Annotated in this window: 43 protein-coding genes and 1 riboswitch; of the genes, 24 read left to right on the plus strand and 19 right to left on the minus strand. The window is 70.4% G+C overall.

Translation table 11 applies throughout. From position 1 onward, the window contains the following. Positions 1-239: 239 nt before the first annotated feature. The 4 genes from ACI2L1_RS28635 to ACI2L1_RS28650 all read right to left on the minus strand — a co-directional run bounded on the left by ACI2L1_RS28635 (position 240) and on the right by ACI2L1_RS28650 (position 2,470). A complete protein-coding gene (locus ACI2L1_RS28635; protein WP_404742263.1) occupies positions 240-713 on the minus strand; it encodes a C40 family peptidase in 474 nt (157 codons plus the stop codon). A gap of 3 nt (positions 714-716) precedes the next feature. Beyond that, positions 717-896: riboswitch (cyclic di-AMP (ydaO/yuaA leader) on the minus strand. 332 nt (positions 897-1,228) lie between these two features. Then, a complete protein-coding gene (locus tag ACI2L1_RS28640; RefSeq protein WP_404742264.1) occupies positions 1,229-1,534 on the minus strand; it encodes a hypothetical protein in 306 nt (101 codons plus the stop codon). A gap of 7 nt (positions 1,535-1,541) precedes the next feature. Then, on the minus strand, positions 1,542-2,174 hold the full coding sequence (locus ACI2L1_RS28645; protein ID WP_404742265.1) for an ATP-dependent Clp protease proteolytic subunit: 633 nt from the start codon (positions 2,172-2,174) through the stop codon (positions 1,542-1,544). Positions 2,175-2,263: 89 nt separating this feature from the next. Continuing rightward, a complete protein-coding gene (locus ACI2L1_RS28650; protein ID WP_404742266.1) occupies positions 2,264-2,470 on the minus strand; it encodes a hypothetical protein in 207 nt (68 codons plus the stop codon). Between the two features lie 444 nt (positions 2,471-2,914). Between ACI2L1_RS28650 and ACI2L1_RS28655 the strand changes: the two genes are divergently transcribed. The 11 genes from ACI2L1_RS28655 to ACI2L1_RS28705 all read left to right on the plus strand — a co-directional run bounded on the left by ACI2L1_RS28655 (position 2,915) and on the right by ACI2L1_RS28705 (position 15,014). Beyond that, a complete protein-coding gene (locus ACI2L1_RS28655; RefSeq protein WP_404742267.1) occupies positions 2,915-3,169 on the plus strand; it encodes a hypothetical protein in 255 nt (84 codons plus the stop codon). Positions 3,170-3,288: 119 nt separating this feature from the next. Then, positions 3,289-4,998 (plus strand): thiamine pyrophosphate-binding protein, encoded by a 1,710-nt coding sequence (locus tag ACI2L1_RS28660; RefSeq protein WP_404742268.1) that lies wholly within the window; start codon positions 3,289-3,291, stop codon positions 4,996-4,998. Between the two features lie 2 nt (positions 4,999-5,000). Further along, positions 5,001-6,215: a CaiB/BaiF CoA transferase family protein gene (locus ACI2L1_RS28665; protein WP_404742269.1), complete on the plus strand. Its 1,215-nt coding sequence runs from the start codon at positions 5,001-5,003 to the stop codon at positions 6,213-6,215. Continuing rightward, complete coding sequence (locus tag ACI2L1_RS28670; protein WP_404742270.1) at positions 6,216-7,094, plus strand: cyclase family protein; 879 nt, start codon at positions 6,216-6,218, stop codon at positions 7,092-7,094. Positions 7,095-7,128: 34 nt separating this feature from the next. Next, positions 7,129-8,322, plus strand: coding sequence for a sugar ABC transporter substrate-binding protein (locus ACI2L1_RS28675; protein WP_404742271.1), 1,194 nt, complete (start codon positions 7,129-7,131; stop codon positions 8,320-8,322). Positions 8,323-8,328: 6 nt separating this feature from the next. Next, positions 8,329-9,897, plus strand: a complete 1,569-nt coding sequence (locus tag ACI2L1_RS28680) for an ATP-binding cassette domain-containing protein (protein ID WP_404742272.1) — start codon at positions 8,329-8,331, stop codon at positions 9,895-9,897. Beyond that, on the plus strand, positions 9,897-10,913 hold the full coding sequence (locus tag ACI2L1_RS28685) for an ABC transporter permease (RefSeq protein ID WP_404742273.1): 1,017 nt from the start codon (positions 9,897-9,899) through the stop codon (positions 10,911-10,913). Before ACI2L1_RS28680 ends, ACI2L1_RS28685 begins: the two co-directional genes overlap by 1 nt. 92 nt (positions 10,914-11,005) lie before the next feature. Beyond that, positions 11,006-11,764 carry a cyclase family protein gene (locus ACI2L1_RS28690; protein ID WP_404742274.1) on the plus strand — a complete coding sequence of 253 codons (759 nt, stop codon included), beginning with the start codon at positions 11,006-11,008 and terminating at the stop codon, positions 11,762-11,764. Beyond that, entirely contained in the window at positions 11,761-12,810 is a 1,050-nt protein-coding gene (locus ACI2L1_RS28695; RefSeq protein WP_404742275.1) for a hypothetical protein, read from the plus strand. Before ACI2L1_RS28690 ends, ACI2L1_RS28695 begins: the two co-directional genes overlap by 4 nt. Positions 12,811-12,842: 32 nt before the next feature. Further along, positions 12,843-13,556, plus strand: a complete 714-nt coding sequence (locus tag ACI2L1_RS28700) for a GntR family transcriptional regulator (RefSeq protein WP_404742276.1) — start codon at positions 12,843-12,845, stop codon at positions 13,554-13,556. A 6-nt stretch (positions 13,557-13,562) separates the two neighbouring features. Continuing rightward, positions 13,563-15,014 (plus strand): FGGY-family carbohydrate kinase, encoded by a 1,452-nt coding sequence (locus tag ACI2L1_RS28705; RefSeq protein WP_404742277.1) that lies wholly within the window; start codon positions 13,563-13,565, stop codon positions 15,012-15,014. 274 nt (positions 15,015-15,288) lie between these two features. On the opposite strand, the gene ACI2L1_RS28710 is transcribed toward ACI2L1_RS28705, so the two are convergent. Next, complete coding sequence (locus ACI2L1_RS28710) at positions 15,289-15,456, minus strand: hypothetical protein (protein WP_404742278.1); 168 nt, start codon at positions 15,454-15,456, stop codon at positions 15,289-15,291. Between the two features lie 23 nt (positions 15,457-15,479). After that, positions 15,480-15,677 carry a hypothetical protein gene (locus ACI2L1_RS28715; protein WP_404742279.1) on the minus strand — a complete coding sequence of 66 codons (198 nt, stop codon included), beginning with the start codon at positions 15,675-15,677 and terminating at the stop codon, positions 15,480-15,482. A gap of 220 nt (positions 15,678-15,897) precedes the next feature. On the opposite strand from ACI2L1_RS28715, the gene ACI2L1_RS28720 reads away from it, so the two are divergent. After that, a complete protein-coding gene (locus ACI2L1_RS28720; RefSeq protein WP_404742280.1) occupies positions 15,898-16,176 on the plus strand; it encodes a type II toxin-antitoxin system Phd/YefM family antitoxin in 279 nt (92 codons plus the stop codon). A gap of 51 nt (positions 16,177-16,227) precedes the next feature. On the opposite strand, the gene ACI2L1_RS28725 is transcribed toward ACI2L1_RS28720, so the two are convergent. Next, a complete protein-coding gene (locus ACI2L1_RS28725; protein ID WP_404742281.1) occupies positions 16,228-17,214 on the minus strand; it encodes an ABC transporter permease in 987 nt (328 codons plus the stop codon). 101 nt (positions 17,215-17,315) lie between these two features. Between ACI2L1_RS28725 and ACI2L1_RS28730 the strand changes: the two genes are divergently transcribed. From ACI2L1_RS28730 to ACI2L1_RS28765, 8 genes are all read left to right on the plus strand, one after another. Continuing rightward, the gene (locus tag ACI2L1_RS28730; protein WP_404742282.1) at positions 17,316-17,945 is read left to right on the plus strand and encodes a TetR/AcrR family transcriptional regulator; all 630 of its coding nucleotides are present in this window, start codon (positions 17,316-17,318) and stop codon (positions 17,943-17,945) included. A 131-nt stretch (positions 17,946-18,076) separates the two neighbouring features. After that, on the plus strand, positions 18,077-18,379 hold the full coding sequence (locus tag ACI2L1_RS28735) for an urease subunit gamma (RefSeq protein ID WP_404742283.1): 303 nt from the start codon (positions 18,077-18,079) through the stop codon (positions 18,377-18,379). 9 nt (positions 18,380-18,388) lie between these two features. After that, the gene (locus tag ACI2L1_RS28740) at positions 18,389-18,700 is read left to right on the plus strand and encodes an urease subunit beta (protein WP_404742284.1); all 312 of its coding nucleotides are present in this window, start codon (positions 18,389-18,391) and stop codon (positions 18,698-18,700) included. Beyond that, positions 18,693-20,414: an urease subunit alpha gene (locus tag ACI2L1_RS28745; protein ID WP_404742285.1), complete on the plus strand. Its 1,722-nt coding sequence runs from the start codon at positions 18,693-18,695 to the stop codon at positions 20,412-20,414. The genes ACI2L1_RS28740 and ACI2L1_RS28745 overlap by 8 nt, the downstream gene beginning before the upstream one ends. 12 nt (positions 20,415-20,426) lie before the next feature. Further along, entirely contained in the window at positions 20,427-21,101 is a 675-nt protein-coding gene (locus tag ACI2L1_RS28750) for an urease accessory protein UreF (protein WP_404742286.1), read from the plus strand. 93 nt (positions 21,102-21,194) lie between these two features. After that, positions 21,195-21,872, plus strand: coding sequence for an urease accessory protein UreG (gene ureG, locus ACI2L1_RS28755; protein WP_404742287.1), 678 nt, complete (start codon positions 21,195-21,197; stop codon positions 21,870-21,872). Next, entirely contained in the window at positions 21,860-22,636 is a 777-nt protein-coding gene (locus ACI2L1_RS28760; protein ID WP_404742288.1) for an urease accessory protein UreD, read from the plus strand. The genes ureG and ACI2L1_RS28760 overlap by 13 nt, the downstream gene beginning before the upstream one ends. Before the next feature lie 128 nt (positions 22,637-22,764). Further along, positions 22,765-24,378, plus strand: a complete 1,614-nt coding sequence (locus ACI2L1_RS28765; protein ID WP_404742289.1) for an alpha/beta hydrolase — start codon at positions 22,765-22,767, stop codon at positions 24,376-24,378. 63 nt (positions 24,379-24,441) lie between these two features. Here ACI2L1_RS28765 and ACI2L1_RS28770 read toward each other — a convergent pair whose 3' ends face one another. The 7 genes from ACI2L1_RS28770 to ACI2L1_RS28800 all read right to left on the minus strand — a co-directional run bounded on the left by ACI2L1_RS28770 (position 24,442) and on the right by ACI2L1_RS28800 (position 32,952). Next, on the minus strand, positions 24,442-25,455 hold the full coding sequence (locus ACI2L1_RS28770) for an NAD-dependent epimerase/dehydratase family protein (protein ID WP_404742370.1): 1,014 nt from the start codon (positions 25,453-25,455) through the stop codon (positions 24,442-24,444). Between the two features lie 74 nt (positions 25,456-25,529). After that, a complete protein-coding gene (locus ACI2L1_RS28775; protein WP_404742290.1) occupies positions 25,530-26,261 on the minus strand; it encodes a lysophospholipid acyltransferase family protein in 732 nt (243 codons plus the stop codon). 140 nt (positions 26,262-26,401) lie between these two features. Then, on the minus strand, positions 26,402-27,631 hold the full coding sequence (locus tag ACI2L1_RS28780; RefSeq protein ID WP_404742291.1) for a PP2C family protein-serine/threonine phosphatase: 1,230 nt from the start codon (positions 27,629-27,631) through the stop codon (positions 26,402-26,404). A gap of 51 nt (positions 27,632-27,682) precedes the next feature. After that, the gene (locus ACI2L1_RS28785) at positions 27,683-30,115 is read right to left on the minus strand and encodes a SpoIIE family protein phosphatase (protein WP_404742292.1); all 2,433 of its coding nucleotides are present in this window, start codon (positions 30,113-30,115) and stop codon (positions 27,683-27,685) included. 155 nt (positions 30,116-30,270) lie between these two features. Then, positions 30,271-31,491: an ornithine--oxo-acid transaminase gene (gene rocD / locus ACI2L1_RS28790; RefSeq protein WP_404742293.1), complete on the minus strand. Its 1,221-nt coding sequence runs from the start codon at positions 31,489-31,491 to the stop codon at positions 30,271-30,273. After that, complete coding sequence (gene ddaH / locus ACI2L1_RS28795; protein WP_404742294.1) at positions 31,488-32,312, minus strand: dimethylargininase; 825 nt, start codon at positions 32,310-32,312, stop codon at positions 31,488-31,490. Before ddaH ends, rocD begins: the two co-directional genes overlap by 4 nt. A 151-nt stretch (positions 32,313-32,463) precedes the next feature. Further along, the gene (locus ACI2L1_RS28800) at positions 32,464-32,952 is read right to left on the minus strand and encodes an Lrp/AsnC family transcriptional regulator (protein WP_404742295.1); all 489 of its coding nucleotides are present in this window, start codon (positions 32,950-32,952) and stop codon (positions 32,464-32,466) included. A gap of 78 nt (positions 32,953-33,030) precedes the next feature. Here ACI2L1_RS28800 and ACI2L1_RS28805 point away from each other — a divergent pair, with 78 nt between their 5' ends. The 4 genes from ACI2L1_RS28805 to ACI2L1_RS28820 are packed head-to-tail and all read left to right on the plus strand — an operon-like array spanning position 33,031 to position 37,070. Next, complete coding sequence (locus ACI2L1_RS28805) at positions 33,031-33,780, plus strand: LytR/AlgR family response regulator transcription factor (RefSeq protein WP_404742296.1); 750 nt, start codon at positions 33,031-33,033, stop codon at positions 33,778-33,780. A gap of 2 nt (positions 33,781-33,782) precedes the next feature. Further along, positions 33,783-34,142, plus strand: a complete 360-nt coding sequence (locus tag ACI2L1_RS28810; protein WP_404742297.1) for a hypothetical protein — start codon at positions 33,783-33,785, stop codon at positions 34,140-34,142. Further along, a complete protein-coding gene (locus ACI2L1_RS28815; protein WP_404742298.1) occupies positions 34,139-35,851 on the plus strand; it encodes a cation acetate symporter in 1,713 nt (570 codons plus the stop codon). Before ACI2L1_RS28810 ends, ACI2L1_RS28815 begins: the two co-directional genes overlap by 4 nt. Before the next feature lie 13 nt (positions 35,852-35,864). Then, a complete protein-coding gene (locus ACI2L1_RS28820) occupies positions 35,865-37,070 on the plus strand; it encodes a sensor histidine kinase (protein WP_404742299.1) in 1,206 nt (401 codons plus the stop codon). A gap of 3 nt (positions 37,071-37,073) precedes the next feature. Here the strand turns inward: ACI2L1_RS28820 and ACI2L1_RS28825 are convergent, their stop codons facing one another. The 5 genes from ACI2L1_RS28825 to ACI2L1_RS28845 all read right to left on the minus strand — a co-directional run. Continuing rightward, positions 37,074-37,250, minus strand: a complete 177-nt coding sequence (locus ACI2L1_RS28825) for a hypothetical protein (protein ID WP_404742300.1) — start codon at positions 37,248-37,250, stop codon at positions 37,074-37,076. Between the two features lie 13 nt (positions 37,251-37,263). Continuing rightward, positions 37,264-39,141, minus strand: a complete 1,878-nt coding sequence (locus ACI2L1_RS28830; RefSeq protein ID WP_404742301.1) for a protein kinase — start codon at positions 39,139-39,141, stop codon at positions 37,264-37,266. Positions 39,142-39,177: 36 nt separating this feature from the next. Beyond that, entirely contained in the window at positions 39,178-40,578 is a 1,401-nt protein-coding gene (locus tag ACI2L1_RS28835; protein ID WP_404742302.1) for a DUF6777 domain-containing protein, read from the minus strand. 68 nt (positions 40,579-40,646) lie between these two features. Continuing rightward, positions 40,647-41,597, minus strand: a complete 951-nt coding sequence (locus tag ACI2L1_RS28840) for a cytochrome c oxidase assembly protein (RefSeq protein ID WP_404742303.1) — start codon at positions 41,595-41,597, stop codon at positions 40,647-40,649. A gap of 109 nt (positions 41,598-41,706) precedes the next feature. After that, positions 41,707-41,955: 6-phosphofructokinase (locus ACI2L1_RS28845; RefSeq protein WP_404742304.1), on the minus strand; the 249-nt coding region annotated here is incomplete at its 5' end.

Genomic DNA, 41,955 nt, shown 5'->3' on the forward strand with positions numbered 1-41,955 from the left:
GCCGCCTTCCTCGGCGCGGCCCGCCCGCCGCACCTGACGGGGGAGCAGCCACCACAGGCCCGGACACACCAGGAGGATCGCCGACCCCGTGGCAACTCCGCCGGCCCGGCCCGTCGTCACGTCCACCACGAGCCGCGTTCACCGGGTCGGTGCTGGTAACCACCTGGGCCCGTGTCACGCGTCCCGGGAGGCCCGAGGGGGCGGCGGGAAGTCAGGTCGCCGCCGTCCCCTCGGGGGCGTCACTTGACCCGGCCGTACCAGACGCTCCTCGTCCAGATCTTCTGCAGTCGCACCACGTCCCCGGTCTTCGGGGCGTGCCAGATCTTTCCCTTCCCGGCGTAGATACCGACGTGGTAGACGTACGAACCCGAGTGGAAGAACACCAGGTCACCGGCCTTGCGGCTGCCCGCGGAGATATGGCGGGTCTTGTTGTACTGCTGGGCCGCCGTGCGCGGGAGCTTCTTGCCCGCCTTCTTGAACGAGTACAGCGTGAGGCCTGAGCAGTCGAAGCGGTGCGGCCCCGTGGCGCCGTACCGGTACGGCGAGCCCTTCTTGGAGGCCGCGACCTTGAGTGCCTTCGTCGCCGGCGTCGCGGCCGCGGCGTCGGAGGCGACACCCGGGATCACGACGGAGCCGCCCACTGCGGCCAGGGTGAGTGCCGAGGCCGTACCGGCCCGGACCATCAGCGACGGGACACGATTGAGCGCAGACATGCGCAACCCTTCGTCAGCCGCCTGTGAAGGATGACCTGTCGGATTCGGGCTGGCGAAGTTGCCCGGCCGCTGACGCGGCTTCACCCCAAGGGCTGCTCGGCCCGGTCATGGCGTGACCGTCCCGGCGACCCGTCGTGCTTGGGTCCTCCACTCCTGCCGATCCACATCTGTCGACCGGTCATCCGGGCGGCGGCAGGACTCAGCGTCCGCCCGGACCGCCCCGCCGCTGCGGCGGGGGCTTGTCGTCAGACACGGATCTTGACGCAAAGAAGTCCAAAAAACCCAATGGAACCGGGGATTTGTGGTGTTACTCACCACTCACCCGTTCGGGTGGACACCTGACTGTTCGAAGGGCCGTCCGGGGTCCAAGGAGCCCCGGACCAGCACAGGAACCACTCATTCCGCTCCGGTCCCACTCGCGTTGCGCAACCCCAACGGTCGTGAAACAGGAGCCGCCTCTCCCCCAATAGGGGGTACGCCGTTTGGTCCGTTTCGACTCCGTTCCGGACGTCACGTCAACTGTCGGGGCTCCGCGGCACGGTGACCCTGGCCGTGCGCCGCTCGCCGTCCAGGACCCTCAGGGCCCGTGCCAGCGTGTCGCCGTGCACTTCGTGCTCGCCCCGACGATGCATCAGCACCAGCGCGTCCCGTAGCTCGGCCGCCCTGCTCACCAGCGCCTGCGCCGCGCGCAGTCCGCCGTAGGTGTCGCCGTATCGGGCGGGGTTGATCCGGCCCAGCAGGTCGACCACGTCGAGATAACGGTCGATCAGCTCGCCCTCGGCCCGCGTGAGCGCGGGCAGTGGTGGAAGGTCCGGGACCATCTACGGCTCACCTCGCGCCCGTGGTGCGGGACGACTTGCGGCTCGGGACGATCGCGTCCGCGAGGCCGTAGTCCAGCGCGCCCTGTGCGTCAAGGATCTTGTCCCGCTCGATGTCCTCGCCCACCTGCTCGGGGCTGCGCCCGGTGTGCCGGACGAGCAACTCCTCCAACCGGGACCGGACCCGGATCAGTTCGTCGGCCTGGATCGCCAGATCGCTGGCCTGTCCCTGGACCGGCTCGCTCAGCGCGGGCTGGTGGATCACCACCCGGGCGCCCGGCAGTACCGAGCGCTTGCCCGGGGCGCCCGCCGCCAGCAGCACCGCCGCGGAGGAGCCGGCCTGCCCGAGGCACGTCGTCTCCACATCGCAACTGACGTACTGCATCGTGTCGTAGATCGCCGACATCGCGCTGAACGAGCCGCCGGGGGAGTTGATGTACAGCGAGATGTCCCGGTCCGGGTCCTGGTACTCCAGGTACATGAACTGCGCCATCAGATCGTTCGCCGAGGTGTCGTCGATCTGCGTGCCCAGGAAGACGATCCGCTCCTCCAGCAGCTTCGAGTACGGATCCATCGTCTTCTGCCCGAAGCTCGTGCGCTCATGGAACTCGGGCAGGACGTAACGGGCGGTCGGTCGGGTCATGGCATACCCCTCACTCGCGGCGCGGCTGTCTGTAAAAAATGTACAGGACGTACGTGACGTTATGGTGGGGAGCAGGTTCTGGTGATGCACTAAAAGTCCCAGGTCAGAGGCCGTTTTAGCTGTTCGCTGAGGGCTGACATCTCACAAATTTCTCTACGAACCTTCGTTTGGATCACCGGGCGGCAGACGAAGATGCCTGCGATGTGACGTCCGGCCGGGTAGATGGTTGCTGCCTTCTCGTAGCGGGTGGCGATGCATCGCCCCTGCTCGATGACCGGGTCCACGAGGGTCTGCATGGCCGAAGTTGGACGCTCATGCGCTCGTGGCTATTGGCTATGTCGTGTGTGGCCTCAGGGCATAGATGACATGCGCTGCTCGGCCTTGTCGCAGCGCCGGGGCAGATCGTCTGGATGCGCCTCGCCCGGGGAAAGGTGGCCTGGGTGCAGGTTGGCCCTCCTCGTCGGCGTGGCCGCGGCACTGGGTACCGTCTTCGCGCTCAACTTCACGATCGGTCACCTGCGGGCCGCGCGCGAGCAGGTCAAGCGGCTGGCCGTGCACCAGAAACGGGAACGGGTGAACTGTCCGCGACCGGCACCGACGGCTCCGGCGCGTCGGCCACAACCGGCTCGCCAATCATCGGCCTGGCCGGAGCCCGGTTGCCCATCGACCGAGCGACCGGCCAACCGCTACCAGTGAAAGTCCGGGCGGGGGCGGTGTGGCAACTCAACGACAACGGGCGCATGGACGTCCTGGACACGTTGGCTCAACTGGCTGAACTGCGCGCCCGCGTCGACCACATCCTCGACCGGATCGCAGCAAACAGCCGCCTCGCTGCGGCTGCCCTCGGCACCCTCGACCCGACCGCCCTGTCGTCCGGCTGTACACGCGCCTGGCTCATCCTCACCACGCAGCCGCACCCCGGTGGCGAGCCGAATCTGCGTCCCGCTCGGCACCGGCAGGAGTGCCACCGCTGGTGTCCATCTTGGGCGATTTAATAGTCATCGGATATCTTGCCCTACTTCCTCTTGACAACCGCGCGCCGCATCACCTCAATGGAAATATCTAGACAACTAGATAGATTCCTGTCATATGGGGCGAAGCGAAGGTAATGGTCATGTCTGGGTCGATCACCGGTGGCGAGCTGGTCGTGAGGATGCTGGAGTCCTTGGGCATCCGGAAGGTCTTCGGAGTGCCCGGGGGTCAGACACTCGCCATCACGGACGCAATCCTGGCCTCGTCGGCGATTGATTTCATCACCGCACGCCATGAGAACGCCGCAGCTGTCATGGCGGACGCCTACGGCCGGCTGACCGGGACTCCCGGGGTCTGCCTGGCGACCACTGGCCCCGGTGCGACCAACCTGCTCACCGGGATCGGTGGCGCGGTCCGTGACTCAAGCCCGGTACTTGTCCTGACCTGCAACAACGCCGGTGAGAACATCCACCGGGACGACGCGCAGAACGCTGACCACGTCGAGCTCTTCCGCCCTCTGACCAAGTACAGCCGCCTGGTGGCACACGCCGGGGCACTGCGTCAGGCCGTGGAGGAGGCCTATCTGAATGCCATGTCCGGCAACCCCGGACCGGCCCACCTCGACTTCGCCCGGGACACGATCGAGGGGCCCGTGGCCGACGCTGACGCAGCCGTGCCCGAAGACGAGCACCCGATGTGCCGGTGGGTCGTCCAGCGCCCACGTGCCGACGTCCACGCGCTGACCGATGTCGCCACACGGCTCGCGCAGGCCGAGCGCCCGGTGCTGTGGCTCGGCAACGGCTGCAACCGTTCCGGTGCGGGCGAGGCCGCCCTCGCACTGGCCGAGTCACTGCGGATACCGGTACTCACGACGTTCAACGGCATCGGCAGCGTACCCACCACACACCCCCTCGTCTTCGGCGCGCTGAGCCGGATGGGCACACGGCTGTCCAGCCGTGTCATGGCCGACGCCGACCTGGTTCTCGCGGTGGGCAACAGCCTCAACGCCGTCTCGACCTCCCGGTGGCACATGGAGCTGCCGAATGTGATCCAGATCGACGTCGACCCCGCCATGCTGGGCCGCAACTACGGCCTCCGGACGACCGGGGTCGTCGCGGACGCCCGGGCCACGCTGGAGGAACTTGTCAGTCTGCTGGCCGACCGCGCCGGCGCGCTGTCCGCGACCCGGTCCCCCTGGATAGCCGAGCTGCAGCGGGCCGAGGAACTGTGGTGGCAGGAACCGGCCGCCGTCGAGGCGACCGCGGGAGGGGACGGCCTGTCGCCCGCGGAGGTCGTGCGGCGGCTGCGCACGGCCGCGCCCGACGAGACACTGCTCATCCCGGACGCCGGGAATCCCGGGGTGTGGTCGTACCTGTGGCAGATCCGGCAGCCGGGCAGCTACATCAAGCCGGTGGGCTTCGGGAACATGGGCTTCGCCGTTCCCGCCGCCGTCGCGGCCGTCGTGGCCGATCCCGGACGCCCCGTACTGGCCCTGGTCGGGGACGGTTCGCTCGGCATGAGTCTGGCCGAGTTGGAGACGCTGGTGCGGGTCGGCGGCCGGGTCGCGGTTGTCGTGCTCAACGACGCCGGTTACGGCAACATCCGCCAGGAACAGATCGTCCACTACGGCAACCGGACCATCGGCGTGGACTTCGGGCCGTCGGACTACGCCTGGGTCGCCCGCGGTCTGGGCCTGCCGGCCGAGCGGACCACCGGCCTGGAAGAGCTCGCCAAGCGGGTCGGGGAAACCCTGGAAGGTCGGTCTCCCGCCCTCTTCGACGTCCCCATCGACCAGAGCGTCAACGCCTGGACGTATCCCGCCTTCCGACCCTACGAGCCGGAGGAGGGCTGATCATGACCGACAGCACCACCCGCGACACCGTCGTCCCCGGGGCGCTGAACGGAATCAGGGTGCTGGACCTGTCGCGGTTCATCGCCGGGCCTCTGTGCTGCCAACTCCTCGGCGACATGGGCGCCGAGGTCATCAAGATCGAGCGGCCCAGCGGGGAGGACGCCCGAAAGCACGCGCCGTTCCACCGGCAGCACAGCATCTACACGATGGTCTACAACCGCAACAAGTTCGGGGCCACGCTGGACACCCGGCGACCCGAAGCGATGGCGCTGCTGGAGGACCTCGTACGGCGCAGCGACATCGTGGTGGAGAACTACCGTCCCGGGACCCTGGAGGCGATGGGCCTGCCCTACCGGCGGCAGGAGGAGCTGCGCCCCGGGGTCATCCTGGTGTCCATCTCCGGCTTCGGGCAGACCGGACCGCTCGCGCGCCGCGCCCTCTTCGATGCCATCGCGCAGGCCACGTCCGGGTTGATGAGCCTGACCGGTCCGCCGGACGGTGAGCCCACCCTGACGGGCACGTACATCGCCGACTACATCGCAGGATTCCACGGCGCGATGGGCGCGATGCTCGCCCTGCTGCACCGGGACCGCACCGGGCAGGGACAGCACGTCGACGTGGCGTCCCTGGACGCGCTGTTCGCCTCCCTGGGAACCCGGCCCAGCGCCTACGCCATGCTGGGTGAGCGCCCCCGGCGCAACGGATCCCGCGACCTGCTCACCGGACCTGCCAACGTCTTCCCGGCCGCCGACGGCTACGTCTACATCCACGCCGGGACCGACCCCCTCTTCCCGAGGCTGTGCCGGGCGATCGGACGTCAGGACCTGGCCGAGAACGAGCGGTTCTCCTCGGTTCCGGGCCGCATGGCGAACATCGAGGAACTCGAGGAAGCCGTCGCCGCCTGGACCAAGAGCCGCCCCTGCGACGAGATCGCGCAGGTCCTCGGGGAGGCCGGCATCCCGTTCGGGAAGGTCAGCGAGATCCCCGAAGTCGTCGAATCGGAGCAGATCAAGGCGCGGGAGATGATGCTCGACGTCGACCACCCCGCACTGGGCACTCTCCGTCTGCCCGGCATCCCGATCAAGATGAACGTCTCTCCCGGGTCGGTGCGCAAGGCACCGCCCCTGGTGGGCGAGGACAACGACCGCGTCTACGGGCAGCTGCTGGGACGGTCCGAAGAGGAGATCGCCCGCCTGAAGTCCCTGGGGGTGATCTGAGTGACCACGCCGACGCACCGCCCCACCGGCCTGCGCGTCAGCCCCTCCGCTCTGCCCCTCGCAGGGGAGGGCCGCGTGTTCGACCTCTCCTCCGGGTGGTGGCCGGGGATGCCGCTGGCGCCCGGTCACCCGCCCTTCCAGGTCCTCACCTTCAGAACACCCGCAGGGGAACGCGCCCAGGGTGCCCAGGGGGACCTGGAGTGGCTTGGGGACAACGCCTCCCGGTTCGGCTTCATCTCCGAGATCCTCTCGTTCTGCGCGCACTCGGGCACCCACATCGATGCCCTGGCGCACATCACGTCGGGGGAGAACGACGAATGGTACGGCGGCTACTCCGCGCGCGAGTACCTCGGCGACCACGGTCCCCTCACCTACGACGCATCGACGCTGCCACCGCTGTTGTGCAGGGCGGTCCTCGTGGACGCCCCCGGCGCGCTGGGGCAGGAAACCCTGCAGCCCCACCAGCACGTGGACGAGGATCTGATCTCCCTGGCGCTGACACGGCAGGACGTGCGGCTCAGGGAGGGCGACGTGGTGCTGCTGCGAACCGGAACCATGAAGCACTGGCCGGACACCCAGGCCATGACCGCGGTCGAGGGGGCCGGGCTCGACCTGGACGGTGCCCGGATGCTCGCCCAGCACCAGCCGGCCGCTGTCGGCAGTGACACCGCGGCCGTCGAGGTCGCCCCCTCCGGTGTCGAGGGCGAACCCCAGCCAGTGCACCGACTCCTGATCCGCGACCTCGGTGTCCCGCTCATGGAATGGGTCTATCTCGAGGAGCTCGCCGCCGCGGCGGTCCACGAGTTCCTGCTGCTGTGCCTGCCTCTCCCCATCACCGGCGCGACCGGCTCGCCCGTGCGGCCCGTCGCGATCGCCTGATCCACCATCCGTTCGTCGCAGGAGACGCACCATCATGAACACCACATACGGACGACGCATTCGCCACTCCGTCCTCGCTGTTCCGGTCGCAGCGGTCCTCGCCGCGGGCAGCGCCTGCGCAGGGATCGGCTCCTCCGCACAGAACACCTCCGGTGCCGGTGCCGACGCCCAGAACGCCGCCGCGATAGCCGGTCCGCGCTCCGATCAGTGGGACGACCTTCACCGTGCGGCGACCACCGAATCGCCCGCCCAATACCAGGGCCCGACCCAGCCGGTCACCGCGCCCAAGGACCTGAAGGTCGCCGTCATCACCTGCTTGAGCATCCTCAGCGGCTGCGTATCACCGGCCACGGGTGCCGAGCAGGCGGCGAAGAAGCTCGGCTGGCAGGTCAGGGTCTTCGACGGCGGCGGTACGCCCGACAAGCAGAACGCCCAGATGCTCAATGCTCTTTCGTGGGGCGCCAAAATCATCCTCAACATCGCCATCGACCCGAACGCGGTCCAGGACGGGCTGAGGGCGGCGAAGCGGGCCGGCGTGCCGGTGGGCGCCGGATCCAACGGTCTTGATTCCCCCAACCCTCGCATCACGCCAACGGGGAGCAATCTCGGTTACGCCTTCGACGTCGGCCCCGACTACGCCGCTCTCGGGAAGAAGGCCGCGCAGTGGGTGCAAGCCGACTCCGAGGGCAAGGCCAACATCGTCGTCTACTCCGACAAGGAGTTTCCGTCCGTGCTGGCCCTGCAGAAGGGGCTGCTGGACGAGCTGAAGAAGTGCAAGGACTGTACGGTGCAGCCGCTGCGCTACTTCACGGGCAACCAGGTGGCCCAGGTGCTGCCGCAGTCGGTCGTCAGCTACCTGCGGTCCAACCCTGACGTCGACTACGTGTTCATCCCCTACGACCCGGCGGCAGCAGCGGTCGTGCCGGCGATCGCCCAGGCCGGTCTGGGCGACCGGGTCCGCCTGATCAGTGTGCTCGGCAGCCAGGAGAACCTGAACTTCGTGCGCGAGTCGCGGGTCCAGGTCGCTGACGCCGCCTACGACAACCGGTACATGGGTTACGCGATGCTCGACCAGACGTCGCGGCTGCTCACCAAGAAGCCATTGGCCGAGCCACACGGCGAGAACCTGCCCTTCGTCGTGCTGGACAAGGACAACGTGCCCGAGTCCGGCTCCGACTGGCACGCCTCCTTCGACTACCCGAGCACGTTCGACGGACTGTGGAAGTGAGGCCCGATGACTGCCGCGCTGCATGGCGTCACCAAGCGGTTCGGGACGTTCGCGGCTCTGAGCGAAGTCTCCCTGACCGTTGAGGACGGTGAGATCCACGCGCTGCTGGGCGCCAACGGCAGCGGCAAGTCCACCCTGGTCCGCGTGATGTCGGGAGTGTACGTACCCGACGCCGGGCGGATCCTTGTCGACGATCGGGACGTCACCGGCGGATGGAGCCCGGCCGCCGCCGCAGTGGCCGGGGTGCGGGTCGTACACCAGGAAGCCCCGCTGGTGGACCGGCTGTCGATCGCCGAGAACGTGGCCTTGTTCGCCGGCTACCCGCGTGGCATGTTCGGCCGGATCGCATGGCGCCGACTCCGCTCGGACACCCAGCGGCTGCTCGACGATCTGTCGATCGAGCGGCGCGGCAGGGAACTGGCCGGACGCCTCACCGGTGCCGAGCGGGCCATGCTCACCGTGGAGCTCGCCGTGCGCACCGCCGGCGAGAACCTGCGGCTGCTGGTCCTCGACGAGGCCACCGCGGCCCTGCCCGAGGCCGAGGCCGAGCCCTTCCTCCACCACGTGCGGGGCATCGCCGACCGCGGCCTGCCGGTCCTGGCCGTCACCCACCGGCTGGCCGAACTCGCCTACGCGGACCGGGTCAGTGTCCTCGACGCCGGCCGAGTGATGATCGAGGGCCCCGCCGCCAAGGTGGAGCGCTCCGAGATCATACGGGTCATGCGGGGCACCGCCCCCGCAGCACGCTCGGCCCGCGAAACGCGCGCCGGGACGGGGGCCCACGCCGCCCAGGACGGGGCGGGGATCACCGCCCTGTGGAGGCGCGAGGCCGGCGGCCGTGACGGCGTCCCCCTGCCGCAGCCGAAGACCGGCCCGGTGATGCACGTGCGGGACCTGCACGGGCACGATGTCGACGGACTCGACCTCAGCATCGCTCCGGGCGAGATCGTAGGCGTCATCGGAGTGCGCGGCAGCGGCCTGGAGGAGCTGCCGCGACTGCTCACCGGTGCCGAACAGCGCCGCGGCGGCACCATCCAGGTTGCCGGACACCGGTTGCCCGACACCCTGCCGCCCAGGGTGGCGATCCGCCACGGCCTGGTGTTCCTGCCCGCGGACCGGCTCCGCGAAGGCGGCATCCATACTCTGCCGGTCAGCGACAACGTGATCCTCCCCGAGGCACGCAAATTCTGGCACCGGCGGGCGGAGATGCGCACGGCGATCCGGCACGTCGTCTCCTACCTCGACGTGCGGCCCACCGATCCGGCAACCGTCTACGGCCGACTGTCCGGTGGCAACCAGCAGAAGGTCATCCTGGGCCGGCTGCTGCGCATGCGGCCACGCGTCCTGATCCTGGCCGACCCCACCTACGGCGTCGACCCCGCCGCTCGCGAGGTGATGTTCGACGCCATCCGCGACGCAGGAGCGAGCGGTATCGCCGTCCTGATGACCTCTACCGAACCTGAGCAGATGGCGGGCCTGTGCGACCGGGTCCTGGTGCTGCACGACGGGCGCGTCGCCGAGGAGATCTCCGGACCCACCATGACCGCCGAGAACCTCATGACGAAGGCCATGTGATGACCGACAAGACCATCCGGCACATCGACGCCCCGGCATCAGACCGCAGCACGCGCGACCGCCTCACTCCCGGCCGACTGCTCTCCTGGGTGAGCGGCTACGAGACGCTCGTCCTCCTCGCCCTGCTCATGGTGGCCTTCACCCTTTCCTCCGACCGGTTCCTGACGGCCGACAATCTGCAGAACGTGGCCCTGGTGCAGGCCGTCACGGCGACCATGACCCTCGCCGTGCTGATGCCGCTGATCATCGGCGAGTTCGACCTGTCCGTCGGGTATCTCATCGGGTTCCTGGTGATGCTCGAAGCCGTCGTGGCCCAGCACACCAGCAATCCGGTGCTCATCATCGCCGCGGGTCCGGTCGTCGGCCTGCTCGTCGGCCTCGTCAACGGCGTACTGACGGTCTACTTCAAGATCAGCTCGTTCATCGCCACCCTCGGCGTCGGCATCCTGCTCAGCGGTGGGACCCAGGGCATCAGCAACGGCAAGGTCATCTTCGAGAACATCCCGTCCTCCGTGACGACCCTGGCGTCCGAGGACTTCCTGGGCCTGTCGCTGGCGGTGTGGCTGACTCTGCTGCTCGCCGTGATCCTCTTCTACGTACTGGAGCACACCCCGCACGGCCGCTTCTGGTACGCCATCGGCGGCTCCGAGCGCGTGGCCTACCTAGCCGGTGTCCGGACCAACCGGATGCGGATGACCGCCTTCGCCGCCGCGGGGCTGATCGTGGGAGTCGCCGCCAACTTCGCCCTCGCCCAAGCCGGTTCGGCCAACCCCGGCTACGGTCCGGAGCTGCTGCTGCCCGCCTATGCCGCGGCGTTCCTCGGGGTGGCAACCTACCGGCCCGGCTACTACAACGTCCTGGGCGCCCTGGTCGCGATCATCCTGCTGGCCATCGGTTTCAACGGACTGAGCCTGCTGGGAGTGCCGTTCTGGGTGCAACCCATCTTCAACGGAAGCGTACTGATCATCGCCGTCCTCGTCGCGCGGCAGGAGACCCGCCAGGTGCGGACCGGATGACCCGCACCCGACCGCCCGGGGACCGGACCACTCCCCCCGGCCCCCGGCACGAACACCACTCGACATCCTGCGATTTCGCCAAGGAGGACGGGATGCGGACACAGACGGCAGAGCACGATCCCACGACCCCCCAGGCACTGGGCGAGGCGCTCGCCGGTGCCCGCCTGGTGGACCTCAGCCGGACCCTGGAAGAGGGCATGCCCACCTACCCCACCCACGCCAAGTACTTCCAGAACCGGTGGCTGTCGATGGGCGACGTCGCCCGCATGAACCAGCTCGTGCTCGGCGAGCACACCGGCACCCATGTCGACAGCCCCTGCCACTTCCCGATCCAGGGCCCGCACGCCGACGTAAGCGTGGAGAAGCTTTCGCTGACCGCGCTCACCGGCCGCTGCGCGACCGTCACCCTGGACCCGCCGCCAGGGCCCGACGCGATGGTCGGCCCACAGCCCCTGCGTGACTGGGAGGAACGCCACGGGCCGCTGCGGGCCGGGGACATCGTGCTGCTGGACTTCCAGTGGGCCCGCACCCGCTGGGCCCTGCACGAGAGGGGCTTCGCCCACCTGGAGAACTGGCCGGGCATCGCGCGGGAGACGGCCGAGCTGCTGCGCGGGCGGTCCGTGCGGGCCGTGGGGACCGACTGCGTCAGCCTCGACAGCGGCGACGGCGGACGCGGCGAACTGCCGGCGCACTACGTGCTGCTGTCCGCCGGTGTGCTCATCATCGAGAACCTGGCCAACCTCGACCGGCTGCCCCCGCTGTCCTTCTTCCTGGCGTTCCCGCTCCGTATCGCGCACGGCACCGGCTCCCCGCTGCGCGCGGTGGCCGTCGTGGACGGAGCAGAGCGATGACCACGCACCGCACGGCGGTCCGCGGCCGCAACCTCACCGACCCGTCCCGCGCCATCCATGACAAGGACCTCGAGGCGGGTCTGAAACCGCCGGTGTTCGACGAGATCGTCATCCCCGAGGAGTTCGGCCCGATCGACCTGGTGGTGGACGACTTGAAGGTCAAGCGCTTCGCGTTCACGCAGGACGACCACGGCGACTGGTACCTGCGCACAGGCCCGGACGGCCCGCGCATCGGTCACGCCGGGCTGCTCGCCAACGACCTGCTCCAGTTGTTCACCCTGCACTACGCGGCCAGCCAGGTCGTGGGGCTGCACACGGAGGAGGAACTCTGGTTCGACCAGCCCGTCCTGGTGGGGCAGCGGGTGCGACTCGCCGGCCGCTACCTGGACAAGCACGAGCGCCGGGGGCAGGGCTACGTCGTCATGGAAGCCGACGCCCGGGACGAGGACGGACGTACGCTGGTCCGCCACCGCGGAGTGGAGATCATGCGGACCACCCCCGGAGAGGTGGCGGGCCGCGGCTCGGCAGGTCGCGCAAGTGGCCGCAGGGTCAGCGACACATACGACACCTCCCTGCCCCTCGCGGAGCGTCTGGGCGGCGGGGCGACGACCGGCATGGGGTTGCAGCCGCTGCACAAGGAGATCACGTTCGAGCAGATGGCCGTGTTCTCCCGGATCGGTGAGTTCGTCACCAACATCCACGACAACCTCGTCACTGCACGTGCCGCCGGCCTTGCCATACCGATCGTCCAGGGACAACAACTCGTCTGCTATCTGGCCGAGCTGCTCACCCGGGCGTTCGGCGCGGAGTGGTTCACGACCGGCTGGCTGCATGTGAAGTTCCTGCGACCCGTGAGCGCCTTCGACCGTATCGAGGCCGCCGGAGCGGTACGCGAGGTGGAGCGGGACGGTTCCCGGACCCGTATCGGCCTGGACGTGTGGGTGCGCCGCGGCGACGCAAGCCTGGCCGCGGTCGGCTGGGCGCGCGGCGAAGTCCCCACCGCCCGGCCGGTGCATGGGATCCTGCCGTCCGCAGGCAACACGTAACCGGTGCAACACGCGACAAAGGGAGGCACCGCATGGCACGACTGCCGATGTACGAGGTGATCTACCGTGACCTCGCAAGGCAGCTGTCCTGCGGCACCCTCAAGCCTGGCGACCGACTGCCGTCCGAGGGTGAGATGGCGCAACACTACGGCGTCAGCAGAATGACGGTGCGGCAGGCGGTGGGTCGCCTCACCGACGAACGCCTGCTGGTCCGCCGCCGTGGCGCGGGCACGTTCGTGGCCGAGCATCACGCCACCTACCGCAAGGTGCACACTCTCGGACCGTTCAGCGAGGACATCGGCCGCGGGGACGCCACCATCGACACCCTGGTCCACGTCCGGCAGGTCACCGACGCCCCGGCGGAGGTCAGCGACAGACTCGGCCTCAAACCCAGGCAGAAGGTCATACGGTTGCTGCGGGTGCGCGTCGTCGACGGCCAGCCGGCCGCCATTCAGGATTCCTGGATCCCCTACGGACTGGCGCCCGCCCTCGCCGATGAGGAGTTGCTCGGCGGGTCCCTGTACCGGACCCTGGCCGACCGCTGCGGAATCCGGCTGACCTGGGCCGAGCAGGAAGTGTCGGCAGCCGCGGCCAGCGACGAGTGGGCGGCACTCCTCCAGGTGCCGGCGGGCACCCCGCTCATCGCCATCACGCGGCTCACCCACAGTGAGGGGGTCGGGCCGGTGGAGTTCGCGCACAGCTGGAGTCGGCCCGAGTTCCCACTGCTCATCAGGCTCGAGAGGTGACCTGCGATGGGAATCGACGACGTCGTGTGTGCCGTCGACGTCGGCACATCGGCCGTCCGAGCCGCCCTGGTGACACACGACGGACAGCGGCTACTGGAGGCCCGCAGCGAGCGAGTCCCCGACGAGGGCACCGAAACCTTCGATGCCGAGCGCCTGTGGGACGGGCTCTGCCACGTCCTTCGCCGGATCACATCAGGTGCCGCCGCACCCTCGCACCTACGGTCTCTTGCCATAGCCGGACACGTCGGCCAGGTCCTGGTGGACGAACAGCACCGTCCGCTCGGCAGGGCCGGTGGGTGGGCCGACGCCCGCGGCGTCCGCGAGGTCGCGGCCGGGTGGCCCGACCCGGGCACCGCCCTCCGCCTGACCGGCCGCCCCGCCATGACGGGCGGAGCGGTCCCCTTGCTCCACTGGTTGAAGAACAAGGACCCCTCGCTGCACCAGCGAATGAGATGGGCTCTCGCCCCCAAGGACTTCCTGGTACTGCGCCTCACCGGCGAGGCCGCCACCGACATGACCAGCGCGGCGTACACGCTCGGCAGCGACGTGACCCGCCAGGTCTGGGACCCCCGACTGCTCGCCATCGGGGGCACGGGCCCTGAACACTTTCCCCCGCAACACGCAGCGACAGACATCGTCGGTGCCGTCACTCCGGCCGCCGCCGACACGACGGGCCTGCCTCCGGGACTGCCCGTGGCCGCCGGAGGTCCCGACGGCACGGTCGGCGCCGCCGCCGTGGCAGGCGCCACCCCCGGCCCGGTCGTGGATGTGGCAGGCACCACCGACGTTCTGACCCGGGTGATCACATCCCCCGACGAACGTCCCATGGCGGCGGTACTCAACCCCTACCTCACTCCTGGCCTCTGGACCTGCGGCGGGGCGACCGGAATGACCGGCGGAGCGCTGGCCTACTGGGTCCGCCTGCTCGGACTCGGCGACCCGGCCACCGCCCTGCGCCGGCTGGGCCCCGCGGTGCGCGCCATGCCTCCCGGTAGCGACGGGCTGTCCATGTCTCCGCTCCTGACGGGCAGCCGATTCCCCGGCTGGAATCAGAACGAGCGAGGCATGCTCTGGGGTCTCGGCGAACACCACTCCGCAGCCCACGTCCTGCGCGCCGCGCAGGAGGCCGCCGCCTATGTCGTACGCCAGGCCGTGGACACCCTGCTGGTCGACGATGCTCCCGACATTCCCGTTGTCCTGACCGGCGGGCCGTCACGCTCGCCTGAATTGGCACAGTTGCGGGCAGACGTGCTGGGCCGGCCCGTGCACGTCAGCTCGGAGGCAGACGCCAGCCTGCACGGTGCCGCGCTGCTCGCGCTGGTCGCCGCGGGACTGGAGCCCGACCTGCCAACGGCGCAGGCTCGCAGGGAACCCCGTCTGCGCCGGTTCATCCCGCAGACACCGATCGCGGCGCGCTACGACCAGCTCTACCGGCAGTGGCTCCAGGCCAAGGACTGATGTCCCAGGAGTGAGTCGTGTCCTGACCAGCAGCTCGCCGTGGATGCGCCGGTAGCCCCAGCCGGGATTCTCCCGCGCCGGACGCAGCACGAGAACGCGGATCGAGCGCACGGAACGCGGCCGACCCGCACGCCCCGGCTGGGAACGGGCCGCGTGGCGGCGCGAGACCAGGTCACGGGGCCAGTGCAGCACTGTGTCCGGGCGCACCAGCAGCCGTGCCCGGCGCAGCACACCGCGCGGGTCCCGGTGCAGTAGCCCGGCCAGGAACACCCGGTCACTGGGGGGCGAACCGCACCCGATCCCGGCCGAGCCGGCGTTCCAGCACGGTGATCTGATGACGCAGAGCGAGGATCTCCGCGTCCTTGTCCTGGTTGCTCACCGGCAGCAGCCGCAGCAGGGCGAACACGTTCGTCACACCCAGATAGGCAAGTCGAAGCAGCACGACAGATCATCCTGCCGGGGCATTCACCAGGTGCCCAGAGCACCCGCCCGAGCCCCCGCGCTCGACACCACCCGTACACCAGCCCCCACCAGGACGGATGAGTTTTTCGGCAGGCTCAGGGTGGCCATGGTGCGCAGTGTGATGGCGAGGGTGGTGTGGTCGTCGGCGGCGAGGCGGGCGGCGATCTGGTCCAGCCCCCGGGTGCGTCGACGGGCAGGCACCCGCGTGGCCGGAGCTGCGCGCGGGGCCGGTCGGAGCGGGGCGTTCCGCCGCGCCGGAGACCTGCCAGGATTCAGGGTGACCAGGAAACTCTTCGTCTCGCCGTGTCTCACACATCTCTCACAAATAGAGCGCACGGGAGCACGCGGGAACCTCTGACCCTGATATCCGCTGTCGCCACGGACCACGGTGGACCAGGAGGACATTGCATAAACTAGGGGTATGGCCTACGAGATTCCGGTGACGCAAGCCAGGGCTGAACTCGCCGACCTGATCAACCGGGTGGTGTACGGCGGCGAGCGCGTCGTCGTCACACGGCACGGCAAGCCGCTGGTCGCCCTGGTCTCCGCCGCCGACCTCGAACGGCTGGAGGAACTCCAGGAGCCCGTCGAGGACCAGGTGATCAGCGCGGTCTCGACGGTGCGCGAGGTCGCGTCCGCTCCCCGCGAACAGCAGCGGTTCGGCATCGCGGCGCATCACCGGGGGACCGGCGCCTCGTAGAACCGTGTGAACCCCGGCCGTCGGGGCCGGGGTTCGGTGGGATCGATGGCATCAGCCGGCGGGGGTGAGTTCCCGCTCGGCGGTGTCGGGCGTGGTGTTCTTCGCCCGCGCCTTCAGCGCGTTGCCGACAATTACGGCGCCCAGGCCCAGCGCGGCCCACCAGGTGAGCGTCAGGGCGGGGCCGGTCGCCGCCGCGCCGTCGAAGAACGACACCGAGCGCAGCAGGGTCGCGCTCGCGCCCGGTGGCAGCCACTGGCCGATCGCGCCCACCGGGTCGGGCAGCAACTGCGGGGCCGTGGCGGCTCCGGAGAACGGGTTGCCGAGGAACATCACCACGAACGCGACGGCGCCGATCCCCGCCGGGCCGACCAGCGCGGCCAGTCCCGCCACGGCGGCGCTCACCGCCAGCGTCGACAGCGCGAGCGTCCCGGCCTCCGTCCACCAGTCACCGGTGAGGGCGCCGAGCCAGCTGTGGGCCAGCGCGGTCGCGATCATGCCCACCAGCGCCGCGCTGACGACCAGCGCGGTCACGGCACGGAATCCGCGCAGTCCGAGCAGGGTCACGGCCGCGCCGGCGATGATGCCGGCCAGTGCCAGTGGCAGTACGGACGAGCTGAGGGCCGCGCCCCTCGGGTCGGACGCGGAGGTGGGGACGACGTCCACGGTCTTCACGTCGGCACCGCTCGGGGCGGCCTGCTGGGTCACGGCCTGCTGGAGGAGCTGGGCCACGACCGGGCTCGCGGCCGACGCGGTGAGCAGCTCGGGGCCCTGAGCGGTGACGACGACCGCGCCGTATACGGTCCGGTCCTCGATAGCGGCGCGAACCGCGGCCTCGTCGGTGTAGCGGTGGATCTCGAAGGCGCCCTCGTGCCGCTGGAGCTGCTTCTCCACCTGTGCGGTCGCGGCGGCCGGGCCGGCCAGGCCGAGCGGCAGGTCGCGGGGTGCGGTGCGGGCGGCGGGCCAGGCGAAGGCCCACAGCGCCAGGGCGGCGAGCAGCGGTACGAGGATGACGACCGCGAGAGTGCGGCGGGTGGACATGAGGCTCTCCAAAAAGAAGGATCGTTCGTTTTGGGTGTGTCGCCACCGTCCCGCCGATGGTGTGACTTGTCAAGAAGGAATGTTCGTTTTACTTTGTGGCCATGGCCCGCGTATCCCAGGAACACCTCGACGCCCGCCGCCGGCAGATCCTCGACGGTGCCGCGGTCTGCTTCGCCCGCAACGGCTTCCACGCCACGTCCATGCAGGACGTGCTGAAGGAGGTCGAACTGTCCGCCGGGGCGGTCTACCGGTACTTCAGCGGGAAGGAGGAGCTGATCGGCGCGATCGTCGCGGAGGTGCTCGGCCAGGTCCACGACGGTTTCGAGGAGGCGGCCCGCAGCACCTCGCCGCCCACCCCGGACCTTCTGGTCGAGTCGGTGCTCAGCCGCGTCCTCGCCGCCAAGGAGTCCCTGACCGTGGACGGGCAGCCCGCGTTCCCGCGCCTGGTCGTCCAGGTGTGGACCGAGACACTCCGCAACGCCGAGCTCGCGGCGATCCTGCGCGAGGGCTACGGTGCCGTGCGCGAGACCTGGACGCGGATCGTCGAGGCGTACCAGGACGCCGGGACGATGCGCTCCGACGTGCCGCCGGAGTACGTGGCCCGCACGATGATGGCGGCCGCGATGGGCTTCCTCGCACAGCAGGCCCTGTTGGGGCCGACGCCCGTCGAGATCCTGCGGGACGGTCTGCGGGCGTTGATGAGCGTGCGCGACCAGCCCGACCCGAGCTGATGGATCACAGCTCGGTTAACGTGCCTGAAACCGGATCCAACTAGCCTGCGGATCCACGCCACCAGGGACTTTGCCCCGGGGCTGCGGCAACCGGACCCGCACGGTCCGGAGCGAGGACTGTGAGGTGGGACGTGCAACTGACCCCGCACGAGCAAGAGAGGCTGCTGATCCATGTGGCTGCCGACGTCGCCGAGAAGCGCCGGGCCCGCGGGCTGAAGCTCAACCACCCCGAGTCGGTCGCCCTCATCACGTCGCACATCCTCGAAGGCGCGCGTGACGGCCGTACCGTCGCCGAGCTCATGGCCTCCGGGCGCAAGCTGCTGACCCGGGACGACGTCATGGAGGGCATCCCCGAGATGATCCACGACGTCCAGGTCGAGGCGACCTTCCCGGACGGCACCAAGCTCGTCACCGTCCACGACCCGATCGTCTGAGGGGCCTGGATGATTCCCGGAGAGATCCTCTTCGCCGACGGGCCGATCGCCTACAACCAGGGCCGCGAGGTCACCCGGCTCACCGTACTCAACGCCGCCGACCGGCCCGTCCAGGTCGGCTCCCACTACCACTTCGCCGAGACCAACCCCGGCCTGGAGTTCGACCGGGCCGCGGCGCGCGGCAAGCGGCTGAACGTCGCCGCCGGCACCGCCGTGCGCTTCGAGCCCGGCATCCCGGTCGACGTGGAACTCGTCCCGCTCGCCGGCGCCCGCGTGGTGCCGGGTCTGCGCGGGGAGACCGGAGGTGCCCTCGATGCCTGAGATCTCGCGCGCAGCGTACGCCGACCTTTTCGGCCCCACCACCGGTGACCGCATCCGGCTCGCCGACACCGACCTGCTGATCGAGGTCGAGGCGGACCGTTCCGGCGGTCCCGGACTCGCCGGTGACGAGGCCGTGTTCGGCGGCGGCAAGGTGATCCGCGAGTCGATGGGCCAGTCGCGTGCTACGCGCGCAGACGGCACCCCGGACACCGTCATCACGGGTGCGGTCGTCATCGACCACTGGGGGATCGTCAAGGCCGATGTCGGCATCCGCGACGGCCGGATCACCGCCATCGGCAAGGCGGGCAACCCCGACACCATGGATGGGGTCCACCCGGACCTGGTGATCGGCCCCGAGACCGAGATCATCGCGGGCAACGGGCGCATCCTGACCGCCGGCGCGGTCGACGCGCACGTCCACTTCATCTGCCCGCAGATCGCCGACGAGGCGCTGTCGTCGGGCGTGACGACACTGGTCGGCGGCGGCACAGGCCCCGCCGAGGGCTCCAAGGCCACGACGGTCACCCCCGGCCCCTGGCACCTCGCGCGCATGCTGGAGGCGATGGAGCAGTACCCGCTCAACATCGGCTTCCTCGGCAAGGGCAACACCGTCTCCCACGAGGCGATGCTCTCCCAGATCCGCGGCGGCGCCCTCGGCCTGAAGCTGCACGAGGACTGGGGCTCGACCCCGGCCGTCATCGACGCCTCGCTGACCGTCGCCGAGCGGACCGGAATCCAGGTCGCCATCCACACGGACACCCTCAACGAGGCCGGATTCGTCGGCGACACCCTCGCCGCGATCGCCGGGCGGGGCATCCACGCCTACCACACCGAGGGTGCGGGCGGCGGGCACGCGCCGGACATCATGACCGTGGTCTCCCAGCCGCACGTGCTGCCCAGCTCGACCAACCCGACACGGCCGTTCACCGTCAACACTGCCGAGGAACACCTCGACATGCTGATGGTGTGCCACCACCTCAACGCGGCGGTACCCGAGGACCTCGCCTTCGCCGAGTCCCGCATCCGGCCGACGACGATCGGGGCGGAGGACATCCTCCACGACCTGGGCGCGATCTCGATCATCTCCTCGGACTCCCAGGCGATGGGCCGGGTCGGCGAGGTCATCATGCGGACCTGGCAGACCGCGCACGTGATGAAGCGCCGCCGAGGGGCCCTCCCGGGTGACGGCCGGGCGGACAACCATCGCGTACGGCGCTATGTCGCCAAGTACACGATCAACCCCGCCGTCGCCCAGGGCCTGGCCCACGAGATCGGCTCCGTCGAGACCGGCAAGCTCGCCGACCTCGTGCTGTGGGAGCCCGCCTTCTTCGGCGTGAAGCCGCATCTCGTCCTCAAGGGCGGGCAGATCGCCTACGCGCAGATGGGCGACGCCAACGCGTCCATCCCGACCCCGCAGCCGATCCTTCCCCGGCCGATGTACGGAGCGATCGGACGGGCCCCCGCCTCGAACTCCTTCAACTTCGTGGCGCCCCTCGCCGTCGAGGACGGGCTGCCGGAACGGCTTCAACTCGGCAAGCGGTTCGTGGCGATCGAGTCGACGCGTGGGGTCACCAAGGCCGACATGCGGGAGAACGACGCCCGGCCCGACGTACGGGTCGACCCCGACAGCTTCGCCGTGCACATCGACGGTGAGCTGGTGGAGGCCACCCCGGCGGCCGAACTGCCCATGGCCCAGCGTTACTTCCTCTTCTGACGGCGGGTTCTGATGTCACGGGCTGCACTTCTCGTCCTGGCCGACGGCCGCTTCCCCGCCGGGGGCCACGCGCACTCCGGCGGGGCGGAGGCGGCGGTCAAGGCGGGGCGGATCACCGGCGCGGCGAGCCTGGAGTCCTTCTGCCGGGGCCGACTGCACACGACGGGTCTGGTATCGGCGGCGCTGGCGGCGGCGGCCGTACTCGGGCTCCCTCCTTCGGAGTTGGACGCGGCGGCGGACGCCCGTACGCCGTCCCCTGCATTGCGGGTCGCCGCGCGGAAGCTGGGCCGCCAACTGATGCGGGCGGCACGGGCGACCTGGCCGTCGACTGAACTCGACGCCGTGGCAGGGAAGTTCCCCAGGGGAGCGCATCAACCGGTGGTGTTGGGGCTGACGGCTCGGGCGGCGGGCCTGGAGCCTGTGGACGCGGCGTACTGCGCGGCGTACGAGAGCGTGAGCGGCCCGGCGAGCGCGACGGTCCGACTGCTGAGCCTTGATCCATTCGATGCGACGGGGGTATTGGCCCGCTTGGCACCGGAGCTGGACCGTGTCGCGGATCTGGCGGTAGAGGCGGCGCGGAAGGCTGTCGACCAGGGGACCGACACCTTGCCTGCGGCTTCAGCGCCCTTGCTGGAGATCGCTGCGGAAGTGCACGCGGCATGGCCAGTACGCCTGTTCGCATCGTAGAGGGCTCAGATCACCCACCTTCTTGGGGGCGCGGGGAACTGCGCGACCAGCCCCCACACACCCGCACCCGACCACGAACCGTAGGAGCCGTACATGCACTTGGACCACCACCACAACGGCCCCGCCGCACTGAGCGCCGACGCGAACCGCCCCGACGGTTCCCGCCGCGCCTTGCGCGTGGGCCTCGGCGGCCCCGTAGGCTCCGGCAAGACCGCCACCGTCGCCGCCCTCTGCCGCGCCCTGCGCGACGAGCTGTCCCTCGCCGTGGTCACCAACGACATCTACACCCGCGAGGACGCCGAATTCCTCCTCAGAGAAGCCGTGCTGCCCCCCGAGCGAATCACCGCGGTCGAGACGGGAGCCTGCCCCCACACGGCGATCCGGGACGACATCTCCGCCAACCTCGAAGCCGTCGAGGACCTGGAGGACGAGGTCGGCCCCCTGGACCTGATCCTCGTGGAGAGCGGCGGCGACAACCTCACCGCCACCTTCTCCAGGGGACTCGTCGACGCGCAGATCTTCGTGATCGACGTGGCCGGAGGAGACGACATCCCGAGGAAGGGCGGCCCCGGCGTCACCACCGCCGATCTCCTCATCGTCAACAAGACCGACCTGGCGCCGTACGTCGGCTCCGACCTCGCCCGCATGGCCGCCGACGCCAAGGCCCAGCGCGCCGAACTGCCGGTCGTCTTCCAGTCCCTCCGTGGGGAGACCGGCGTCAGGGACGTCGCCGCCTGGGTGCGGGCCCAGCTCGCCGCGTGGACGGCGTGACCGCGGCCGTGGCGGGGGTGCGGGCCACCGCGCGGATGGTCGCGCGGGACGACGGACGGGGCGGTACGGCCCTGCCCGTGCTGGAGAGCGACGGGCCGCTCGCGTTGCGCCGGACCCGGGGGAGTGGCGCCGAGGCACGGGTCATGCTCGTCGGCGCGATGAGCGGACCGCTCGGCGGCGACCACTTCACCGTGGAGGCCGACGTCCGGCCCGGCGCCCGGCTCCGCGTCGGATCGGCCGCCGCCACCATCGCCCTGCCGGGACAGGCGAAGGGCGAGGCCCGCTACGACGTCCGGCTCACCGTCGCCGATGGCGCCGAACTGCACTGGCTGCCCGAGCAGTTGATCTCCGCGGGCGGCAGCGACCTGTATGTCACCACCCGCATCGAGACCGGGGCGACGAGCCGGTTCGTACTGCGCGAGGAACAGGTGCTCGGGAGGGCGGGGGAGGAGCCCGGACGGTTGAGCAGCCGGCTCGTCCTGCGTGTCGCGGGGCGTACCCTGCTGGACCAGGAGCTGGCCTGCGGACCCGGGGCACCGGCCGGCTGGGACGGCCCGGCCGTGCTCGGGGGCCACCGGGCAGTCGGCCAACTTGTCGTCGTACGACCAGAGTTCGCCGACAAGCCGGTGACGGCTCAGGTGCTGGACGAGGGCGCCGCCCTGATGCCGCTGGCCGGCCCCGCCGCCCTCGTGAGCGCCGTCGCCCCGGACGCCCTGCGGCTGCGCCGGGTCCTGGAGCGGGCGCAGGCGGCCCTGAACTCCTAGTCCGCCCAGCGAACTACCCCTTCCGTTTATCGGATTGGCAAAGAACAGCCCACCCCTCTGTTCACAGAGTCTCCATAGCCAGGAGGATCCCGGTACGAATCGAAACGACGTACGGGGAGGGGTCCCTCTTGAGGGAGACGAGACCGAAGTGGCGGACGACCGCGCTCGGTTCGGCCGGAGTGCTCATCACGGCCACACTCATATCCGATGCCGTCGCGGCACCCGCGTCCGGCGCCAACACACTCGCCGACGCCACCCGGCACGGCCAGGACCGCGAGAGCGTCGGTGCCGCGATCGCCGCGGCCCGTGCCGCGAAGGCCGGGATCGACTGGGCGGACTGCCCCGCCGACTGGGGGTTGGCCAAGCCGGTCCAGTGCGGCTGGGTCAGTGTTCCGCTGGACTACGCCAAGCCGAACGGCAAGCAGATCAAGCTCGCCGTCGACCACATCGGCAACACCGGCACCAAGGCGGAGCGTCAGGGCGCCCTCGTCTACAACCCGGGCGGCCCCGGCGGCTCCGGCCTGCGTTTCCCGCTCCGGGTCACCACCAAGAACCCGATCTGGGCCAACACGGCCAAGGCGTACGACTTCGTGGGCTTCGACCCGCGCGGTGTCGGCCACTCCGCGCCCATCTCCTGCATGGACCCGCAGGAGTTCGTGAAGGCGCCCAAGGCCGACCCGGTGCCGGACTCCGAGGCCGACAAGCGCGCCCAGCGCAAGCTCGCGTACGAGTACGCGCAGGGCTGCGCCGAGCGCACCGGCAAGGCCATGCTCCAGCAGATGACCACGCCCAACACCGTGCGCGACCTGGACGTCATCCGTGCCGCGCTCGGCGAGAAGAAGCTCAACTACCTGGGCGTCTCCTACGGCACCTACATCGGCGCCGTCTACGGCACCATGTTCCCCGGCCATCTGCGCCGCATGGTCGTCGACAGCGTCGTCAACCCGTCCCGGGAGAAGATCTGGTACGAGGCCAACCTCGACCAGGACGTCGCCTTCGAGGGCCGCTGGAAGGACTGGGAGGACTGGGTCGCCGCCAACGACGCCGCCTTCCACCTCGGCACCAGCCGCGCCGCCGTCCAGGCCAAGTGGCTCGAACTGCGCGCCACCGCCAAGAAGAACCCCATCGGCGGGGTCGTCGGCCCGGCCGAGCTGATCGGCTTCTTCCAGAGCGCCCCGTACTACGACTCCTCGTGGGTGCCGGTCGCGACGGTGTTCAGCAAGTACTTCGCCGGTGACACCCAGGCGCTGGTCGACGCGGCCGCCCCGGATCTCACCGACACAGCGGGCAACATCTCCTCGGAGAACGGCAACGCCGTCTACACGGCCGTCGAGTGCACCGACGCCAAGTGGCCCACCAGTTGGAAGAAGTGGGACAAGGACAACACCGAGCTCAACAAGCAGTACCCGTTCATGACCTGGGCCAACGCCTGGCTGAACCTGCCCTGCGCCACCTGGCCGGTCAAGCAGCAGACCCCGGTCAACGTCAAGACCGGCAAGGGCCTGCCGCAGGTCCTGATCGTGCAGTCCACGCGTGACGCCGCCACCCCGTACGACGGCGCCGTCGAACTGCACAAGCGTTTCAAGGGCTCCCGCCTGATCACCGAGAAGGACGCGGGCTCCCACGGCGTGACCGGCCTGGTCAACCCGTGCATCAACACACGGGTGGACACCTACCTGCTCACCGGCAAGCTGGACAAGGCCGACGTGACGTGCACCCCGCACGCCACACCGAAGCCGTAAGCCGTAAGCGGTAAGTCGTACAGCGGAGAAGGGGGCGGCCCGCGCCACGGGCCGCCCCCTTCCTCACCGCCCGAGAAACGCGTCCTCGGCCGCGTAGTCGAAGAGGTCGCCGTAGGCCTGGAACATCTTCGGGTATGCCTCCCGCCAGTCCCGCCCGGCCAGTCGCCCCTCGATCCAGGCGACGGTCTCCGGGAGCCGGTCCGCGTACCCCACCACCGCCCGGTAGCCCAACTCCCGTTCCGCGGCCGACATGTCGCAGACGACCGGCACGGGCACCGACCACGGGGTGTCGCCCACGGTCGGCGACGGCGGCGGCCCCTCCAGCAGTACCGTCTCGCTCTCCACGCCCATGACGGCGTCGATCGCACCGGCGATCTCCGCCACCGTCGGGGCTTCCGGGTCAACGGCGTTGAGGGCCCGGGTGCCGGGCCGTGCGGCCGCCAGCCGGATCAGCTCCGCGATGTTGTGGACGCTCGCGGGGTGGAAGCGGCTCCTGCCACCGTAGGGCAGGATGCGCCGGGACCGGCCGTCGAGGTTGCGCTTGACGAAGTAGAGCTCGCGCGGGGTCTGGCAGTGCGGCCCGTGAATCGCACCCGCCCGCAGCAGCGTGGTGGGCAACTGGTCTCCCGCAGCGAGGAGTTCACGCTCCAGGCCCGCCTTGCGGGTGCTGTACGAGGTGTCGGCCGGCGTGACGGTCCGCTGGCTCTCGCCCAACGGCATCGGATACTCCGGGAAGCCGTCCGGCTCGCCCTGGGTGTCGAAGCCCCGGCCCTTGTCGTCCTCGTACACCGAGATGCTGGAGACCACCACGGCCGAGCCCACACGGTCGGCCAGCGAGACCAACTGCCGTGCGTGCGCGGGCCCGTAGGCGACCATGTCCACCAGGACGTCACAGCCCTCGCCCACCGCGGTGGCCAGCGCGGCGTCGTCCGCCCGGTCGGCACGCGCGGTGCGCACCAGCTCGGGCCAGTTCTCGTCCCGTGTGCCGCTCCGGGAGACGGCCGTCACCTCCCAGCCGTCCCCGGCGAGGGCCGTCACGGCCACGCGTCCGATCTGTCCTGTCGCTCCGATCACCACAGCCCGTCGTGTCATACGGCGACAGTACGGGGGCCGGCTCCCGTGCCTCCAGAGGGATCTGCCGACAGCAGACGTCAACTCAGCGGCATACGGGGGAACTTGCGCTCCTTCTCCGTCGCCGGGCGCGCGGCGGCCTCCTCCGCCTTCACCACGGCCGCGTACTGGTCGACGTACTCCTGGTCGGAGAGCTTCAGGATGGCGTACATGAGCTCGTCGGTGATGGCGCGCAGGATAGCCTTCTCGTTCTCCATGCCGGCGTAGCGGGAGAAGTCGAGGGGTTTGCCGAAGCGGATCACCACGGGGTGGATGTTGGGGATGACCTTGCCGGGCGGCTGCGCCTCGAAGGTGCCGATCATTGCACAGGGGATCACCGGGACCTGGGCTTTGAGCGCCATCACCGCGACCCCGACCTTGCCCTTGTAGAGGCGGCCGTCGTGGGAGCGGGTGCCCTCCGGGTAGATGCCGAGCAGTTCGTCCTTGCGCAGTACGCCGAGACCCTCGCGGATGGCGGCCTGGCCGGCCTCCTTGCCGGAGCGGTCGACCGGGATCTGCCCCGCGCTGCGGAAGAAGAAGGCGGTGAGGCGGCCCTTGACGCCGGGGCCGGTGAAGTACTCGGCCTTGGCCAGGAAGGTGATGCGCCGCTTGAGCACCGCGGGCATCAGGAAGTGGTCGGCGAAGGACAGGTGGTTGCCGGCCACGATGGCCGCACCCGACTCCGGGATGTGCTCCAGGCCCTCTATTCGGGGCCGGAAGACCAGTCTCAGCAACGGCCCCAACAGCACGTATTTGAGCAGGTAGTAGAACAAGAGGGGGCGCTCCTCGGTCGGGCGGACGGCTCAACTCCGCGTTCTGGCTGGTCAACCGGCTTGAGATGGGGCTGTCAGTGTAGGCGTAGGGGGCGAGGGCCGGAACACGGCCGAGGGGAGGTCTCTGCACACCGGCCTGTTCACAGTCGCACGATCACCAGCGCCGTGTCGTCCGTGGCGCCGCCGGGCGGGAGCAGTTCCGCGAGGACGGCGTCGGCGAGCTTCTCAGGATCGTCCTTGCGGTGCCTGGCGAGGGAGTCGGCGAGCCGGGCGAGGCCCTTGTCGACGTCCTCACGGCGCCGTTCCACCAGACCGTCGGTGTAGAGGGCGAGGGTGGCGCCCTCGCTGAAGGTCGTGGTGGCCTGCGGCCGCGGAATCGGGGAGGGGCTGGCGTCGAGCGGCGGGTCGGTCGCCTTGTCCAGGCACTCCACGCGGCCGTCGGCGTGCACCAGCATCGGCGGCGGGTGTCCGGCGCTGCTGTAGGTGATGGTGCCGTGGTGGAGGTCGATGAACGCGCTGACCGCTGTGGCCGACTCGGCGCCGTCGACCACATGGGCGTACCGGCCCAGCACGTCCAGGGCCTGCGCCGGGCCCTCGGCCACCCGGGAGGCCGCGCTCAGGGCGCTGCGCAGCTGGCCCATGACACAGGCCGCCCCGAGGCCGTGGCCCACCACGTCGCCCACCGAGACGCCCACCCCACGGCCGCCCACCAGGTCGACGAGGTCGTACCAGTCCCCGCAGACGTTGAGCGCGCCGATCGCGGGCCGGTAGCGGACGGCGGCCCGGTGGTGCAGGGACTGGCGGCTGGTCGGCAGCATCGCCTCCTGGAGGGCCAGCGCGACCTCGCGCTCACGGGCGTGGGCCCGCCGCAGCCGGTCGTTGAGTTCCTGGAGCTCGCGGGCCCGTGTGTACAGCTCGGCCTCCAGGACCCGGGCCCGGCTGCCACGAGGACCGCCGCGGGCCCGCATCAGCTCGGTGACCTCCTCGACCCGGTGCACCAGCAGCGCGACCTTGCCGCCCGGGCCGAGCACCGGGGCGTTGACCGGGCTCCAGTAGCGCACCTGCCACTCTTCGGGCCGCTCGGTGTCCTGGACGTCGTACCGCTGGAGCGCCATGGCGTCGCGCTCGCCGGTGTCCAGGACCCGCCGCAGCGAGGCGGCCAGGTTGCGCATGCCGGTCGCGGCGGGGTCGTTCGGGTTGTCCGGGAAGACGTCGAAGAGATAGCGGCCGATCAGCTCCTCGCGCCGCCGCCCGGTCGCCCGCAGGAACTCCTCGTTGACGTCCGCGAACACCAGCTCGGGCGTGAGCAGCGAGACCATACCGGGCAGCGCCTGGAACACCGCCTTGTAGTCGATGGGTCTGTCGGTCATGGTTGCTGCCTCCCCGACGGGATCACACCATTTTCCCACGGTATGGGGCATTCAGGTGAGCGGATCCTGAAGGGACTGCTCGGCCCAGATGATCTTCCCCTCGGGAACGAACCGGGTGCCCCAGCGCTGGGCGAACTGGGAGACCAGCAGCAGCCCCCGGCCGCCCTCGTCGGTGGTGCGCGGGTGGCGCAGATGGGGTGTGGTGTCGCCGCTGTCGAACACTTCGCAGACCAGGGACCGCTCCCGGATCAGCCGGAGCCGGATCGGGCCGACGGCGTGCCGGATGGCGTTGGTGACCAGTTCGCTGACGACCAGCTCCGTGGTGAACGCGAACTCCTCCAGGCCCCACTCCGTCAGCTGCCGGGACGCCGTCTTGCGGGCCTCGGCGACCAGGGCCGGGTCCACGGGCACGTCCCAGTCCGCGACCTGTTCGGGACCCAGCAGCCGGGTGCGGGCCATCAGCAGGGCCACGTCGTCGTGCGGCCGGTCCGGGGCCAGGGCGTCGACCACGGTCCGGCAGCGCAGGTCGAGCGTGTGCGCGGGCCGCTCCAGAGCCTGACGCAGCCGGTCCCGGCCCGCGTCCATGGTCGACTCCGCACCGCGGGCGAGCAGTCCGTCCGTGTGCAGGGCGAGCGTGCTGCCCTCCGCCAGCGCCAGCTCGACCGACTCGAAGGGCGGACCGCCGACGCCCAGCGACGGCCCCTGCGGGAGGTCCACGAAGGCGACCGTGCCGTCGGGCAGGATCACCGCGGGCGCGGGGTGTCCCGCGCTGGCCATCGTGCACTGGCCGTCGACCGGGTCGTAGACGACGTACACGCATCCGGAGCCCTGGGCGCTGTCGATGTCCTCCGTCCCCGCCCCGACGCCCTCCTCGCGCGCCGACCGGGCGACCAGGTCGTCGAGGTGCCCGAGCACCTCCTCGGGGGGCAGTTCCAGGGCCGCCAGCGTCCGTACGGCGGTCCGCAGCCGGCCCATGGTCGCGGCGGCGCCGATGCCGTGGCCGGGCACCTCGCCCACCACGAGGGCGACCCGCGCGCCGGAGAGCGGGATGAGGTCGTACCAGTCCCCGCCGAGGCCGGTCAGCTCGTCGGCGGGGCGGTAGCAGGCGGTCACCTCCACGGCGCCCTGCTCGGGCAGCCGGTGGGGGAGCAGACTGCGCTGCAGGACCAGCGCGGCCTCCCGTTCACGGGTGTAGCGCCGGGCGTTGTCCACGCAGACGGCCGCCCGTGAGACGAGGTCCTCGGCGAGGTTCAGATCGTCCGCGTCGAAGGGTTCCTGGCGGCGCCGGCGGAAGAAGCTGGTGACGCCCAGGGTGACGCCCCGGGCCCGGATCGGCACGACCATCACGCTGTGAAGGCCAAGCTCCAGGAAGTTGGCCTGCCGCCCGCCGGGTATGTCGGCCGCCCAATCCCCGGCCAGCGGGTCCAGGCGCTCCTCGCGCCACGGCTCGCCCGAGTACAGACAGCGCAGCGGGGGCGACCCGGGCCGGTAGGCGGCCACGTCACCGACCTCGACGACGGCCTCCGGGACCCCCTCGTTCACCGACTGCTGCGCGGCCCGCAGCAGCGGCACCCGCGCGGTGGGCTCCGCTCCCCGCAGCACCGACTCAAACAGGTCCACGGTGATGTAGTCCGCCAGCGCGGGTACGGCCACGTCGGCCAGTTCCTGCGCGGTCCGCCGGATGTCCAGACTGCGGCCGATGAACTCCCCGGCCCGGTCCAGCAGCGCGAGCCGCTGCCGGGCCCGGTGCCGCTCGGTGATGTCCACGACCGTGTAGTACACGCCGATCGGGTGGCCCCGGTCGTCGTCGATCCGGGTGAACGACATCGTGTGCGCGGTCTCGCGGTGTGGTGCCGCACGCACCCGGCCGACGTGCTCGTACCCCACGATCGGCTCACCGGTCTCCAGCACGCGCAGCATCTGGGCCTCGATCGCCTCGGCGTCCAGGCCCGGCTGGATCTCCGCGAACCGCAGTCCCAGCCGCTCCGGGGCCGGGGCACTGCCGAACTGCTCCAGCGCCGGGTTGGACCACACACAGCGCAGATCCGTGTCCACGATCGCGATGCCGATCGGGGAACGGGAGACCATCTGCTCCAGCACCCGGCGGCTCATGTCCCACCCGGGGGCCTCCGCCATCTCGGACAGCAGCACCAGCCAGCGTTCTGAGCCGTCGGAGTCGCCGGCCACCGTGATCCGGACCATGACCCGGACCGGCCGGCCGTGTCTGTCCCGGGCGGTCAGCAGCCCCGCCCAGCTGCCGTCGGCCCGGCAGCGTGCGGTGATCTCCGGGAGCCGACGGGCGTCCTCGGGGGTGAGCAGGGCTGCGACGCTCTGTCCTACCGCTTCGGAGGCGGGACAGTCCAGCAGGCGCTCGGCGTCCCTGGTCCAGCCCGTGACCGTCCCGTGGGCGTCGAGCAGCAGGGGAGCGGCATCGGCCACGTCGAACCGGTGCCGCGCGGTGTCGTGCTCCTCCTGTGCGCCCACGGACGACCTCTCTGTCGCTGAGAGTGGTCTATCACCTCTTAGCATCATCTTCACCCGTTACGTGGGGAGTGCGCCTACGGGGAGGGACGGATCGGTGGTACCGCGGGTGCGGGGGCGTGGGGGCTGGTCGCGCCGTTCCCCGCGCCCCCAGGGGGCTATCGGCGCAGTACCTTTTCCAGTACTCCCAGTGCCGAATTAAGCTCCTCCGCCGTGATCGTCAGTGGCGGTGCCAGCCTGATCGTCGAGCCGTGGGTGTCCTTGACCAGGATTCCCTCGTGCATCAGGAGCTTGCTGACCTCCCGGCCCGTGCCGATCGTCGGGTCGATGTCCACGCCTGCCCAGAGGCCACGGGCGCGGAAGCCGACGACTCCCTTGCCGACCAGGTCCGCCAGGCCGTCCCGCAGGGCCGACCCCAGCTCGGCCGCCCTGCGCTGGAACTCACCCGTCTCCAGCAGCTCCACGACCGCCGTGCCCACCGCGGCCGCAAGCGGGTTGCCGCCGAAGGTCGAGCCGTGTTCACCCGGGCGCAGTACGCCGAGGACGTCACGGCGGGCGACCACCGCGGAGACGGGGACGATGCCGCCGCCCAGGGCCTTGCCGAGGAGAAGGACGTCGGGGACGACGCCCTCGTGCTCGACGGCCAGCGTGCGGCCCGTGCGGCCGAGGCCCGACTGGATCTCGTCCGCGACGAAGAGGCAGCCCCTGCGGCGGGTGAGCTCGCGGACGCCGGTCAGATAGCCCTCGTCCGGGATGATCACACCCGCCTCGCCCTGGATCGGCTCCAGGAGCACGGCGGCCGTCGTCTCGTCGATCGCCGCCTCCAGCGCCGCCAGGTCGTTGTACGGCACGACCCGGAAGCCCGGCGTGAAGGGGCCGAAGCCCGCCCTCGCGCTCTCGTCAGTGGAGAACGACACGATCGTCGTCGTACGGCCGTGGAAGTTCTCCGCCGCCACCACGATCGTCGCCTGGTCGGCCGGGACGCCCTTCACCTCGTACGCCCACTTGCGGGCCACCTTGATGCCGCTCTCCACCGCCTCCGCGCCGGTGTTCATCGGCAGCACCATGTCCAGGCCGGTCAGCCCGGCCAGGCGCTCCGCGAACTCGGCGAGCCGGTCGTTGTGGAAGGCGCGGGAGGTGAGGGTCAGACGGTCCAGCTGGTGGTGCGCCGCCTCGATCAGCGCCGGATGGCGGTGGCCGAAGTTGAGCGCGGAGTACCCGGCCAGCATGTCGAGGTAGCGGCGGCCCTCCACGTCCTGGACCCAGGTGCCCTCGGCGCGGGCGACCACCACCGGCAGCGGGTGGTAGTTGTGCGCGAGGACCGGCTCCTCGGCGCTGATGAGATCGGCGGAGGAACGCGTGCTTACGGGTGCGGTCATGAGCGGATCTCCTGGGTGCAGCACTTGATGCCGCCGCCGGCCTTGTGGAACTCGGAGAGGTCGACGGGGACGGGGACATAGCCGTGGTCGTCGAGGCGCACGGCGAGGGCCTCGGCCTGCGGGGCGATGAAGACGTGGCGGCCGTCGGAGACGGAGTTCAGGCCGAACGCCATCGCGTCGTCGCGGGTCGCGAGCACCGCGTCCGGGTACAGCCTGGCGAGTACCTCGCGACTGCCCGGTGAAAAGGCCTCCGGGTAGTACACGATGTTGTTGTTGCCCTCGGAGTCGTCGAGGACGAACAGCGCGGTGTCCAGGTGGTAGAAGTGCGGGTCCACCAGCGTCAGGCTGATCACCGGGTGGCCGAAGAACTCCTGCACCTCGCGGTGCGCCTCGCGGGTCGTCCGGAACCCGGTCCCGGCCAGCACGTACCGGCCGGTCCAGACGAGATCGCCCTCGCCCTCGCAGACCGCGGCGGGACGGCGGACGTCGTAGCCCGCCGTCTTGAACCACAGGTCGTAGTGCATGGACTCGGGGCGCCGCTCGGGCGCGTGGAAGAGCGAGCCGAAGACACGGCCGCCGACGACGACCGCCGAGTTCGCGGCGAAGACCATGTCGGGGAGGCCGGGGACCGGCTCCACGGCGTCGATGCTGTGACCGTGGGTCTCGTAGGCGCTGATCAGCGTCTGCCACTGCTCCTGCGCCAGGTCCACGTCCACGTGGGTGTCGGGATGCATCCAGGGATTGATCGCGTACTGCACGGCGAAGTGTCTGGGTTCGCAGACCAGGAAACGCCGTCGGCGCGGCACACGTGAGTCGGACACAGAGGGGTTCCTCCGCTTCCTGCGGTGTCGACTGAGGGTTGACACCAAGGTAGGAAGTGACCGGCAGGCCCGACAAGCAACAAGAATTGCGTGTCTGCGCAGGAACGCTGCGCATTTTGCCGGTGAAACGCATGCCTGATGCGTTTATCGGCTACGCCTCCGGCGCGGGCTGGCTGGCGCCCGCCTCGGGGCTTTCCGGGATGAGGTGGGACAGCACCATCACGCTGATCGTCTTTCGGATGAACGGCTCCACGCGGATGCGTTCCAGCACCTCCTCGAAGTGCTCCACGTCCCGCGCCCGCACATGCAGCAGCGCGTCCGCGCCGCCGGTCACCGTCATCGCCGCGGTGATCTCCGGATGGTTGCGGACCACCTCCGCGAGCCGCCGTGGCGGGGCCGCGCCCTCGCAGTACACCTCGACATACGCCTCGGTCCGCCAGCCCAGTGCCGACGGCTCCACCGTGGCCGTGAACCCGGTGATCACCCCGGTGTCCCGCAGCCGGTCCACGCGCCGTTTGACCGCCGTCGAGGACAACCCGATCGCCGCGCCGATCTCGGCGAAACTGGTCCTGGCGTTCGCCATCAGCGCGGTGATGATCTTCCGGTCGAGGCCGTCGAACGCGGCGGTCCTGCTGTTCATGTCGGCACTGTATCCAGCGGGGACGTCCACAACTCGGCACATGTCCAGTCGTACGAATTGCTCCTAGACTCCGGGGTCATGCTGCGCGCCCTGGCTGTCGACGACGAACGCCCCTCGCTGGAGGAACTGCTCTACCTCCTCAACGCCGACCCCCGGATCGGCAGTGTGGAGGGGGCCGGTGACGCCACCGAGGCGCTGCGCCGCATCAACCGCGCGCTGGAGTCGGGGCCGCACGGGCCCGAGGCGATCGACGTCGTCTTCCTCGACATCAACATGCCGGGCCTCGACGGACTGGATCTGGCCCGGCTGCTGACCGGGTTCGCCAAGCCACCGCTCGTCGTGTTCGTCACCGCCCACGAGGACTTCGCGGTGCAGGCCTTCGACCTCAAGGCCGTCGACTACGTCCTCAAACCGGTCCGCAAGGAACGCCTCGCGGAGGCCGTCCGCCGGGCCGCCGAACGCCTCGACAGCGCGCCCCGCATCCCCGTCCACGAACCCGACCCCGACCACATACCCGTGGAACTCGGCGGGGTGACCCGGTTCGTCGCCGTCGACGACATCACTCATGTCGAGGCCCAGGGCGACTACGCCCGCCTGCACACCGACAAGGGCAGCCACCTCGTCCGGATCCCGCTCTCCACCCTGGAGGAACGCTGGCGCTCGCGCGGCTTCGTCCGTATCCACCGCCGCCATCTCGTGGCCCTGCGCCACGTCGGCGAACTCCGCCTGGACGCGGGCACAGTGAGCGTCCTGGTCGGCCGCGAGGAGCTCCAGGTCAGCCGCAGACACACGCGAGAGCTCCGGGACCTGCTGATGAGGAGGCCGTAGCCATGCCTCAGGACCCCGTCGAGCGGCGCGTCGTCGTCACCGGCCCGCCCCGCCGCACCCGCCAGGCCTCCGGCTACTACCGGCCGCGTACCGAGATCGACGAACAGACCACCCTCGGCCACACCTACGTCCGCTCCCTGATGCGCACCCAACTGCGCGCCGCCCTCGCCGTGTTCGCCTTCCTCGGACTCCTCATCGGCCCGCTCCCGCTGCTCTTCGCGGCCATGCCGGACGCCCACCGTCTCGAATGGGGCGTCCTCGGTTTCGGCCTCTACGTCCCCCTCGTCCTGCTGGCCCGCTGGTACGTGCGCCGCGCCGAACGCAACGAACGGGACTTCGTGCGCCTGGTCGAGGACCGATGAACTCCGGCTACTCGGTTCCCGCTGTCGCTCTGGTAGTCGTGGCCACCGTCCTCGTCGGCGCCTTCGGCCTGCGCATCTCCCGGACCACCTCCGACTTCTACGTCGCCTCCCGCACCGTCGGCCCCCGCCTCAACGCGGCCGCCATCAGCGGCGAGTACCTCTCCGCCGCCTCCTTCCTGGGCATCGCGGGGCTGGTCCTCGTCCAGGGCCCGGACATGCTCTGGTACCCCGTCGGCTACACCGCCGGCTATCTCGTCCTGCTGCTCTTCGTCGCCGCCCCACTCCGCCGCTCCGGCGCCTACACGCTCCCCGACTTCGCCGAGGCCCGCCTGGCCTCCCAGGCCGTAAGACGGCTCGCGGGCGCCTTCGTCGTCGGCGTCGGCTGGCTCTACCTGCTGCCCCAACTCCAGGGCGCCGGGCTCACGTTGACCGTGCTCACCGGTGCGCCCCAGTGGCTCGGCGGAGTCATCGTGGCCGCCGTCGTGGTCGCCACCGTCGCCGCGGGCGGCATGCGCAGCATCACCTTCGTGCAGGCATTCCAGTACTGGCTCAAACTCACCGCGCTCCTCGTCCCCGCCCTCTTCCTCATCCTTGCCTGGCAGGGCGACGGCGCCCCGAGTCACGCCTTCGACGAACCGGCGACCTTCCGCGAACAACGCGTCGTACGTGTCGACTCCACCCTCGACCTCAAGCTGGCGAGCCCTCTGACCGTCACCGTCAGCGGCACGGTCGACGGCCGCCCGCACGAGGCCCAGAAGCTCGAACTCCCCGCCGGTACCCATCACATCGCCAAGGGCACCCGCCTCACCTTCGCCAAGGGCACCACCGTCCCCGCCGCCGACCGCGGCACCAGCGACGGCATGTCGACCTCCCTCGCCGCGGGCCGCGAGGAACGGCCCCTGTACGCCACGTACGGACTGATCCTCGCCACCTTCCTCGGCACCATGGGCCTGCCACACGTCGTCGTCCGCTTCTACACCAGCCCGCACGGCGTCGCCGCCCGCCGCACCACGGTCGCCGTCCTCGGCCTGATCGGCTGCTTCTACCTCCTGCCACCCGTCTACGGCGCCCTCGGCCGGCTCTACACCCCCGAACTCACCCTCACCGCAGACGCCGACGCCGCCGTCCTGCTGCTCCCGGAGCGCATGATCGGCGGTCTCGGCGGCGATCTGCTGGGCGCGCTGGTGGCGGGCGGGGCCTTCGCCGCGTTCCTGTCCACGGCGTCCGGCCTCACCATGGCCGTGGCGGGCGTGCTCACCCAGGACGTCCTGCCCTCACGGGGCGTACGGCACTTCCGACTCGGCACGGTCCTCGCGATGTGCGCCCCGCTCGCCGCGAGCGTCCTGGTCGGCGGGCTGCCCGTCGCCGACGCGGTCGGCCTCGCCTTCGCGGTCTCGGCCTCCTCCTTCTGCCCGCTGCTCGTGCTCGGCATCTGGTGGCGGCGGCTGACCCCGCCAGGCGCCGCCGCGGGCATGCTGGTCGGCGGCGGCTCCGCGTTCGTGGCCGTCGCCGCGACCATGGCCGGTTTCCCGGCCGGCGGACCGCTGCACGCCCTGCTCGCCTGGCCCGCCCTCTGGTCGGTGCCGCTCGGTTTCCTCACCATGGTGCTGGTGTCCCTGGCCACCGCGAGCCGCGTACCCACGGGCACGGCCGCGATCCTGGCCCGCTTCCACCTGCCGGAGGAACTGCGGGCGGAGGTAAAGGCATGAGGGGCGTGGAGGCGTGAGTGGATTCCTGGCAGGGCTGTGCGTGGCGATCCTCCCGCTGCTCGCCGCGGGCTTCTGGCTCGGCAGGCGGACCGCCCGCCCGCAGGCCCTGGGCGGCCTCGGCACGCCCGTCGAACACGCCACCTTCGAGACCCTGCACACCGCCTCCCTGGCCGCACCCCCGCTCAGGGCGGGCCTCACCGAGGAGACCGCCCGCAAGTCGGCCCGCCGACTGCGCACCCTTCTCGGCACGGACGCGCTGTGCCTCACCGACCAGAAGCAGGTCCTGGTCTGGGACGGCGTGGGCGGCCACCACCGCACCGAGATCATGGAACGCCTCGCCGGACCGCTGGAGACCGGCCGAGGCGAGGCCTTCCCGCTGACCTGCGGTGCCCCGGACTGCCCGGTCCGCTGGGCCGTCGTCACCCCCCTCACCGTCGACGACCGCGTCCACGGCGCCCTGGTCGCCTGCGCGCCCCGCGAGTCCGCCGTCCTCGTCCGCGCCGCCGGAGAGGTCGCCCGCTGGGTCAGCGTCCAACTGGAGCTGGCGGACCTGGACCAGTCCCGCACCCGGCTGATAGAGGCCGAGATCAAGGCACTCCGGGCCCAGATCTCCCCGCACTTCATCTTCAACTCGCTCGCGGTGATCGCCTCGTTCGTGCGCACCGACCCCGAGCGAGCCCGCGAACTGCTCCTCGAATTCGCCGACTTCACCCGCTACTCGTTCCGCAGGCACGGCGACTTCACCACCCTCGCCGACGAACTCCACGCCATCGACCACTACTTGGCACTCGTGAGGGCACGCTTCGGCGACCGCCTCTCCGTCACCCTCCAGATCGCCCCCGAGGTGCTCCCGGTCGCCCTGCCGTTCCTGTGCCTGCAGCCACTGGTCGAGAACGCCATCAAGCACGGCCTGGAGGGCAAGACCGACAAGTGCCACCTCCAGATCACCGCCCAGGACGCGGGCGCCGAGGCCCTCGTCGTCATCGAGGACGACGGCGCCGGAATGGATCCGGTCCTGCTCCGCCGTATCCTCGCCGGCGAGGTCAGCCCCTCCGGCGGCATCGGTCTCTCCAACGTCGACGACCGGCTCCGCCAGGTGTACGGCGACTCCTACGGACTCGTCATCGAGACCGCACCGGGCGCGGGCATGAAGATCACCGCCCGAATGCCCAAGTACCAGCCGGGCGTGCACTCGGCGGGCCGCCTCACGGGCGGCTGAATCTCAGGTGCTGCGGGTGGCCACCATGCCGAGGGTGATCAGGCCCAGCACGACCCAGCCGAACCACAGCCAGCCGTTGCTGCCGAGCGCCACCGTGTAGGCCGTCACCACGACGAGACCGCCGACGGTGAGCACCCCCATCGTTCGGGTCGAGCCATCCGTGGAACCGGTACCGGGCATCGCGACACCCTCCTCAGGATTCGTCCCCCTCCATGGTGCCCCCGTTCTGCTTCCGGACCGTGCAGACGACAAAATGGGTCCCGTTCTTCCAGGGACCCTTACTGGTCCAGGAACCGGCCGTGTAGACGGACGGATCGAAGCCGTAGTCGGCCGGCGGCACGTCCCGCGCGCACGCCGGGTCCGACTCGGTGCGCGCCTCGGAGAACGGCACGTCCGCGTCCAGACGGGTGAACCCGAGCACCTGCTCGTCGTAGGAGCCCTCGCAGGACACCAGCCGGGCGTCCCGGTTGGAGGGCACGTCCAGGCAGTCCCGCCGTTGCATGGTCGCCGTGTCCGCGAAGCCAGAGCCGAGCTCGCGATGCGCGCTCATCGGCCCGTACACCGGTCCGCTCGCGCCCAGCACCAGGCAGGCGGTGCGCCGCCCCGCCTTCTCGAACCCGTCGTCGGTCGGAACGACGGCCTGGCCACGGACGTCGGCGAGCCGGTCCCGGATCTCCTTGGTGCGCTCCTCGCACTTCGCCGGCCCTAGGCGCTGCGCCTCGTCCGCGGAGGAGGCCGGCGCGAACGCCATCACCTGGCCGTCCGGCGCGTTGTCACAGCCGGGATCCGGCGTGAGCCGGGGCGTCCCGTGGAAACGCTGCGCTCCCGGCCAGTCGGCCGTCACACAGTCGCCGTCCCGCAGCGCCTCGGTGAGCCCGACGGAGGCGCCGTACGGCCGCCCGGCGGCCTGGCCACCGTTCTTGTCGTCGGCCCCCCGGTCGGCCATGGCGTACCAGACGCCCCCCAAGGCGAGAAGCAGCCCGAGACCGCAGGCCAGCACCGCCCGCAGGGCGTGCGAGCGTTCCCGCCGCCGCCGGCCGCCCGTCGGCGGCCCGAACCCCTGCGGGGCGGGCGGGGGCACCGGGGCCCCGAACCCCTGCGAGGAGCGCGGCGGCGCCTGCGGGGCGGGCGGCGGTCCCTGTACGGCCGCCCAGGGCGGCTGGGAACCGATGTCGGTCTGCGTCCGGACGTACGGCTCGACCTGCGGTGTCATGATCCGCGACAGCGCGGCCTCCGCCTCCGCGGCCGACAACCGCTGCCCCGGGTCCTTGGCGAGCAGCGCCTGCAGTACGGGACCCAGCGCGCCGGCACGCACGGCCGGCCGCGGCTCCTCCATGACCACCGCGGTGATCTCGGCGAGATGCGACTCCCGCTCGAAGGGCCCCACACCCTCCACGGCCTGGTACAGCGTGCAGCCCAGCGAGAACAGGTCGGCGGCCGGGGTGGGCGCCCCGCCCGTGGCCCGCTCCGGCGCCAGATAGCCCGCCGTGCCCACCAGCACCGACGCCAGCGTGTACCGCGTCTCCCCGGCGTCCGGCTGCACGGATATGCCGTAGTCCGTGAGCAGGACACGACCGTACGGCGCCCCGGTGCGGTCCGGCGCGAGCAGGATGTTCGCCGGCTTCACGTCCCGGTGCATCACGCCCCGCTGGTGCCCGGCGGTCAGCGCGTCCAGCACGGCGAGCCCGACGCGGGCGCACTCCGCCGGGGCGAGCGGCCCGCGGGACTCGACCAGGTCGCGCAGGTCCACGGCGTCGGCCACGTACTCCATGACGATCCACGGCAGCCCGTCGTGCTCCAGCACGTCGTGCACGGTCACCACGTGCGGGTGGCCGCGCAGCCCGGCCGCGTGCCTGGCCTCGGCACGGGCCCGCGCGACCCGGGCCTCCCGCTCGTGACCCGCCTCCACCGGGTCACGGAACACGATCTCCTTGAGCGCTACCTCGCAGGCGAGTCTCTGGTCGTGGGCGAGCCACACATGGCCCATGCCGCCGCTGCCGAGCGGGTTCAGCAGCAGGTACCGGCCGGCGATGACCCGGCCCACTCCCGATGTCGGTGATCCTGAAGGCATCCGGTGACTCTCCGGTTCTGCGGGTTCTCGGGGGTGCTACGCGAGGACGGTGCCGCTCGGACCGTCGGTGGCGGACGCACTGGCCGGGGGGTCGCTGCTCGCCGGTGCGCTGGTCGTCGTCGATGGGGGCGGTGGTGGCGGCGCGCTGCTGGTGACTGGCGCGCTGCTGGTGACCGGGGCACTGGGCGGCGGTGCGCTGGTGACCTCGGGCGGTGAGCTGGTGGTGGGCGGCGGTGGCGGCGGACCGCTCGACCTGTCGGCCGACGGTGAGCTCGGAGCCGTGCTCGTCGACGGTGCGGACGAAGACTCGCGGGGCCCGCCGCTCGACGAGGACGGCGGCTTGGAGGAGGACTCCCCGGGCTTGCCGCCGGCCGACCCCGACGAACCGGACGACGACCCCGACGACGGTGGGTTGCTGGTGGGCGGTGACTTCGACCCGGAGGACGGCAGCGGGGGAGTGGTCGTGGGCCCGGGAGCCCCGCCGGAGCTGCTCGTGCCGCCCCCGGCCACGGTCAGCATCACGTACTGCCCGAACGGCAGCTCCGTCCCCGCGGGCGGATCGCTCGCCGTCACCTTCGCACTGTCGGGCGGCGCCCCCTGCCCGGCGTACCCGGCCGCCAGCCCGGCGTCGATCAGCTCCTGACTCGCCCGGGCGAACGTCGTCCCGGCGAGGTCCGGCACCGTATGCCGCTTCCTCGCGTTGAAGGTGGTGTCCTTCTCACCGGTGGTGCCGGTCGGACGGTTGATGCCACGGGCGGGTTCCTGGACGTCCACCAGAGCGATCCGTTCCAGTTTCCGCGGAGCCGGCTTCACGGCCACCACGGACTCACGCTCGTATCCCGCCCATTTCTTGTTGCCGTCCTCGAACTGGACGGAAATCCGGCCGGTGTCACCCTCGAAGGGCCGCAGCGGATTTCCGCACGAACACTTCACAGCCGGAAGCCCTTGTTCATCGACGAGAATCGCGATTCCCGCCTGAAGAAGGGAGTTGTACGGGACGGCTTTTTCCTTCTTGTAGTCGTGGTTCTTGACGAGAGTGTCGTGGCGCAGCAGAACCGGTGTGAGCCGGTCCAGATATTCCGGTATCTCGTCCGTGCCGATGTTCAGCACACTGGCCCACGCCTGTGCCTTTTTGTGGTTCGTGGGATCGGTGAGAAAACGTTCGAGTTTGGCGACGTCACAGATGGTCGGTTGTTTGCTGCCGCCGTACAGACCAGGTGTGTCCCCCTGCTGGAGACTTCCCTGCACGGGCTGCGAGCGCACACTGGTGGCGTCCTCACCGATCCCGCTCTTCTCGTCGAAGAACGGCGCGAGCGAGGGCACACCGGCGGCGACCGCCTTGACCATCGTCAGTGGAGTGTCCCTGTCGCAGCCGCTCAACAGCAGCGAGAAAACCGCCAGTACGGCGATCCTGTGCATAAATGCGCGAAGTGTCATGACCGCTCCCCCTGGCGGTTCCCCCAACGCGCTTCATGCTACTGAATGCTCCGGAAAGACGAAGCCTTTCAACGCCCGCGTGCGTTCAATGAGGCCAAATATGCGTTGTACGCCTCAAGTTCCTGGTCGCCGTTCCGGTCGGCGGCCCGGTCCGTGCGCTTGGCCTGTCGCTGTTCGGAGCCATACCACTGGAACAGCAGTGCGATCAGCACCAGAACGGAGGGAACCTCGCTGAACGCCCAGGCGATACCGCCGGCGTAGTTCTGGTCGGAGAGCGCGTCGATACCGAGCGAGGCGGGCGGGTTCTTGAACGTCTCCACCATCGGCTCTGACGCCATCATCAGCGCGATCCCGAAGAACGCGTGGAACGGCATCCCCGCGAACAGCTCCAGCATCCGCATCAGATACCCGGGCCGCTGCGGCCCCGGGTCCACGCCGATGATCGGCCAGAAGAAGACGACACCGACGGCGAGGAAGTGCACCATCATCGCGATGTGTCCGGTCTTCGACCCCATCAGGAAGTCGAAGACCGGCGTGAAGTAGAGGGCGTACAGGCTCGCGATGAACAGCGGAATCGTGAACGCCGGATGCGTGACGATCCGCATGTACCGGCTGTGCAGCAGCGCCAGCAGCAGCTCACGCGGCCCCTTGCGACCCTTGCCGGCGACCGGCAGCGCCCGCAACGCCAGCGTCACCGGCGCCCCGAGCAGGATGAGGATCGGCGACAGCATGCTGATCACCATGTGCTGCACCATGTGCACGCTGAACATGACCATGCCGTAGTCGTTCAGCCCGGTGCACATCATCAGCCCGATGGACAGCACACCGGCGACGTAGGAAACGGTCCGCCCCACGGACCACGAGTCCCCCCGCCGCCGCAACCGCACGACTCCCCATCCGTAAAGGGCGAGCCCGAGCAGACAGGCGACCAGAAAGAACGGGTCAGCAGACCACTGAAGGCCCCGCCCCAGCGTGAACGGCGGCAGATCCATGGTCATGCCGTGCCCGCTGTGATCCATCGCGGCGGCTCCTGATTCGTGGGGGGTTGTGCGTTTCCTACCGCCCCAAGACTAGAACCGCCCCCGGCGACTTCTGTCACCGGGGGCGAGTGGGCCCACCTTCTTGGACCTAAAGCACGCACTCCGCTTCCGCGTACCGGTCCTCCGGTACCGTCTTCAACGTCTCAACGGCCTCCGCGAGCGGCACCATCACAATGTCCGTGCCCCGAAGAGCCGTCATGTGACCGAACTCCCCCCGATGCACGGCCTCCACCGCATGCCACCCGAACCGGGTGGCCAGCACCCGGTCATAGGCGGTCGGCGTACCGCCCCGCTGCACATGCCCCAGGATGACCGGCCGGGCTTCCTTCCCCAGCCG

This window comes from Streptomyces sp. NPDC019531 (assembly GCF_044903305.1).
In the GTDB taxonomy this organism is placed as follows: Bacteria; Actinomycetota; Actinomycetes; order Streptomycetales; family Streptomycetaceae; genus Streptomyces.

Bases quoted from the DNA above. Each gene is read 5' to 3' on its own strand.
- ACI2L1_RS28635 (WP_404742263.1), bottom strand. From the start codon at position 713: ATGTCTGCGCTCAATCGTGTCCCGTCGCTGATGGTCCGGGCCGGTACG.
- ACI2L1_RS28640 (WP_404742264.1), bottom strand. From the start codon at position 1,534: ATGGTCCCGGACCTTCCACCACTGCCCGCGCTCACGCGGGCCGAGGGC.
- ACI2L1_RS28645 (WP_404742265.1), bottom strand. From the start codon at position 2,174: ATGACCCGACCGACCGCCCGTTACGTCCTGCCCGAGTTCCATGAGCGC.
- ACI2L1_RS28650 (WP_404742266.1), bottom strand. From the start codon at position 2,470: ATGCAGACCCTCGTGGACCCGGTCATCGAGCAGGGGCGATGCATCGCC.
- ACI2L1_RS28655 (WP_404742267.1), top strand. From the start codon at position 2,915: ATGGACGTCCTGGACACGTTGGCTCAACTGGCTGAACTGCGCGCCCGC.
- ACI2L1_RS28660 (WP_404742268.1), top strand. From the start codon at position 3,289: ATGTCTGGGTCGATCACCGGTGGCGAGCTGGTCGTGAGGATGCTGGAG.
- ACI2L1_RS28665 (WP_404742269.1), top strand. From the start codon at position 5,001: ATGACCGACAGCACCACCCGCGACACCGTCGTCCCCGGGGCGCTGAAC.
- ACI2L1_RS28675 (WP_404742271.1), top strand. From the start codon at position 7,129: ATGAACACCACATACGGACGACGCATTCGCCACTCCGTCCTCGCTGTT.
- ACI2L1_RS28680 (WP_404742272.1), top strand. From the start codon at position 8,329: ATGACTGCCGCGCTGCATGGCGTCACCAAGCGGTTCGGGACGTTCGCG.
- ACI2L1_RS28685 (WP_404742273.1), top strand. From the start codon at position 9,897: ATGACCGACAAGACCATCCGGCACATCGACGCCCCGGCATCAGACCGC.
- ACI2L1_RS28690 (WP_404742274.1), top strand. From the start codon at position 11,006: ATGCGGACACAGACGGCAGAGCACGATCCCACGACCCCCCAGGCACTG.
- ACI2L1_RS28695 (WP_404742275.1), top strand. From the start codon at position 11,761: ATGACCACGCACCGCACGGCGGTCCGCGGCCGCAACCTCACCGACCCG.
- ACI2L1_RS28700 (WP_404742276.1), top strand. From the start codon at position 12,843: ATGGCACGACTGCCGATGTACGAGGTGATCTACCGTGACCTCGCAAGG.
- ACI2L1_RS28705 (WP_404742277.1), top strand. From the start codon at position 13,563: ATGGGAATCGACGACGTCGTGTGTGCCGTCGACGTCGGCACATCGGCC.
- ACI2L1_RS28720 (WP_404742280.1), top strand. From the start codon at position 15,898: ATGGCCTACGAGATTCCGGTGACGCAAGCCAGGGCTGAACTCGCCGAC.
- ACI2L1_RS28725 (WP_404742281.1), bottom strand. From the start codon at position 17,214: ATGTCCACCCGCCGCACTCTCGCGGTCGTCATCCTCGTACCGCTGCTC.
- ACI2L1_RS28730 (WP_404742282.1), top strand. From the start codon at position 17,316: ATGGCCCGCGTATCCCAGGAACACCTCGACGCCCGCCGCCGGCAGATC.
- ACI2L1_RS28740 (WP_404742284.1), top strand. From the start codon at position 18,389: ATGATTCCCGGAGAGATCCTCTTCGCCGACGGGCCGATCGCCTACAAC.
- ACI2L1_RS28745 (WP_404742285.1), top strand. From the start codon at position 18,693: ATGCCTGAGATCTCGCGCGCAGCGTACGCCGACCTTTTCGGCCCCACC.
- ACI2L1_RS28750 (WP_404742286.1), top strand. From the start codon at position 20,427: ATGTCACGGGCTGCACTTCTCGTCCTGGCCGACGGCCGCTTCCCCGCC.
- ureG (WP_404742287.1), top strand. From the start codon at position 21,195: ATGCACTTGGACCACCACCACAACGGCCCCGCCGCACTGAGCGCCGAC.
- ACI2L1_RS28780 (WP_404742291.1), bottom strand. From the start codon at position 27,631: ATGACCGACAGACCCATCGACTACAAGGCGGTGTTCCAGGCGCTGCCC.
- rocD (WP_404742293.1), bottom strand. From the start codon at position 31,491: ATGACCGCACCCGTAAGCACGCGTTCCTCCGCCGATCTCATCAGCGCC.
- ACI2L1_RS28800 (WP_404742295.1), bottom strand. From the start codon at position 32,952: ATGAACAGCAGGACCGCCGCGTTCGACGGCCTCGACCGGAAGATCATC.
- ACI2L1_RS28805 (WP_404742296.1), top strand. From the start codon at position 33,031: ATGCTGCGCGCCCTGGCTGTCGACGACGAACGCCCCTCGCTGGAGGAA.
- ACI2L1_RS28810 (WP_404742297.1), top strand. From the start codon at position 33,783: ATGCCTCAGGACCCCGTCGAGCGGCGCGTCGTCGTCACCGGCCCGCCC.
- ACI2L1_RS28815 (WP_404742298.1), top strand. From the start codon at position 34,139: ATGAACTCCGGCTACTCGGTTCCCGCTGTCGCTCTGGTAGTCGTGGCC.
- ACI2L1_RS28825 (WP_404742300.1), bottom strand. From the start codon at position 37,250: ATGCCCGGTACCGGTTCCACGGATGGCTCGACCCGAACGATGGGGGTG.
- ACI2L1_RS28830 (WP_404742301.1), bottom strand. From the start codon at position 39,141: ATGCCTTCAGGATCACCGACATCGGGAGTGGGCCGGGTCATCGCCGGC.
- ACI2L1_RS28835 (WP_404742302.1), bottom strand. From the start codon at position 40,578: ATGACACTTCGCGCATTTATGCACAGGATCGCCGTACTGGCGGTTTTC.
- ACI2L1_RS28840 (WP_404742303.1), bottom strand. From the start codon at position 41,597: ATGGATCACAGCGGGCACGGCATGACCATGGATCTGCCGCCGTTCACG.